At 72.4% G+C, this 57,671-nt stretch carries 45 protein-coding genes and 1 tRNA gene (2 of these 46 running past the window's edge); 18 read left to right on the forward strand and 28 right to left on the reverse strand.

Annotated elements, in window-relative coordinates; translation table 11 throughout:
• Window positions 1-589 carry the 5' end (the start) of an amidohydrolase family protein gene (locus ACWCWD_RS13500; RefSeq protein WP_450772638.1) on the reverse strand. It extends 761 nt beyond the left edge of the window, so only the first 589 of its 1,350 coding nucleotides appear in the window; its start codon is at window positions 587-589; its stop codon lies off the left edge, out of view.
• Between the two features lie 165 nt (window positions 590-754).
• On the opposite strand from ACWCWD_RS13500, the gene ACWCWD_RS13505 reads away from it, so the two are divergent.
• Together ACWCWD_RS13505 and ACWCWD_RS13510 are read left to right on the forward strand one after the other, a co-directional pair.
• Window positions 755-1,573, forward strand: a complete 819-nt coding sequence (locus ACWCWD_RS13505) for an IclR family transcriptional regulator (protein WP_450772640.1) — start codon at window positions 755-757, stop codon at window positions 1,571-1,573.
• A complete protein-coding gene (locus ACWCWD_RS13510) occupies window positions 1,570-2,499 on the forward strand; it encodes an NAD(P)-binding domain-containing protein (RefSeq protein ID WP_450772641.1) in 930 nt (309 codons plus the stop codon). The genes ACWCWD_RS13505 and ACWCWD_RS13510 overlap by 4 nt, the downstream gene beginning before the upstream one ends.
• 22 nt (window positions 2,500-2,521) lie before the next feature.
• Here ACWCWD_RS13510 and ACWCWD_RS13515 read toward each other — a convergent pair whose 3' ends face one another.
• The 4 genes from ACWCWD_RS13515 to ACWCWD_RS13530 form a co-directional block, all read right to left on the reverse strand.
• Complete coding sequence (locus tag ACWCWD_RS13515) at window positions 2,522-2,707, reverse strand: hypothetical protein (protein WP_450772643.1); 186 nt, start codon at window positions 2,705-2,707, stop codon at window positions 2,522-2,524.
• 101 nt (window positions 2,708-2,808) lie between these two features.
• Window positions 2,809-3,204, reverse strand: a complete 396-nt coding sequence (locus ACWCWD_RS13520) for a hypothetical protein (protein WP_450772645.1) — start codon at window positions 3,202-3,204, stop codon at window positions 2,809-2,811.
• Between the two features lie 81 nt (window positions 3,205-3,285).
• Window positions 3,286-3,900: a DedA family protein gene (locus tag ACWCWD_RS13525; protein ID WP_450772647.1), complete on the reverse strand. Its 615-nt coding sequence runs from the start codon at window positions 3,898-3,900 to the stop codon at window positions 3,286-3,288.
• 2 nt (window positions 3,901-3,902) lie between these two features.
• Window positions 3,903-4,679 (reverse strand): MBL fold metallo-hydrolase, encoded by a 777-nt coding sequence (locus tag ACWCWD_RS13530; RefSeq protein WP_450772649.1) that lies wholly within the window; start codon window positions 4,677-4,679, stop codon window positions 3,903-3,905.
• A 271-nt stretch (window positions 4,680-4,950) separates the two neighbouring features.
• On the opposite strand from ACWCWD_RS13530, the gene ACWCWD_RS13535 reads away from it, so the two are divergent.
• On the forward strand, window positions 4,951-7,209 hold the full coding sequence (locus tag ACWCWD_RS13535; protein ID WP_450772651.1) for a phage holin family protein: 2,259 nt from the start codon (window positions 4,951-4,953) through the stop codon (window positions 7,207-7,209).
• A gap of 50 nt (window positions 7,210-7,259) precedes the next feature.
• Here the strand turns inward: ACWCWD_RS13535 and ACWCWD_RS13540 are convergent, their stop codons facing one another.
• Complete coding sequence (locus tag ACWCWD_RS13540; RefSeq protein WP_450772653.1) at window positions 7,260-8,312, reverse strand: LacI family DNA-binding transcriptional regulator; 1,053 nt, start codon at window positions 8,310-8,312, stop codon at window positions 7,260-7,262.
• 122 nt (window positions 8,313-8,434) lie between these two features.
• Between ACWCWD_RS13540 and ligA the strand changes: the two genes are divergently transcribed.
• Window positions 8,435-10,570, forward strand: coding sequence for an NAD-dependent DNA ligase LigA (gene ligA / locus ACWCWD_RS13545; protein ID WP_450772654.1), 2,136 nt, complete (start codon window positions 8,435-8,437; stop codon window positions 10,568-10,570).
• Between the two features lie 213 nt (window positions 10,571-10,783).
• Here the strand turns inward: ligA and ACWCWD_RS13550 are convergent, their stop codons facing one another.
• The gene (locus ACWCWD_RS13550; RefSeq protein WP_450772656.1) at window positions 10,784-11,326 is read right to left on the reverse strand and encodes a GNAT family N-acetyltransferase; all 543 of its coding nucleotides are present in this window, start codon (window positions 11,324-11,326) and stop codon (window positions 10,784-10,786) included.
• 227 nt (window positions 11,327-11,553) lie between these two features.
• Between ACWCWD_RS13550 and ACWCWD_RS13555 the strand changes: the two genes are divergently transcribed.
• Window positions 11,554-11,859: a 4a-hydroxytetrahydrobiopterin dehydratase gene (locus ACWCWD_RS13555; RefSeq protein WP_450772657.1), complete on the forward strand. Its 306-nt coding sequence runs from the start codon at window positions 11,554-11,556 to the stop codon at window positions 11,857-11,859.
• 85 nt (window positions 11,860-11,944) lie between these two features.
• Here the strand turns inward: ACWCWD_RS13555 and ACWCWD_RS13560 are convergent, their stop codons facing one another.
• The 4 genes from ACWCWD_RS13560 to ACWCWD_RS13575 all read right to left on the reverse strand — a co-directional run bounded on the left by ACWCWD_RS13560 (window position 11,945) and on the right by ACWCWD_RS13575 (window position 16,608).
• Window positions 11,945-12,283: a hypothetical protein gene (locus tag ACWCWD_RS13560; protein WP_450772658.1), complete on the reverse strand. Its 339-nt coding sequence runs from the start codon at window positions 12,281-12,283 to the stop codon at window positions 11,945-11,947.
• A 308-nt stretch (window positions 12,284-12,591) separates the two neighbouring features.
• Window positions 12,592-13,419, reverse strand: a complete 828-nt coding sequence (locus ACWCWD_RS13565) for an aldo/keto reductase (protein ID WP_450772659.1) — start codon at window positions 13,417-13,419, stop codon at window positions 12,592-12,594.
• Between the two features lie 173 nt (window positions 13,420-13,592).
• Window positions 13,593-15,395: an AMP-dependent synthetase/ligase gene (locus tag ACWCWD_RS13570; RefSeq protein WP_450772661.1), complete on the reverse strand. Its 1,803-nt coding sequence runs from the start codon at window positions 15,393-15,395 to the stop codon at window positions 13,593-13,595.
• Window positions 15,396-15,717: 322 nt separating this feature from the next.
• Window positions 15,718-16,608, reverse strand: a complete 891-nt coding sequence (locus tag ACWCWD_RS13575; RefSeq protein WP_450772663.1) for a LysR substrate-binding domain-containing protein — start codon at window positions 16,606-16,608, stop codon at window positions 15,718-15,720.
• 119 nt (window positions 16,609-16,727) lie between these two features.
• On the opposite strand from ACWCWD_RS13575, the gene ACWCWD_RS13580 reads away from it, so the two are divergent.
• Window positions 16,728-17,762, forward strand: coding sequence for a bile acid:sodium symporter family protein (locus tag ACWCWD_RS13580; protein ID WP_450772664.1), 1,035 nt, complete (start codon window positions 16,728-16,730; stop codon window positions 17,760-17,762).
• A 114-nt stretch (window positions 17,763-17,876) separates the two neighbouring features.
• On the opposite strand, the gene fdhD is transcribed toward ACWCWD_RS13580, so the two are convergent.
• Window positions 17,877-18,725, reverse strand: a complete 849-nt coding sequence (gene fdhD / locus ACWCWD_RS13585; RefSeq protein WP_450772666.1) for a formate dehydrogenase accessory sulfurtransferase FdhD — start codon at window positions 18,723-18,725, stop codon at window positions 17,877-17,879.
• 478 nt (window positions 18,726-19,203) lie between these two features.
• On the opposite strand from fdhD, the gene ACWCWD_RS13590 reads away from it, so the two are divergent.
• Both ACWCWD_RS13590 and ACWCWD_RS13595 read left to right on the forward strand, forming a co-directional pair.
• On the forward strand, window positions 19,204-20,154 hold the full coding sequence (locus tag ACWCWD_RS13590; protein WP_450772668.1) for a beta-ketoacyl-ACP synthase III: 951 nt from the start codon (window positions 19,204-19,206) through the stop codon (window positions 20,152-20,154).
• A 78-nt stretch (window positions 20,155-20,232) separates the two neighbouring features.
• Window positions 20,233-20,910 carry a GntR family transcriptional regulator gene (locus tag ACWCWD_RS13595; protein WP_450772670.1) on the forward strand — a complete coding sequence of 226 codons (678 nt, stop codon included), beginning with the start codon at window positions 20,233-20,235 and terminating at the stop codon, window positions 20,908-20,910.
• Window positions 20,911-21,025: 115 nt separating this feature from the next.
• On the opposite strand, the gene ACWCWD_RS13600 is transcribed toward ACWCWD_RS13595, so the two are convergent.
• Entirely contained in the window at window positions 21,026-22,375 is a 1,350-nt protein-coding gene (locus ACWCWD_RS13600; protein WP_450772671.1) for a DUF2254 domain-containing protein, read from the reverse strand.
• A 199-nt stretch (window positions 22,376-22,574) separates the two neighbouring features.
• Here ACWCWD_RS13600 and ACWCWD_RS13605 point away from each other — a divergent pair.
• From ACWCWD_RS13605 to ACWCWD_RS13620, 4 genes are all read left to right on the forward strand, one after another.
• Window positions 22,575-22,662 (forward strand) — tRNA-Leu (locus ACWCWD_RS13605).
• A gap of 181 nt (window positions 22,663-22,843) precedes the next feature.
• Complete coding sequence (locus ACWCWD_RS13610; RefSeq protein WP_450772719.1) at window positions 22,844-23,215, forward strand: MerR family transcriptional regulator; 372 nt, start codon at window positions 22,844-22,846, stop codon at window positions 23,213-23,215.
• Between the two features lie 213 nt (window positions 23,216-23,428).
• Window positions 23,429-23,971 (forward strand): ArsR/SmtB family transcription factor, encoded by a 543-nt coding sequence (locus ACWCWD_RS13615; protein ID WP_450772673.1) that lies wholly within the window; start codon window positions 23,429-23,431, stop codon window positions 23,969-23,971.
• A 17-nt stretch (window positions 23,972-23,988) separates the two neighbouring features.
• On the forward strand, window positions 23,989-25,263 hold the full coding sequence (locus ACWCWD_RS13620; protein ID WP_450772721.1) for an MFS transporter: 1,275 nt from the start codon (window positions 23,989-23,991) through the stop codon (window positions 25,261-25,263).
• A gap of 70 nt (window positions 25,264-25,333) precedes the next feature.
• Here ACWCWD_RS13620 and ACWCWD_RS13625 read toward each other — a convergent pair whose 3' ends face one another.
• Entirely contained in the window at window positions 25,334-26,482 is a 1,149-nt protein-coding gene (locus ACWCWD_RS13625; RefSeq protein ID WP_450772675.1) for an ATP-grasp domain-containing protein, read from the reverse strand.
• A 357-nt stretch (window positions 26,483-26,839) separates the two neighbouring features.
• Window positions 26,840-27,490 (reverse strand): YceI family protein, encoded by a 651-nt coding sequence (locus tag ACWCWD_RS13630; protein WP_450772676.1) that lies wholly within the window; start codon window positions 27,488-27,490, stop codon window positions 26,840-26,842.
• Window positions 27,491-27,806: 316 nt separating this feature from the next.
• Here ACWCWD_RS13630 and ACWCWD_RS13635 point away from each other — a divergent pair, with 316 nt between their 5' ends.
• Window positions 27,807-29,852: a hypothetical protein gene (locus tag ACWCWD_RS13635; RefSeq protein ID WP_450772678.1), complete on the forward strand. Its 2,046-nt coding sequence runs from the start codon at window positions 27,807-27,809 to the stop codon at window positions 29,850-29,852.
• A gap of 92 nt (window positions 29,853-29,944) precedes the next feature.
• Here the strand turns inward: ACWCWD_RS13635 and ACWCWD_RS13640 are convergent, their stop codons facing one another.
• Window positions 29,945-30,874, reverse strand: coding sequence for a hypothetical protein (locus tag ACWCWD_RS13640; RefSeq protein ID WP_450772679.1), 930 nt, complete (start codon window positions 30,872-30,874; stop codon window positions 29,945-29,947).
• A 500-nt stretch (window positions 30,875-31,374) separates the two neighbouring features.
• On the opposite strand from ACWCWD_RS13640, the gene ACWCWD_RS13645 reads away from it, so the two are divergent.
• Window positions 31,375-32,385: a LacI family DNA-binding transcriptional regulator gene (locus ACWCWD_RS13645; protein ID WP_450772681.1), complete on the forward strand. Its 1,011-nt coding sequence runs from the start codon at window positions 31,375-31,377 to the stop codon at window positions 32,383-32,385.
• Window positions 32,386-32,474: 89 nt separating this feature from the next.
• Here the strand turns inward: ACWCWD_RS13645 and ACWCWD_RS13650 are convergent, their stop codons facing one another.
• The 6 genes from ACWCWD_RS13650 to ACWCWD_RS13675 form a co-directional block, all read right to left on the reverse strand.
• The gene (locus tag ACWCWD_RS13650; RefSeq protein WP_450772682.1) at window positions 32,475-34,772 is read right to left on the reverse strand and encodes a glycosyl hydrolase family 95 catalytic domain-containing protein; all 2,298 of its coding nucleotides are present in this window, start codon (window positions 34,770-34,772) and stop codon (window positions 32,475-32,477) included.
• A complete protein-coding gene (locus ACWCWD_RS13655; protein ID WP_450772684.1) occupies window positions 34,769-36,748 on the reverse strand; it encodes a beta-galactosidase in 1,980 nt (659 codons plus the stop codon). Before ACWCWD_RS13655 ends, ACWCWD_RS13650 begins: the two co-directional genes overlap by 4 nt.
• Before the next feature lie 14 nt (window positions 36,749-36,762).
• Window positions 36,763-39,072, reverse strand: a complete 2,310-nt coding sequence (locus ACWCWD_RS13660) for a 1,4-beta-glucanase (protein ID WP_450772686.1) — start codon at window positions 39,070-39,072, stop codon at window positions 36,763-36,765.
• 112 nt (window positions 39,073-39,184) lie between these two features.
• Window positions 39,185-40,165 (reverse strand): carbohydrate ABC transporter permease, encoded by a 981-nt coding sequence (locus ACWCWD_RS13665; protein ID WP_327179089.1) that lies wholly within the window; start codon window positions 40,163-40,165, stop codon window positions 39,185-39,187.
• Window positions 40,162-41,346, reverse strand: coding sequence for an ABC transporter permease (locus tag ACWCWD_RS13670; protein WP_450772688.1), 1,185 nt, complete (start codon window positions 41,344-41,346; stop codon window positions 40,162-40,164). The genes ACWCWD_RS13665 and ACWCWD_RS13670 overlap by 4 nt, the downstream gene beginning before the upstream one ends.
• A gap of 104 nt (window positions 41,347-41,450) precedes the next feature.
• Complete coding sequence (locus tag ACWCWD_RS13675; RefSeq protein ID WP_450772689.1) at window positions 41,451-43,160, reverse strand: extracellular solute-binding protein; 1,710 nt, start codon at window positions 43,158-43,160, stop codon at window positions 41,451-41,453.
• A 507-nt stretch (window positions 43,161-43,667) separates the two neighbouring features.
• Between ACWCWD_RS13675 and ACWCWD_RS13680 the strand changes: the two genes are divergently transcribed.
• From ACWCWD_RS13680 to ACWCWD_RS13690, 3 genes are all read left to right on the forward strand, one after another.
• Entirely contained in the window at window positions 43,668-46,610 is a 2,943-nt protein-coding gene (locus tag ACWCWD_RS13680) for a glycoside hydrolase family 3 C-terminal domain-containing protein (protein WP_450772691.1), read from the forward strand.
• A 64-nt stretch (window positions 46,611-46,674) separates the two neighbouring features.
• Window positions 46,675-48,963, forward strand: coding sequence for an alpha-xylosidase (gene yicI / locus ACWCWD_RS13685; protein ID WP_450772692.1), 2,289 nt, complete (start codon window positions 46,675-46,677; stop codon window positions 48,961-48,963).
• Window positions 48,964-49,179: 216 nt separating this feature from the next.
• On the forward strand, window positions 49,180-49,686 hold the full coding sequence (locus tag ACWCWD_RS13690) for a GNAT family N-acetyltransferase (RefSeq protein WP_450772694.1): 507 nt from the start codon (window positions 49,180-49,182) through the stop codon (window positions 49,684-49,686).
• Between the two features lie 24 nt (window positions 49,687-49,710).
• On the opposite strand, the gene ACWCWD_RS13695 is transcribed toward ACWCWD_RS13690, so the two are convergent.
• From ACWCWD_RS13695 to xylB, 5 genes are all read right to left on the reverse strand, one after another.
• Complete coding sequence (locus ACWCWD_RS13695) at window positions 49,711-50,097, reverse strand: hypothetical protein (protein ID WP_450772696.1); 387 nt, start codon at window positions 50,095-50,097, stop codon at window positions 49,711-49,713.
• A gap of 118 nt (window positions 50,098-50,215) precedes the next feature.
• Window positions 50,216-51,796 carry an aspartate:alanine exchanger family transporter gene (locus tag ACWCWD_RS13700; RefSeq protein WP_450772697.1) on the reverse strand — a complete coding sequence of 527 codons (1,581 nt, stop codon included), beginning with the start codon at window positions 51,794-51,796 and terminating at the stop codon, window positions 50,216-50,218.
• Between the two features lie 174 nt (window positions 51,797-51,970).
• Window positions 51,971-52,864, reverse strand: a complete 894-nt coding sequence (locus ACWCWD_RS13705; protein WP_450772699.1) for a hypothetical protein — start codon at window positions 52,862-52,864, stop codon at window positions 51,971-51,973.
• Window positions 52,864-54,135 (reverse strand): VWA domain-containing protein, encoded by a 1,272-nt coding sequence (locus tag ACWCWD_RS13710; RefSeq protein ID WP_450772701.1) that lies wholly within the window; start codon window positions 54,133-54,135, stop codon window positions 52,864-52,866. Before ACWCWD_RS13710 ends, ACWCWD_RS13705 begins: the two co-directional genes overlap by 1 nt.
• A 100-nt stretch (window positions 54,136-54,235) precedes the next feature.
• Window positions 54,236-55,726, reverse strand: coding sequence for a xylulokinase (gene xylB / locus ACWCWD_RS13715; protein ID WP_450772703.1), 1,491 nt, complete (start codon window positions 55,724-55,726; stop codon window positions 54,236-54,238).
• Window positions 55,727-55,927: 201 nt separating this feature from the next.
• Between xylB and xylA the strand changes: the two genes are divergently transcribed.
• On the forward strand, window positions 55,928-57,097 hold the full coding sequence (gene xylA / locus ACWCWD_RS13720) for a xylose isomerase (protein WP_386892526.1): 1,170 nt from the start codon (window positions 55,928-55,930) through the stop codon (window positions 57,095-57,097).
• Window positions 57,098-57,272: 175 nt separating this feature from the next.
• On the opposite strand, the gene ACWCWD_RS13725 is transcribed toward xylA, so the two are convergent.
• A protein-coding gene (locus ACWCWD_RS13725) for an ROK family protein (RefSeq protein ID WP_450772723.1) crosses the window boundary here: on the reverse strand, window positions 57,273-57,671 show its 3' portion. Its footprint extends 846 nt past the window's final position; only the last 399 of its 1,245 coding nucleotides appear in the window; its start codon lies beyond the right edge, outside the window; its stop codon occupies window positions 57,273-57,275.

The following is a 57,671-nucleotide window of genomic DNA, read 5'->3' on the forward strand; positions in this document are numbered from 1 at the left end:
AGATCTTGACGGCGGTGGCGTACGTGCCGGCGGCCCGCGCGACCGCCAGCGGCAGGTCGGTCTCCTCGGTGATCGCCTGCATCCACGGCACCCGACCGGGCACCGCGCCCTGCGAGACCTGCCAGGTGCGCGGGTCGTCGAAGAACCCGGGCCCGGCGGTGAGCGCCGCGTAGTGGATGTCGGGGCCGGGGATCTCGCCGACCAGCGTGGCGCGCGCCAGGTCGGCGACGTGCCGCAGATCGTCGGCCATGTCGCGGATCGCGGTCACGCCGCCGTAGACCTGGCGGCGCAACGCGGCCTCGGCGACGGGGCGGTTGGGCGGAGTGGCGATGTGCTGGTGCGAGTCGATCAGCCCCGGCACGACGAACGCGCCCTGCAGATCGACGACTTCGGCCTCAGCGAGCAGGGCGACGGAGATCTCGCCGTCCGGTGCGACCGTCCTGATGCGCTCACCGTCCACCACGACCGACGTGGCGGGCCGTGCGGCACCGCCCGTGCCGTCGATCAGCGTGGCTCCCCGGTACAGCACCACGGTTCCCTTCGCCGGAGCGGCGAAGGGGGCGGGAGCGCCGACATCCTCGTGAGCCATCGGGTCACACCTCTCCGTCATCGCCGCATCCGCGGCCTGGTGAATTACAGCTGTTGTCATGCTGGTTCCGTCTGTGGAAACGTACGCTACCGTCCTTACTCCGGTGATCGGCAAGGTTCTGCCGTGAACCCCGGATCCCACCATCAGCTGAGGAGAGGGGGGAGGATGCCCAAGTCCTCCAATTCGGCCGTCGACAAGGCGCTCGACCTCGTGGAAGCCGTCTCGCGCTCCGATCGTCCGCTCCGGCTGAGCGAGATCGCCGACGAGGCCGGGCTGCACCGGCCGACCGCCTACCGGATCCTCGTCGACCTGGTCCGCCGCGGCTGGGTGCTGCGCTCCGGGGACCACTACCTGCCGGGCGCCGCCGCGCTGCGGTTCTCGCGCACCGCCGTCGCCAACTCCCTGGTGGCGCTCGCCCGCCCGGTGCTGGAAGCGCTCGCCGCCCGCACCGGCATGATGGTCAACCTCCAGGTGCTGGAGCACGACCGCTCGCGGGTACTCGACGCGGTCCGGCCCGCGCGTCTGGAGATGATCAGCCTGCTCACCGACCGGACGCTGCCCGTGCACCGGTTCGCCGGACCACTGGCCCTGGTCGCCGCACTGCCGCCGGGAGCACGCGCCCCCTACCTGGTGCCCGCCTCGGAAGCCGGACACCCGATGCAGGGCCCCGAGGGACTGCTCAGCGACCTGGCCAGGGCGGAGCGCACCGGTTTCGCGGTGGAGCGCGGCCGCAACGAGGCCCTGGTCGCCTCCGTCGGCCGTGCGGTCCTCGCGGGCCCGGGCCGGCCGCTCTGCGCGCTCACCGTGGTCGGACCCGACGCGGAGTTCGACGAGCCGTCACTGAACATGCTGCGCACGGCCCTGCTGGACGCCACCGCCTCCCTCGCGGAGATCCTGGGCGTGGACGCGGTGGTGGCGGCAGAGGCGGAGGCAGAGGCGGCGGTGCGGTCCGGAGAGAACGAACGAACGCGGGAGAGCGGATGAACAACGACGTGCTGATGCTGGATGCGGCGCGGACCCGTGCCGCGCTCGACCCCGACCGATTGGTGGAGGCCCTCGCGGTCGCTCTCGTCGCGGTGGCGGACGGGACGGTCTCAGCGCCCCCGCGCATCGCCGCCGAAGCACCGGCGGGGCTCCTCGGCGTGATGCCCGCGTATGTCCCCGGCCTCGGCCTCGCCGCCAAACTCGTCTCCGTCTTCGCCGACCCCGCCAGGCCCGGACGCAGCTCCCACCGGGGCGTGGTCGCCCTCTTCGACGAGACGGACGGCAGGCCCTTGGCGGTGATGGACGCCGAGACCGTCACCGCCGTCCGTACCGCTGCCACCGCGACCATTGCGCTGCGCGCGCTCGCCGGCCCGGACCTGAACCGGATCGCCGTGCTGGGTACCGGCGTTCAGGCCACCGCCCAGCTCGACCTGCTGGCCCGGCAGGACCCGGACACGCCCGTCGTGGTCGGCGGCCGGGACCCGGAACGCGCCCGGGCCCTCGCCGCCCGGCACCCGCGCGCCACGGCCGACACCGTCGAGGGCGCCGTACGCGGCTCCGGCGCGGTGCTCTGCTGCACCGGTGCGCGCGAACCGGTGCTCCGGCGCTCCTGGCTGGCCGAAGGGGCCCACGTCGGCTCCGTCGGCGGTTCCCACGGGCCGGAGCTGGACGCCCAGACCGTGGAGGAGGGCTCGCTCTTCGTCGAGTGGGCCGGAGCAGCCACCGCCCCGCTGCCCGCCGGTGCCCACGAACTCCAGGGCCTGCCGCCCGGCCGGGCCACCCTCCTCGGCGAGGTCCTCTCCGGCAGCCACCCGGGCCGCCGCACCGCCGCCGAACTGACGGTCTTCAAGTCCACCGGGCACGCGGCCCTGGACGTCGCCGCGGCGGCCGTCGCGTACGCCGCCGACCGTCTGACCCAGGTCTGACCGGTCGGGGTGCGAGCCCGGCTCAACCGATGGTCGAGTGGAAGAAGAGCGTGCCCGACCCGAACGCGCAACCGCCGGTCAGTACTGCCATGGAGGGCTCCATGCCACCGAGCGCTCCCAGGACTGCGGCCCCGACACCGATCAGTACTCCGAGCGTCAGGACGAGCGCGGTGCGCTGTGGCAGCAGAGGGCCTGGGGCGTGGTTCACGAATTTCTCCCGTGTTCGCGGCTACGGACCCTAAGCCGAGCCATCATGAGAGCATACTGCATTAGATGAGCACTGAAGAGGAAATGTGAATGTGATGTCGGTCACCTCAGGGACTGGAGGAGTGCCCCGCTCTCGCTCACGATCCAGAAGCTCCATCCGTTGCGGTTGGGCTTCACCTTCGGGTTAAGTGCTTGAAGGACGGCGGTAGCCGCACCGCTGGGGGTCCGATAAGTGCCCGCGCCGGGCCCGTGAGGGATCTCCAGGGAGCTGCCGGCCGTGTCGTAGAGGCCATCCACGCGGACGCCTTCGTAGATGGCGTGCACGGCGATGTGCTGGTCGGTTCTCCCGGCGGAGTTCGTGCTCAGTGGCGCGTCGGGTGACTGGAAGTGCTGGAGGAGGCGGCGTACCACCTCCTCTTGCGTGACATTCCACGCGCGGGCCAAGAGGGTCAGCTGGGAGTAGGTCTGCGGGTCTACCGAAAGAGGCTGATTGGGCATTGCTCGACTGTATCAGCCGGGAGAGTATGTGAGAATAGTTGAGTCCAAGTGAGCGTGATTCTCTGTGTCGACTTCAGCGCCTCAGTGCCCGAACCGCGCCCGCAGCCCGCGCCACCCGGCCGGCACCCCGCTGATCAGCAGCGTCAGACCCACGGCGGCCACCACGCCCTGCCAGGGCTCCGGGAAGAGCGAACCGCCCAGGATGCCGATCAGCTGGTACGTGGCCGCCCAGGCGAGACAGGCCGGAACGTCACCCCGGGCGAACCGGTGCAACGGCATCTCGCCCAGCAGGCATGCCAGCATCACCGGTATCCGGCCCGCCGGTATCAGCCGCGACAGCACCAGCACCATCACCCCGTGCTCGTCCAGCTTCCGCTGCGCCTGCGCCAGCCGTTCCGGGGCTGCCCGGTCGGTGATGAACTTCAGCCACTTCGAGCCGCTCCTGGAGTGGACGCCGCGCTTGCCCAGCCAGTACAGGCAGATGTCACCGAGGAACGCCGCCGTGGCCGCGGTGAGGAAGACGAACAGCAGGGAGAACGGCGAGTTCTGGTGGAACGCCACCACACCCGCCGAACTCACCAGCGCCCCCGTCGGCACCACCGGCACCAGGGAGCCCAGCGCCACCAGCGTGAAGAGCGTCGGATACCCGACGGCCTGCTGGGTCCCCTCGGTCGGCAGCTGCGCCAGTTGGTCCATGATCACCGGTGGACCTCCGGCAGGACCCGCTCGCCGTGCGCCGGCAGATGGACCGCCACCTCGGGCACCAGCAGCGCCGCCTGCCGTACGAATTCGGCGCCGGGTGAGTGGAACTCGTGCGGGCGGACCCCGTCCATGCCGACCGGCCAGAACGTGCCCCAGTGCACCGGCACCGCCGAGCGGGGAGCGAGCCGCGCCAGGGCCTCGGCCGCCCGGGCCGCGTTCAGATGGCCGGGACCCAGATTCGGTCCCCAGCCGCCCACCGGCAGCAGTGCCACGTCGACCGGACCCACTTCCTTCGCCATCTCCTCGAACAGGCCGGTGTCCCCGGCGAAGTACGTACGTGCCTCGCCCTCCACCACGTAACCGAGCGCCGCGACCCGCTGCGGGCCGACCGGGAGGCGGCGGCCGTCGTGCTCGGCGGGCACCGCGCGCACGGTCACCCCGCCGATCCGAACCGTGTCGCCGGGCGCCACCTCGGTGATCCGCAGGTCGCGCATCCGCCGCACCACCCGCAGACCGGGCACCGCGCGGACCGTGCCGCCCGGCACGATCAGCCGGGTACCGGGGGCGACCCGGGCCAGCGACGGCAGGTGCAGGTGGTCGGAGTGGAGGTGGGAGACGAGGACCACGTCGGCCAGCGCCGCCGACGGCGGCGGGACCGCTCCGCCCCGGCGGCGCAGATGTGCGAACCGGCGGACGAAGAGCGGGTCGGTCAGCACCCGCACCCCGGAGTCCTCGATCGTGCAGGTGGCATGACCCCACCAGGTGACCTCCACCGGCGTCCCGCCTCCTCTTGTCCGTTCTCCCCGGTCCGCTTCGCTCCGCCGCACCGCAGCTCTTCCGCGTGCGGGAGCCCGTACGAGCCTATGCCTCCCGCATCGAGCGCCGACCCGGGGTCTGCCCCCTCGCGCGGGGCGTACACCTGTGCCCGGGGACCGGACCACCGACGACGGGGAATGGCTGTGCGAAGCTGGTGGGCGGGCCCCGGAGGTGTCCCGGGGCACGCCTTGGACCGACCGGCCCGGACGCAGGGAAGGCGGAGCGGGCGTGGGAGCCGGGCGATGGCGCAGGGCGGGAAGTGCCCTGCTGCGGGTGACGGCGGTGTGGGCGGTGTCCGCCCTGACGATGCTCGCCCTCGCGGGCGTCCTCCCCGATTTCCAGCTCCAGTCCGACAACGGCGACACCATCACCAAGACCGCGTTCACCGCCGCCTGGGGAGCGGGCGCCTTCGGACTGCTCTCCGCCCTCGTCTGGCCCCTCGTGGTCCGGGCGCTGCTGGTGGTCCCCGCGTTCGTCCTCGGCGCGCTCGTGTTCTTCCTCAACGGCTCCCTGCTGCTCCTGGCCCTCCGGCTGATCCCGGACGGACGCGGCACGGCGAACCCGGAGACCGCCGTGGTCGTCGCGGCGGTGATGTCCGCGGTCGCCTCGGCGGCCTCCACCGCACTCGCCGTCAGGGACGACGACGCCTACCGGCGGCGGCTCTCCCGCCTCGCCGACCGGCGGCGCAAGCGCCTCCCCGGCGACGCCGGGGACGGCCGCGGCGGACCGCCCGGCACCGTCTTCATCCAGCTCGACGGGGTCGGCCACGACGTCCTGACGAGGGCCGCCGCCGGGGGACTGATGCCCACGGTGGCCGGCTGGCTCGCCGACCCCGGCGGACACCGGATCACCCCCTGGCGCACCGACTGGTCCAGCCAGACCGGCGCCAGCCAGCTCGCCCTGCTGCACGGCACCAACCACGACGTGCCCGCCTTCCGGTGGTACGAGAAGGAGACCGGCACCGTGATGGTCTCCAGCCGCCCCGCCAGCGCCCTCGAACTCCAGCGCCGGGCCCTCGCGCGCACCCACGACGGCGGCCTGCTATCCTTCGACGGCGCCAGCCGGGGCAACCTCTTCAGCGGGGGAGCCGACCAGCTCGCCCTCGTCCTGTCGATGGCCGGGCGGCGCGGCAAGGGCCGCAGGTCGCGCGCCGGCTACTTCGCCTACTTCTCCGACCCGGCCAACGCCGTCCGTACCGCCCTCTCCTTCGTCGCCGAGGTCGGCCGGGAGATCGGCCAGTCCACCCGGTCGAGGCTGCGCAAGGAGACCCCGCGCATCAAGCGCGGCGGCCTCTACCCCTTCATACGGGCCTTCGCGACCGTCCTCGAACGCGACGTCGTGGTCGCCGCCGTCATCGGCGACATGTTCGCCGGACGGACCGCCGTCTACGCGGACCTCGTCGCCTACGACGAGGTGGCCCACCACTCGGGGCCGTACAGCCGCGACGCCGACAAGGTCCTCGCCCGGCTCGACCGCTCCCTCGCCCTCATCACCAAGATCACCGAGCACACCCCGCGCGCGTACCGGATCGTGCTCCTCTCCGACCACGGCCAGAGCCTCGGAGAGACCTTCGCCGGACGGTACGGGCTGACGCTGAAGGACCTCGTACGGGCGGGCTGCGGCCTCCCCGTGCCCCGGCGCGCGCAGCGCACCCTCAGCGCCTCCGAGGCCCGCGACGCGGTGCGCATCGCACTCCACCGGCCGGTGCAGGAGACGGAGGCGGAGCCCGCCTCCACCGCGTCCGACCCGGTCGTCCTGGCCTCCGGCAACCTCGGCCTGATCTCCTTCCCCGGCATCGACGGCCGCGCCTCCCGCGAGGAGATCGACCGACGCCACCCGGCCCTGCTCGGCACCCTGGCGAACCACCCGGGGATCGGCTTCCTGCTGGTCCGCAGCGAGCGGCACGGCTCGGTCGTCCTCGGAGCCGGCGGGGCCGAAGTGCCGGTGGCCGAACTGCGCGACGACGAGGGCCCCCTCACCGGCTTCGGCCCCGGCGCGGCGGACGCGATACGCCGCACCGACACCTTCCCGCACGTCGCCGACGTCATGGTGAACTCGATGTACGACCCCGCGACGGACCGGGTGCACGCCTTCGAGGAACAGATCGGCTCGCACGGCGGACTCGGCGGCCCGCAGTCACGGCCGTTCCTGCTGTGGCCCCGCGGGATGACCGACCCGCTCGACGTACTCGCCGCCGAAGCGACGGCGTCCGGTACGGCGGGGGCGGGCACGGCGGCGTCCGGTACGGCCGGGCCGGGCGCCCCGGTCACGGTGCCGCACATCGGCCCGGTCGGCGCCGAGGCCGTCCACCGGGTACTCAGGCGCTGGCTGCGGGAGCCCTCCGGACCCCAGGTGCCGCTGCGCCACGAGGGCGTCGCGGGCCTCCCGTACGCCGACCGGCCGCTGCCGGGCGCGCGGGGCGAGGCGGCCGTGGACACCACGCTGCCGGACCCCGGCGCAGGTACGGTCCACGAGCCGCGCGGCTGACGGCGACACGTACCGCACGGCTGCCGGGCCCGTGCGGCCCGGCACAGCGCTCAGGCCGACTCCCGGCCCACCAGCACCGGCGGGAACACGACGGACGGCGCGGGCGCCTCGGAGGTACGTATCTGCCGCAGCAGCAGCCGGGCCATCTCGGCCGCCATCTCCTCCACCGGCTGGCGCACCGTCGTCAGCGGCGGATCGCAGGCCAGCGCCGCGCTGCTGTCGTCGAACCCCACCACCGCCACGTCGGACGGCACGTCGAGCCCCGCCCGCAGCAGGACCGGCAGGGCGCCCAGCGCCATCAGGTCCGACGCGACGAACACCCCGTCCAGATCGGGACGGTCACCCAGCAGCCGCTTCATCGCCGACGCCCCGCCCGCGTGCGTGAAATCGCCCTCGGCACTCGGTACGTCCGTGATCCCGTGTGCCGCCAGGGCATCCAGGAACCCGCTCAGCCGGGCCCGGCCCGCGGGCCGGTCCTGCGGACCCGCCACCGTCACCAGCCGCCGACGCCCCAGCGCCACCAGATGGTCCGCCGCGAGCCCCGCCCCGGCGTGCTGATCGGCCTCCACGTGCGTGAGCGGCGTGGGCTGCGCCGGCGCGCTCGCCAGCACGGCGGGCAACCGCGTTTCGTGCAGCAGCCCGGGCAACGGGTCGTCGGCGTGCGAGGAGATCAACACCACCCCGTCGACATGTCCTTGCCGCAGGTACGACAGCAACTGCCCCCGGGATACCGCGTCGTCCGCCAGCATCAGCACCATCTGGATGCCCGCCGGACGCAACACGTCCAGCAGACCGGTGACGACCCGCCCGAAGTGCGGGTCGGAGAACATCCGCCCGACGAACGGCTCGGCCACCGTGCGGCGTTCGCGCTCGGAGACCACCAGCGCGATCGAGTCGGTGCGCCGGGTCACCAGCGAACGCGCCGCGCGGTTCGGTACGTACCCCGTGGCGACGACCGCCTCCTCGACGACCTGGCGCAGCACCGGATCGACCGTGGTCGCGCCGTTGATCACCCGGGAGACGGTGGCCCGGGAGACACCGGCCACCGCGGCAACGTCCTCCAGGGTCGCGGGACGCAGGGGAGGTGACACATCGGCAGTCATGCAGCATTTATACCGGGACCGGTGGGGGCCCGGCCCGTGCCCCGGCAGCCGGAGGTGATCTTCGGGGTGGAGGGACCGGCCGGCACCTCCCGCAGGGGCCGTTGTCAGTGGTGGGCGGCAGGATGGTGGCCATGACGAACTCAGCCGTCGCGCTCGCCGACGCCACCGCCTACGCCGCCGCCGTCGAGGAGGCCACCCGCGCCGCCGCCGCGTACTACGCGACGGGGGACAGCGCGCTCGACGACGACGCGTACGACCGCCTGGCGCGCGCGATCGCCGCGTACGAGGCGGCGCACCCCGAGGACGTGCTGGCCGCATCGCCCACCGGCAAGGTCGCGGGCGGCGCGGCGGTCGGGGACGTCCCGCACACGGCTCCGATGCTCTCGCTGGACAACGTCTTCTCCGGCGAGCAGTTCGCGACCTGGACCGTCTCCCTGGAGCGCCGCATAGGCAGACCCGTCGAGGCGTGGAGCGTCGAGCCCAAGCTCGACGGCCTCGCCGTCGCCGCCCGTTACCGCGCGGGCCGGCTGGAGCAGCTCGTCACCCGCGGCGACGGCACCGCCGGCGAGGACGTCTCGCACGCCATCGGGACCGTCCTCGGACTCCCCGAGGAGCTCGCGGCGCCGGTCACCATCGAGCTGCGCGGCGAAATACTCATGACCACCGAGCAGTTCGAGCAGGCCAACACGGTCCGCACCGCCCACGGCGCGTCTCCCTTCGTCAACCCGCGCAATGGCGCCGCGGGCACCCTGCGCGCCAAGGACCGGCCCTACCGCGTCGAGATGACCTTCTTCGCGTACGGGGCGCTCCCGCTCCCGGACTCCGGCGAGCTCGCCGGGCGACTGGCCGAACTGCCGCACAGCGAAGTCCTCGGGTACGTCTCCGGCCTCGGCGTGCACACGGCGGCGGACACCCCGGTCGCCCCGCGCACCCTCGGGACGGTGGAGGACGTACTCGCCCGTGTCGAGGAGATCGGCGCGCTCCGGGCCTCGCTGGCCTTCGGCATCGACGGCATCGTCATCAAGGCGGACCACGCCGCCGACCAGCGCGCCGCGGGCAACGGCACGCGCGCGCCGCGCTGGGCCATCGCGTACAAACTCCCCGCCGTGGAGAAGGTCACCCGGCTGCTCTCCGTCGAGTGGAACGTCGGGCGTACGGGCATCATCGCCCCGCGCGCCGTGCTGGAACCCGTGGAGATCGACGGCTCCACGGTCGGCTTCGCCACCCTGCACAACCCCGCCGACATCACCCGCCGCGACCTGCGCCTCGGCGACATGGTGATGGTCCACAAGGCGGGCGACATCATCCCCCGCGTGGAAGCCCCCGCCGTCCACCTCCGGACGGGGGAGGAGAGGCCGATCGAGTTCCCGGAGGTCTGCCCGCAGTGCGGCTCCGCGATCGACACGAGCGAGCAGCGCTGGCGGTGCGTCCGGGGCCGCGACTGCCGCCTGGTCGCCTCCCTCTCGTACGCCGCCGGACGGGACCAGCTCGACATCGAGGGGCTGGGCGCCACCCGGGTCGTCCAGCTCGTCGAAGCGGGGCTCGTCCAGGACCTCGCCGACCTCTTCACCCTGGAACGCGAGCAGTTGCTCGCCCTGGAGCGCATGGGCGAGACCTCCACGGACAACCTCCTCGCGGCCATCGACACCGCGCGCTCCCGCCCGCTCTCCCGGGTCTTCTGCGCCCTCGGCATACGCGGCACCGGCCGCTCCATGTCCCGCCGCATCGCCCGGTACTTCGCCTCGATGGACAGGATCACCGCCGCCGACGCCGAGACGCTCCAGCGGGTGGACGGCATCGGCACGGAGAAGGCGTCGGCCGTCGTCGCCGAACTGGTGGAACTGGCCCCGCTGATCGAGAAGCTGGTGAAGGCGGGCGTCAACATGACGGAGCCGGGCGCCACTCCGCCGCCGGAGCCGGGCGCGGAGGAATCGGCCGCCGCCACCGCCACCGACGGGGAGGTCAGCCCGGACGGCGACGGCGTGTCGCAACTGCCCCTGGCCGGGATGACCGTCGTGGTCACCGGGGCGATGACCGGAGTGCTGGAGAAGCTCTCCCGCAACCAGATGAACGAACTCGTCGAGCGGGCGGGCGGGAAGTCCTCGTCCAGCGTCTCCGGGCGCACCAGCCTGCTCGTCGCCGGGGAGAAGGCGGGCTCGAAGCGGACCAAGGCGGAAGGCCTCGGCGTACGGATCGCCACGCCGGAGGAGTTCGCCGTACTCGTCGCCACACACCTGGAGGCGGAGGGGGCGGCGTAGAAGGAGATGGCTTGAGCCAGAGGCGCGCCGGTCCGCGCGCGTGGCGGGGGGGTGCTGTGTGGGATGTGGCGCGTGGGGTGGATGGGGTGCTGTGTGGGGTGTGGGTGTCGCGCGTGGGGTGGCGGGTGCTCTGTGGGTGTCGCGCGTGCGGGGGAGGGGCGCTCTGTGGGGCGTGTGCCGCGAGTGCGGTGGACGGCTTCCTGGTGCGCGGTCCTACCTCCCCGTGTCGCTCCACCGGACCTCGCCGTCCAGCACGGTGTCGGTCGCCCGCAGCCCGAGCGCCCGCGCGATGCCCGTCGACGCGGTGTGCCCGGGGCGGATGTACGCGGCCAGCCCGTCCACTCCCCGTGCCCGCAGCCAGGACGCCATGGCGAGCGCTCCCTCGCGTCCGTAGCCCGCACCCTGGTGGTCGACACCGACCACCCACGCGAGCGACGCCTCCACGGCCTCCCCGTTGGGCGGCCTGCGGTACGACGTGGCCTGGACCGTGCCGATCAGTACCCCGTCCGACGTTCTGCGCAGCATCCAGTTCAGCCACCCCTGCGTGCCGTCCGGCGACCGGCCCGCCGACTGGCGGACGTACCGGGCTTCGAGCTGCGCGAGGGTGCTGGGTGACCCGCCGGTCCAGGTGTGGAGCCGGACGTCGTCGAAGAGGGAGACCGCCTCACGCGCGTGTTCCACGGTGAGTGGTTCCAGGGTGAGGCGTGGTGTCGTCAGGGGAACCGCGGTGAGCAGGTGGGGCGGGTGCGTGGGCATCGGCGCACCCTAGCCCGGATCCGCCCCACGGCCCAGCGCGTAGCCGCGCAGGGCCGTGCGGCGGGGGCCGTGTCGGGCCGTGTCCCCGGAGGCCGTCCGGCGGATCATGACCGAGTCGGCGGAGGCCCGGCACGGCGCCCGCCGTCCCGGACCGCCGTCCGGCTGTCCCGAACCGCTGCCCCGGGCTGCCGCACCGGCGGCCCGTACCGCCCGAGAAGGAGCCACGCATGCCCGCCGAACCGCTGACACCCACCGAGATCGAGGCAGGCCTGGGTGAACTGCCCGGATGGAAGCACGAAGGGGGCCGGCTGACGCGTGGTTACCGGCTTCCGTCGCACTTCGCCGCCGCCGCGTTCACCGTGCACGTCGCCCGGATCCAGGACGAACTGAACCATCACTCGGACCTGACGCTCGGCTACAACACCGTCTCCCTCGCCGTGCACACCCATGACGCGGGCGGCGCGGTCACCGCGAAGGACCTCGCCCTGGCCGCCCGGGTGACGGCCGCCGCGACCGCCCACGAGGCCGAGTAGAGGGCTGTCCCGCACCTCCTGCGGGAGGTGCGGGACAGCCTTCAGGGGCGTTCGGGACGAAGGAACACGTCCCGCGGGCGGGCGGCTACAAGCCTGCCTGCCGCCGCAGCAGCCTCCCCGGGAACTGTCCGGTGCAGAACTTGCGCCGCAGGCGCGGGATGACCAACGTGTTGGTGACGGCCGCGGCCGTCACCGCGGCGAAGTAGACGGCGCCTTCGACGAAGTTGCTTCCGCCGGTGTAACCCACCGCGTCCATGGTGGAGCCGGCCACCACGGCGAAGAAGATGCCCATCGGCACGACGAAGGGCAGCGTGGCGACAAAGGTCACCACGTACAGGGCGGGCACGGAGAAGTGGGTGGCGAGGTTGGCCACGGCCAGGAGTTCGACGGCGGCCAGATACAGCCACCTGGGTGCGAGAGACATTGCTCATCCAAGAGGTGGGGCCCGGAGCGGGCACGCTGCGCCAGGTGATGTCCGGTGGATCGGGGCGGTGTTGCCGCCGATGAAGGCACGGTACCTGCTCGGAGACTCTGCCGGATCAGATCGCGTGGATGGGTGGCCGGTTCGTTCCTGAGAGTCCGGCCGAGCTGGAGTGCACTCACGCCAAGGGGTCGAGGCGGAGGTCCGGCCGGTCCGCAGTCGGCCCGGACACGCCGACGGCGTCCCACCGCCGCAGCGGTGGGACGCCGTCGAGCCGGACGCGCGCGTCGGGAGCCGCGCGTCCGGAGAGGTCAGTTGAACTCGGCCGGGTTCGGGCCGAGGCGCTTGCCCTCGTCGAGTGCGGCGAAGGCGGCCAGGTCGTCCGCGTCCAGCTCGAAGTCGAACACGTCGATGTTCTCGGCGATCCGCGACGGCGTCACGGACTTCGGGATGACGACGTTGCCGAGCTGGAGGTGCCAGCGCAGCACCACCTGGGCCGGCGTGCGGCCGTGCTTCTGGGCGACCGCGACGACCGTCGGAACCTCCAGGAGGCCCCGGCCGGAGCCGAGCGGGGACCATGCCTCGGTGGCGATGCCGTGCTTGGCGTGGACGGCACGGGACTCGGCCTGCTGGAGCTGCGGGTGCAGCTCGATCTGGTTGATCACCGGGACCACCGAGGTCTCGCCGATCAGCCGCTCCAGGTGCTCCGGCAGGAAGTTCGAGACGCCGATCGCCTTCGCGCGGCCGTCGGCGTAGATCTTCTCGAAGGCGCGGTACGTGTCGACGTACCGGTCATTCTCGGGCGTCGGCCAGTGGATCAGGTACAGGTCGACGTAGTCCAGGCCCAGCTTGTCCAGCGAGGTGTCGAAGGCCGCCAGCGTGGCGTCGTAGCCCTGGTCGGAGTTCCACAGCTTCGTGGTGACGAAGAGTTCGTCGCGGGCGACACCGGATGCGGCGATGGCCTTGCCCGTGCCCGACTCGTTTCCGTAGATCGCAGCGGTGTCGATGCTGCGGTATCCGGCTTCGATCGCGGTCGTGACCGCCTGCTCCGCCTCGTCGTCCGGCACCTGCCAGACACCGAAACCGAGCTGCGGCATGTCGACGCCGTTGTTGAGGCTGAGGGAGGGGACCTTGCTCACGAGCGGTCGATCCTTACGTCGGTGGTCATTACTCCCGAAGATAACGATCGGCGCGACTGATCCATTCCCGGATCGAGCTTTGTGTCCCCGCACGTGGCGTTGCGGGGCGCGGCACGCCAGGGCAGGGCAGAGCGGGACAGAGCATGACAGGGCAGGGCGCGACGAGCACGCGCTCAGCCGTAGAGGGCGTCCACCTCGATCGAGTACGCCGTCTCGATCGCCCTCCGCCTCAGCTTCAGCGACGGCGTCAGCAGGCCGCGCTCCTCGCTGAACCGGTGGGCCAGGATGCGGAACGTACGGATCGACTCCGCCTGCGAGACCGCGGTGTTGGCGGCCACCACCGCGCGGCGTACCTCCATCTCCAGGTCCGGGTCCCGGACGAGCTCGGCCGGCGGTAGCGGGGCCCGGCCCTGCATCGCGAGCCAGTGGTCCACGGCCTCCTGGTCCAGCGTCACCAGCGCCGCGATGTACGGGCGGTCGTTGCCGACCACGATGCACTGGGCGACGAGCGGGTGCGCCCGCACCCGTTCCTCCAGTCCGGCGGGGGAGACGCTCTTGCCGCCCGACGTCACGAGGATCTCCTTCTTCCTCCCGGTGATCGTCAGATAACCGTCTTCGTCCAGCGCCCCGAGGTCGCCCGTGGCGAGCCAGCCGTCGTGGACCACCGCCGCCGTCGCCTCGGGATTGCCCAGGTACCCCGCGAAAACCTGGCCTCCGTGCACCCAGACCTCGCCGTCCTCGGCGATGTGCACGGTGGTGCCGGGGATGGGCTGGCCCACGGTTCCGTACCTGACCCGGCCGGGCGGGTTGCCCGTCGCGGCGGCGGTGGTCTCGGTGAGCCCGTAGCCCTCGTAGATCTCGATGCCCGCGCCCGCGAAGAACAGTCCCAGCCGGCGTTCCATGCCGGAGCCGCCGGACATCGCGTGCCGTATCCGGCCGCCCATCGCGTCGCGGAACTTCTTGTACACGACCTTGTCGAAGAACTGGTGCTGCATCCGGAGGCCCGCCGACGGGCCGGGGCCGGTGCCGAAGGTCCGCTGCTCCATCGCCTCCGCGTACCGGACGGAGACCTCCACGGCCTTGTCGAACGGGCCGACCCGCCCCTCCGCCTCGGCCCTGCGGCGGGCGCCGTGGAAGAGCTTCTCGAATATGTAGGGGACGGCCAGGACGAACGTCGGCCGGAACGACTCCAGATCCGGCATCAGCGCGTGGGCGGAGAGTTCCGGCTGGTGGGCCAGGGTCACGCGGTTGCGCAGGGAGGCGACCTCGACCATGCGGCCGAAGACGTGCGCGAGCGGCAGGAAGAGCAGGGTGGACGGTTCGTCGCCCGGTCTGGAGCGGAAGACCGGCTCCCACCGCTGGGCCATGGTGTCGGCCTCGAACATCAGGTTGGCGTGGGTGATCAGGCAGCCCTTCGGGCGGCCGGTCGTCCCCGAGGTGTACACGACGGTGGCCACCGAGTCGGGTGTCACCGCACGCCGGTGGCGGTGCACCACCTCGTCGTCGATCCGGGTGCCCGCCTCCATCAGCTCGGCGACCGCGTCTCCGTCGAGCTGCCACAGCCGCTTCAGCCGGGGCAGGCGGTCGATCACCGAACCCACCGTCATGGCGTGGTCCTCGTGCTCGACCATGATCGCGGAGACCTCGGAGTCGTGCAGCATCCACAGGACCTGCTCGGCCGAGGACGTGGGATAGACCGGCACGGACTGGGCGCCCAGGGTCCACAGGGCGAAGTCGAAGAGGGTCCACTCGTACCGCGTACGGGACATGAGGGCGACCCGGTCGCCGAACCGGATGCCGTGTGCCACGAGCCCCCGCGCGAGCGCCAGCACCTCGTCGCGGAAGGCTTCGGCGGTGACATCCTGCCACTGCCCGTCCGCGTCCTTCCGGCCGAACGACACCCGTTGCGGATCATCGTGCGCCTGTTCGAAGACGGTATCGGCGAGGCCCCCGACCGGACGTCGTGCGGCTGCCATGGGTGGGACGGTGAACTCGCGCAATGACCTGCTCCTTACGGCGCTCCGCACAGCGCCGCGACGCTACCCCAACCCGGGGGCCCTTGGGAGGGGAAAGGGCCCGCCCGCACGGACCCCGAGCGCCCGGCATACGTCGAAATCCGGCCAGATGGGCAAGGCTCGGGCGGACTTCTGACCCTGGAGTAAGCACGCGCCGCCCTTTCTGCACAGAATCTGTACAGGTGGGAGCCCCGCGCATGTGCCGTGGAGGCCGCCGCGCGTGCACCGGTGAAGGGTGCCCCGCATCCCCCGCATCCCCGCCGTCGCGAGGCGGTTCCGTGCCTCAGACCGGTGCGTCGCCCGGACCGCCGAACCCCCGGTGCAGCCGGTCCCCGCCGGCCAGGATCGCGGCGGCCAGGGCGTCCGCCGCCTCCGGCGAGCCGCCCCGGCGGTGGCCGTGCAGCAGGACGAAGTCGACGTCGCCGAGGTCCGGCAGCCCGGCCCTCACCGGCACCTCCACCAGTCCCGGCGGGATCAGACCCCGGGTGTGCGCCATCACGCCCAGCCCGGCGCGGGCCGCCGCGATCAGTCCGCTGAGGCTGGAGCTCGTGCACGCCAGCCGCCAGGACCTGCCGTGCCGCTCCAGCACTTCCAGCGCGCGCGCCCGGGTGATGCCGGGCGGCGGGAACACGATCAGCGGCAACGGCCGCTCCGGGTCGATCCGCAGCTGCGGCGCCCCGATCCAGGTCAGTGCGTCCCGTCCGACGAGCTCTCCATGGGTGTCGCCGGTCCGCCGCTTCGCCAGCACCAGGTCCAGCCGGCCGGCCGCGAGCGACTGGTGGAGCGAGCCGGACAGCTCCACGGTCAGCTCCAGGTCGACCTCCGGGTGCTCCTTGCGGAAGCCCTCCAGGATCTCCGGCAGCTGGGTCAGTACGAAGTCCTCCGAGGCACCGAAGCGCAGCCGGCCGCGCAGCCGGGTCCCGGCGAAGAACGCGGAGGCGCGTTCGTGCGCCCGCAGGATCGTGCCGGCGAACCCGAGCATCGCCTCGCCGTCCTCCGTGAGATCCACCCGGTGGGTGTCCCGGGTGAACAGCTGCCGGCCGGTGGCCTCCTCCAGCCGCCGCACGTGCTGGCTCACCGTGGACTGCCGGACGCCGAGCCGCCGGGCGGCCTGGGTGAAGCTCAGGGTCTGGGCGACCGCCAGGAAGGTACGGAGCTGTGCGGGGTCGTACATGGAGGCAGGCTATCGCGATCCGTGATGACAGTGAGTTCGGTATGCGGGTTTCCCGATGGGGGCGGCCAGGAGCAGAATGGCGACTGTATACATTCGACCGTGAGACGAACGTGGAGCACATGAGCCCCCGCACCCTGAGGCTGCCGTCCTGGCTGCCCGTCGACCCGTACATCCTGGCGCTCATCGGGACAGTCGTGGTCGCCGCGCTGCTCCCCGCGTCGGGCACCGCCGCCGACGTGGCGGGCGACACCTCCACCGCCGCGGTCGCGTTCCTCTTCTTCCTCTACGGCTCCCGGCTCTCCACGGCCGAGGCGATGGACGGCCTCCGCCACTGGCGGCTCCACCTGACCGTGCTCTGCTCCACCTTCGTGGTCTTCCCGCTGCTGGGGCTGGCGAGCAAGGGCCTCGTTCCCTTCGTCCTGAGCCCGCAGCTCCAGTCCGGGTTCCTCTTCCTCTGCCTGGTGCCGTCCACGATCCAGTCGTCGATCGCCTTCACCTCGATCGCGCGCGGGAACGTCCCCGCGGCGATCTGCGCGGGCTCCTTCTCCAGCATCGCGGGGATCGTGATCACCCCGTTGCTCGCCGCCCTGCTGCTCGGCGGCTCCGCCGGAGGCTTCTCCGCCGACTCGCTGGTGAAGATCGTCCTGCAGCTGTTCGTCCCCTTCGTCGTGGGACAGCTGCTGCGCCGCTGGACCAGTGGCTTCCTCGGCCGCCACAAGAAGATCCTGGGCTACGTCGACCGCGGCTCGATCCTGCTCGTCGTCTACACCGCCTTCAGCGAGGGCATGGTCGCCGGCATCTGGCACCAGGTGACCCCGCTGCGGCTCGTCGCGCTGCTGGCCGCCGAGGCGGTCCTGCTGGCCGTCATGCTGGCGGTCACCTGGTACGGAGCCAAGCGGCTCGGCTTCGACCGCGCCGACCGGATCGCCATCCAGTTCGCCGGATCGAAGAAGAGCCTGGCGTCCGGGCTGCCGATGGCCAGCGTCCTGTTCGGCGCGCACGCGAGCCTCGCCGTCCTGCCGCTGATGCTCTTCCACCAGATGCAGCTGATGGTCTGCGCGGTCATCGCCAAGCGCCGCTCCCGCGACCCCGAGGAGCCCGTACAGCCGGTCGCCGGTGTCGCCGCCCCGAGCGAGGCGGCCACCGCGAGCTGACGGGCGGGCGTGACGGGCGGGAGTGACGGGCGGGGCCTCGGAGAACCGGGGCCCCGCCCGCCGTTTCCGGGTGCACGTACGCGGTGCCGATCCCGGCCCGTACAGCGGGCGGCGTCAGCCTCCGGCGACCGGGGCCTCCAGCGCGATCCGGTGCTCGCCCGCGTACACGTTCATCGACGGCCCCCGCAGGAAACCGACCAGGGTCAGCCCGCTCTCCGCCGCCAGGTCGACGGCGAGCGACGACGGCGCCGACACCGCCGCCAGGACCGGAATCCCGGCCATCACCGCCTTCTGCGCGAGCTCGAACGAGGCCCGGCCCGACACCAGCAGCACCGACCGCGACAACGGCAGCCGGTCGTCCGTCAGCGCCCGCCCGACCAGCTTGTCGACCGCGTTGTGACGGCCGACGTCCTCCCGGATGTCCAGCAGCTCGCCCTCCTCGGAGAAGAGCGCGGCGGCGTGCAGCCCGCCGGTCCGGTCGAAGACCCGCTGCGCCGCGCGGAGCCGGTCCGGCAGGGCCGAGAGCAGCTCCGGGGTGACCCGTACCGGGGGCTCGTCGGCGACCGGATGCCGGGTCGTGGTCCGTACCGCGTCGAGACTGGCCTTGCCGCAGAGGCCGCACGAGGACGTCGTGTACACATTGCGTTCGAGGGTGATGTCCGGGACCACTACGCCCGGCGTCAGCTGCACGTCCACCACGTTGTACGTGTTGACGCCGTCCGCCGTCGCACCGGCGCAGTAGACGATCGACCGGACCTCGGACCCGGCGCCGATGACCCCCTCGCTGACCAGGAACCCCGCCGCCAGCGCGAAATCGTCGCCCGGGGTGCGCATCGTGATGGCGAGCGGCTTGCCGTTGAGACGGATCTCCAGCGGCTCCTCGGCGACGAGCGTGTCGGCACGGCTCGACACCGCCCCGTCCCGGATGCGGAGAGTGCGTCGTCGCTCGGTGACCCGTCCCATGGCTCAGACCCGATTCCTGTACGTGGGGAGGCCTCGGCGGCCCTTGCGCGGCGGAGGCAGCCGCCCTCCCGGCCGTCGCGCGGCCGCGGTCACCTTCACCATCTCATGGTCCGCTACACGTGCCGCGGGCCGCAGGGTCCCCCGCCCCCGCACACTCAGGTCCCGTTCTCCGTACCGCGCACGGCCCGACGCGGACGGGTAGCCCTGCCGTCCCGCACGGCAAGGAACCTGACGGCCCGGCAGTACGGGGAACGGCCCGGCGGTACGGGGAGCGGCGGGCCGGGCGGGGATCGGCAGGGGCAGGACGGGGAGCGGCCCGGCAGTACGGGGAGCGGTCCGGCACCGCCCGTCCGGAGCAGGTCTGTCGCCAAGGCTCCAACCCGCGGTCCGTATTCCTGTCGGATCACGTGCCCCCGTACCGGGCGGTAGCGACCAAGACTGGATGGTTCCTGCCATACGTAGCGAGGGGAACCCGTACATGACCGGCTCACGTGTCGTGGCGCTCGGCCACTACCAGCCCGCGAAGGTGCTGACCAACGACGACCTTGCCGCCATGGTCGACACCAGCGACGAGTGGATCACCAGCCGCGTCGGCATCCGGACCCGTCATGTGGGAGGTCCGGACGAGCCGGTGGACGAACTGGCCGCGCACGCCGCCGCCAAGGCGCTCGCGACGGCCGGACTCCAGGCCTCCGACATCGACCTCGTCCTCGTCGCGACCTCCACCGCCATCGACCGCTCGCCCAGCATGTCGGCGCGGGTCGCCGCCCGGCTGGGCATGGGCTCCCCTGCGGTGATGGACATCAACGTGGTCTGCTCGGGCTTCACCCACGCACTCGCCACGGCCGACCACGCGATCCGCGCCGGAGCGGCCACCCGCGCGCTGGTCATCGGCGCCGACAAGATGGGCGACATCGCCGACTGGACCGACCGCAGTACCTGCGTCCTGGTCGGCGACGGAGCGGGCGCCGCCGTGGTCGTGGCGGACCCGGGGGAGAGCGGAGCGCCGGGCATCGGCCCCGTGCTGTGGGGCTCGGTCCCCGAGATGGGCAACGCCGTACGCATCGAGGGGACGCCGCCCCGCTTCGCCCAGGAGGGCCAGTCCGTCTACCGCTGGGCCACCACGCAACTGCCGCCGATCGCGCGCCGGGTGTGCGAGAAGGCGGGGATCGTCCCCGAGGACCTGGCGGCCGTCGTACTCCACCAGGCCAACCTCAGGATCATCGAACCGGTGGCCCGCAAGATCGGCGCCGTCAACGCGGTCATCGCCCGGGACGTGGTGGACTCCGGCAACACCTCCGCGGCGTCCATCCCCATGGCCCTGTCCAAGCTGGTGGAACGGGGGGAGATCGAGAGCGGCGCGCCCGTCCTGCTCTTCGGCTTCGGCGGCAACCTCTCCTACGCCGGCCAGGTCATCCTCTGTCCGTGAGACAGATCTGTTCCTGCGGATCTTGATCGGTAGACTGTAGACGATAAGCAATTACTCGCCGCCCGGAGGGGGAGCGCGATGTTGTTCGACGGACTGCCGCAGGGGGCTGTGCCCAAGCTGGAACGACCTGGCCCGCTGCGTGAACGCGTGTACGACGCGCTGCTCGAACTCATCACCATCCGCGCTCTCCAGCCCGGTCAGCATCTGGTGGAGAGCGAGCTGGCCGGCCAACTCGGCGTGTCCCGGCAGCCGGTACGCGAGGCGCTCCAGAGGCTCAACACCGAGGGCTGGGTCGATCTGCGCCCCGCGCAGGGCGCGTTCGTGCACGAGCCGACCGAGGAGGAGGCCGACCAGCTGCTCTCGGTCCGCACCCTCCTGGAGGCCGAGGCCGGCCGGCTGGCCGCCGCCCACGCGGACGCCGACGGCGTCGCGGCGCTGGAGGCGCTCTGCGACCGGGGCGAGGCGGCGGTCGCCGAGGACGACGTGGACCTCGCGGTCGCGCTGAACGCCGAATTCCACGACAAGGTCATGGAGTTGGCCGGGAACGTCGTGCTCTCCGCGCTCGCCGCCCAGGTCGGTCGCCGGGTCCGCTGGTACTACACCCCGGTGGCCCGCCGACGGGGGAAGCAGTCCTGGATCGAGCACCGTGAGCTGATCGCCGCCATCGCCACCCGCGACGAGCGGCGCGCCACGGAAGCCATGAGGGCGCACACCGAGCACACCCGCCGGACGTACCACCAGCGCGAAAAGGGCTGACCCCGGCTTTTGCGGTCCCGCGGTCCCCGGCCCCTGGCACGGCCGGGTGGCCGGGGCGGTCCGGCACGGGTGGCCGGGTGGCCGGGGCGGCTCGGGCGCGTGGCGGTCGGCCCCGTCAGCCGATGCCCTTCCGGTCCGGGACCAGCGCGAACGTCCGTTCGGCGTGCTCCGGCGAGGTCCGCTCCACTGCCAGGACCAGGAGCGCGCGGTGCCTGAGCAGTGGCGCCGCGCGCCCCTCGGGCACGAACAGCAGCAGGTCGTCCAGGCCGGCCAGCAGCCGCCTGACGACCTGCGGTCCCCCCGCCTCTGGCACACACCGCCTGACCTCCTCGAACGCCAGATCCACCAGGTCGGTCCAGTCCGGCGTCTCCACCACGAGCCGCACCTCGCCCCGGTGGTCGCGGTGGCGCACCGTACCGAGCGGCCGGTCCGCGTACGCCGCCAGGAGCTGCACCGTCCGGTCCAGGCACTGCACCGCGGTGGTCGGGTCGTTCACGGCGGCGGACAGGGCGTGCAGCGCGATGTCCGTGAGCTGCCGCAGCCCGAACGACGGATCGCGCCGCAGCGTGCGCTCGACACCCACCGACACGGCGTCGCCCGGGACGGAGCCGGTACCGGCTCCGGGTCCCGTGTCCTCGTTGCCGTGCACCGCGAGCAGCGGCATTCCCGGCACAAGGAAGTCCCCCATGCGGGGGAGCAGCCGCAGCACCGCCCCGCGCCGCCGCGCCACCCGTACGAGCAGCGCCACGTCCACGTCCCGCAGTACCCCTGCCCGACCCCCGTACGCCACCCTGCCGGTCTCCGGCGGCAGCGGCGGCGGACCGGGAGATCCGACGGCCCCCTCGCGGTTCTCCTCCCTCGGCTGGTGCGCCAGCGCCCGCAGCGAGTCGCGGGCGATCCGGTCGACGACCGGGCCGACCTGGAGCAGCCGCAGGGTCGACGACACATAGGTGATGAAGAGCAGCAGGCTCAGGGCGACCATCGCCAGGGTCAGCAGACTCTGCAGCACCGGCACCGAGGTCAGCCGCGGGATCTCGGTCTCGCTCTCGTACGAGGTCAGGACCAGCAGCGAGAACACGAAGGTCGCCAGGAACACCGTCAGAGTGAGCTTGGTGATCCGGCTCCTTACGAAGATCCGGACGATGCGCGGCGTCAGCTGCCCGCTCGCCATCTGCACGGCCACCAGCGAGATGCTGAAGACGACACCGATGAAGGTCATCATCGCCGCGCTGACGGTGGTGACGACCGTACGCGCGTCGTTGGCGAAGGAGGCGAGATCGCCCAGCTCCCGGTACGCCTTGTCGACCCGCAGGTGCGCGACGATCGCCGAATCCAGCGAGGAGACCCCCCACCAGAGGAGGAAGGCGCCCAGGAGCCCCGCGGCCGGAGCGAACCAGAAGGTGTCCCGGAGGTGCTCGCGCAGGTCCGAGAGGGCGAAAGGGCGCAGGTGGTACCGGACGTTCATGACCGCGAAGGTAGCCCGCGCGACGGTGGGTGCGGGTCCGGTGACACACCGTGAAGAATCGTGCCCGGCGACCCCGGAATCGGTCCCCGCGGCGCCCCGCACCGCACTGACCACGGGAAACATGGTGATCGGAGCCCCAAACCCCTGGTATTGTTTTCTTTGTCGCCGCGGGAAACACACCGCGAACGACAGACACCTTGTCCGGGTGGCGGAATGGCAGACGCGCTAGCTTGAGGTGCTAGTGCCCTTTATCGGGCGTGGGGGTTCAAGTCCCCCCTCGGACACCAGCAGAAAGACCCCAGTGAACCTGGGGTCTTTCGCGTTTTCGGGGAATGGGCGCTAGGGCTCGACGGCCTCCGTACTGACCGCGGTTGCTTGACCGAGGAGACGGCTGCCGGGCGCGGCCGGATCGCGCCGCTGGCCGCCGACATCACCGCCGAGGGCGGGCCCGGCCGGATCGTCCGGGCCGTGATCAAGGCCCACGGCCGGCTGGACGTACTGGTCGACAACGGCGCGCTGCGGCACTACGAGCAGGCGGGACTGATCTTCTCCGGGCGGGCCCACAACGGCTACCGCGTCTTCGGCGAACGGGCCGTGGTGAGGGTCCGCAACATCCGCCATCTGCTGGCCGCCGGGCTCACCCTGGACGACGTGCGCGTGTTCCTGCCGTGTCTGGACGGTGATGTGGCCGCCGCACCGCCCTCGGAAATGGGTCTGTGTGTCGCGCTGGAGCGGCTGGCCGTCCTCGACGCACGGATTGCCGGCCAGACCGAGGCGCGCGACCGGCTGGAAGCCGCACTCCGGGAGCGGGCCGGTGATCGGGCCCGCCCCGTGGTCTGACTCCGGTCGACCCGCGCCCACTTCCGAGGGTGAAGGGCCGGTGGAACAGGGCGAGGCGGTCCCGGGCGCGCAGGACCCGCGCCTGGCTGCCGGGCGTATCCGGTCGTGAGCGGGCGGGGGTTTCGGCGAAGTCCCATGCGCCGGAAGGGGGTTCAGGAAGTCCGTACGCCATACCCCTTGCTCAATGGTCAAGAATCGTTGACCATTGCTCGCATGCCAACCGATGAGCCTCCAGGGGCGTTTCACGTCACGACGGACGAGCAGTTGCGCGCCGTCTCCAATCTCACGCGCCACCGGATCATGGCCGCCCTCCGCTTCGAGCCCGCGACGATCACGCAGATCGCCGAGCGGGTGGGTCTCGCGAAGGGGAGTTCCAGCTACCACGTAAGGCTGCTGGAGCGGGCCGGCCTGGTGAAGGTGGTACGGACACGGAAGGTCCGGGGGGTCACCGAGCGGTACTACGCCATGGCCGCTCGGGAGATCGTGCTGCCGGACCCGGGTCAGGGAGAACCGGACGCGCTGATGCGCCACGCGGTGGCGGACCTGGAGGCGTCGCCGGTGGGCGGTGAGCGGCACATCGGGATGGCCCATCTGCGGCTCACCGGCGAGCAGTTCACGGAGCTGGGGGCGCGGTTGCAGGCGCTGGCGGAGGAGTACCGGGAGCTGTCCGATCCGTCGCTGCCCGACGCGTCGTTCGTCTTCGCGCTGTTCCACCCGGCGCCGCGCGAGCAGGCGGCCGAGGGGAGCGACAAGTGAGCGTGGAAAAAGGCAAGTTGCCGAACGGGTTCGGTCGGCTGTGGACCGCGCAGACGGTGTCCTCGCTCGGTGACGGGGTGTCGCACGCCGCGCTGCCGCTGATCGCGTTGACGTTGACGCGGGACCCGATGGCGCTCGCCGTCGTCACGGCCGCCGGGACGCTGCCGTGGCTGCTCTTCGGGGTGCTCGGCGGTGCGCTGGTGGACCGCTGGGACCGCCGCCGCACGATGTGGGTCACCGACGCGGCACGCGCGGCGTTACTCGCGATACCGGCGGTGGCGGCCGCGCTCGACGTGCTGAGCATTCCGCTGCTCGCGTCCGTCGCCTTCCTGCTCGGGCTCGGCGGACTCTTCTTCGACACGGCTGCCACGGCCTATCTGCCGGATCTGCTCGGCCGCGACCCCGCACACCTGGAACGCGCCAACTCCCGCCTGCGCGGCGCCCAGACGGCCATGTCCGGCTTCGCGGGGCCGCCCGCCGGGAGTGCGCTGCTCGCACTGGGACGGGCGGTACCGCTGCTCGCCGACGCGATGTCGTTCCTGCTCTCCGCCCTGCTGGTCCGTACGCTGCCCGCCACGCCCCCGCCCGTGCCGGAGGTCCGCGAGTCGCTGCTCCGGCAGGCGCGGGCCGGGGCCTCGTACGTCTTCCACGACCGGTTGCTGCTCGGGCTCGCGCTCCGCCCTGCGGTCGGGAACGTCGCCTTCATCGCCGTGGAGACCGTCCTCGCCCTGTTCGCCCACGAGCGCCTCGGCATCGACACCTACGGCTTCGGGCTGCTCCTCACGGCGGAGGCAACCGGTGGTCTGCTCGGCGCGGGCATCGCCTCCTGGCTCGGCCGACGTCTCGGCACCGGCACCGCGCTGACCTGCACGGCCGCCGTCGAAGGGCTTGCCGTCCTGGGCCTGGCCGCTGCCCCGAACCCGTACGCGGCCGGCCTGGCGCTCGCCGTCTGCGGGGCCGGTATGGGCGCCACGATGGTGCTCGCGCCCTCCCTGCGGCAGGCGATCGTCCCGCCCCACCTCATGGGCCGGGTCGCCTCCACCTCCCGCATGCTGGCCATGTGCGCCGCCCCCGTCGGGGCTTTCGCCGGCGGCTGGCTGGCCACCGCCTACGACATCCGCACCCCGCTCTACTCCGCCGCAGGCCTGCTCCTGGCGATGACGGCCGTCACGGCGACCATGACCAGCAACCGCCGGGTCGAAGCGGCGCTGCGTGCCGCCGTCCCGGCCGGCGGAACGGATCACCCGGCATCCGGGGACCATGTCCTGGAGCGCGCGCCTGACGTGGCGTGACGCGCTCGCGGCAGGCGCCACGAGGCGCGGCGGTCCATCTCCGGGCTCGTGCTGCCCCGGGCCCTCCTCGTCAGGGCAGCTCCGCCGCCTGCGGTGTGCTTCCCACCGGGAGAACGGACGCCATGCCGAGCCCGGCCTCCGCGGCCAGGGGCGTGAGCGCAGGTGGCGGCGGCGACTGGGTCCGCTGCTGCGGGAGTACCGGGCGCAGGGTGCGGGGGCCGGGGACCACCGCGTAGTCGGAGCCGAGGAAGTCCGGGGTCAGCTCGCCGGGGTCGTCGCCGAGGGCGAGGCGCACGGCTGCCCACGGCACGTTGAGTCCGCACTGGGAGAGCTGGTGCAGGCCACCGGCGGGGCGGGTGTTGACATCCATCAGCACGGGCTCGCCCGCGTGCATGCGGAACTGGATGTTCGTCAGCCAGTGCAGACCGAAGGACCGGGCGATCAGACGGGCCGGCTCGATCCACGCGGGGTCGAGCGTGAAGCCGCGCCGTCGGCCGTTCTTCGTACGGCCCACCGCCAGGCGGACCTCTCCGTCAGGGCCGGTGAGGCAGTCGACGGAGACCTCCGGCTCGTCCAGGCGCGGCATGACGAGCCAGTCGACGGACCGCTCGGTGCGCCGCAGCGCCCGGGTCACCAGCTCCAACGGCACGTAGGGGCTGGGGAATCCGGTCAGGTGCAGCATGGAGAACGGCGCCCGGGTGATGATCCGGAACCCGACGCCCCCTTCGCCGCCGGTCGGCTTGAAGCACGCCTTGCCGCCGTCCGCCTCGATGGCGTCCACCGCCGCGAGGAGTTGCGCCTCGTCACGCACCCGCCACCACGGCGGCACCGGGGCGCCGACCCGCCGCACGGTCTCGTACGCCAGCGCCTTGTTCGCGAAGAGGCCGATCGCCTCGGCGGGCGGCGCGAGCAGCGTCGTCCCGAGGGCCGCGAAGTCCTCGCGGTGCGCGGCCAGAGCCGCCTGGTGGAGGACGGGGACGAACACGTCGATGCCCCGCCGCGCGCACTGGTCCAGCGCGTACTCGACGTACGCGGCGGGCGACAGGTTCTCCGGCTCCGGCGCCGAGGTGTCGGCCGCCGCGAGCACCGGGGAGTCCGGGTCGGCGTGCGTGGCGTGGATGTCGACGGGACGGCCCTGCGGATTGCGCCGCAACTGATCGATGAAGAACACGTTCTCCGCGTACGTGCGGTTGAGCCAGACGCGTACGGGAGAGACCATGCAGGCCGCCTTCGGGGTCGCGGACACGGCGGGGCAGGGCCGTACCCGGTCGGTGGGAGAGGGAGGACACGGACCACCTGCGGCAGGAGGAACCGCAGGTGGGAGTGTTGGGGTGATCCTAGGGCGCGGGACGGCCCGCTTTGCTACGTGCGTGTTACGGATTCCGGGGCCGGTGTTCCAGGTCCCGGATCGTGGATTCCGTGTCCGTCGGCGCGCCGTCCGGCGCCCTCTCTCACCGATCGGCCGCGAATCGCCGGTCGGCCGCGAATCGCGGGTCGCGGGTCGGCCGCGAACTGTCGACCGGCCGCCACCCGGTCGATCCGTCGCGGCCTCGTCGTTCCGCCGCGACGGAACTCCTCACTCCTCGATCGGCTTCCGGATCGCCGCGATGTCGAACTGGAGGCGGAGCCTTTCGCTGACCATGGCACCGCCTTCGGCGAGGCGGGCGTTGTAGGTGAGACCCCAGTCGGAGCGGTTGATGGTGGTGGTGCCGTCGAAACCGACGCGTTCGTAGCCGAACGGGTCGGTGACGTGGCCGATGTACGTGAGCTCCAGGTCGACCGGGTTGGTGGTGCCCCTGATGGTGAGGTCGCCGGTCATGCGGTAGACGTCCTGCGCCTGGAGGGTCACGGCGGTGCTGGTGAAGACCATCCGGGGGTGCGTCCTGGCGTCGAGGAACTCCCGTCCGACGAGGTGGTCGTCGCGCTGCTCGACCCCGGTGTCGACGCTGGCGGTGGCGATGGAGATCTCGGCCCGGGAGCGGGCGGGATTGCTGCCGTCGAAGTAGAGGAGGCTCTCGTACTCGGCGAACGAACCCCGCACCGTCGTCACCATGGCGTGCCGCACGGAGAACCCGATCCTGCTGTGTGCCGGATCGATCATCCATTCCCCGGTGAGCCCCTTCAGCGCCGGATGGGGGAGCACGGCGGCGGCGGAAGGTGCGACCGTGGTGCCCGCGCCCGTATCCGCTGTGCGACGGGGCGTTGAGCTGCGGCTGAAGATGTTCATGAAGTATGTAGTTACTTCGAGAAAACGATCAACGTAAGAGAACGTCGAGGAATCCAAACATTTGCGAACGAACTTTCACAGGGATGAAGCCCTTGTGGACACAGTGCGTAGCGGCTCGCCGGACCGCGCTCCGGGGCGGCTCCTCTGCGGAGAGTGACTGACGGCCTCTCGGTGCCGCACGTGTTCCACGGTTCATTTGCCATTCCTTCACATCGCCTGACAAGATCCCGTCCTTCGGCGTGCAGAATGCCGTCGCTGAGCCGGGGGGACCAGCCACGTGGGGATACACACCAGCCTTCGACGTGCCGTGATGGCCATGTTCACGTTGCTCGTCGCCGCCGTCGCGCTCGGGGTGGGGGCGTCACCCGCCGCCGCTCACCGGGACGGCTGCCACCGATGGCACTCCTGCCCCTCCGACACCGGCTCGTACGTCTGCGGTGACCTCGGGTACTTCTCCGAATGCGGGTACAGCTCCCTGCCGGGCTCCGGAACCGGAGCGGGCAGCGGAAACGACTCCGGCGCAGGTGCGGGGGCCGACCCCGGCGCGGACACCGAGGTGGTCGCGGACGACGAGGCGCCCGAACAGCCCACCACACGCGGCGCGGACGCGGGCGCCGGTGGGCGCGTCGGCGTCGTGGTGACGGCCGAGAAGGGGTCCCGGATCGAGGTGCGGGACGAGGCGGACTCGGTCGTCGCCCGCGCCACCGCCACCGGGGCCGAGCAGAAGATCGCCTTCGACGCCAAGGACGGCGATCACGCCTACACCGTCGTGGCCGTCGACTCCGCGGGCAACACCAGTGACGCGAGCGACGAGTTCACCGTGACGGTCGACGGCACCGCCCCCGAGGCCGGCACACCCGCCCTGGGGGCGACGGACCCGGAGACGGGAGCGGCCGAGGTCTCCCTCGACGCCGAGGCGGGCACTTCGTACGAGGTGACGGTCGAAGGCCGCAAGGAAGCGCTGAGCGGTACGGTCGGCGCCGCCGGAACGGTCACCGGATCGTTCCGCCTGCCCGACGGCTCGTACCGGCTCGTCGCCGTCGTGCGGGACGAGGCCGGCAACCGTACCCGTACGGTCGCGACCGTACGCGTCGCCCTGAAGGCGCTCCGGCCCCGGGTGCGGGTGGGGGCCCCGGAGGGAGGCCGCACCCGGGTCGACGTCGTCGGGCCGCCCGGATCGGCGGGGACCGTGACCACGGGGGACGGGACGGAGGCCGTCCGGCTGGACGGCGACGGACACGGCAGCGTGTCCCTTCCGCTGGAGGACGGGGCGTACCGGGCCACGGTGACGCTGACCGACCCGTTCGGGCGCGAAGGGACCACGCGCTCGGCGGAGTTCGTCGTCGATACGGCCGCCCCGGCGCTGCGCCTCGGCTACGACGAGGAGCGGGCGCGCCACGGCGACGTGGTGCTGACGGTGACCGGCGAACGAGGCGCCACACTGCGGCTCGACGGCGCGGACCGGAGGCGTTCCGTGGTCCTGGACCGCGCGCACCAGGTGCTGACCTGGCACGCCGAACCCGGCGGCCACCGGCTGGTGGCCCGGCTGACCGACGCGCACGGCAACACCACCGAGCGGGAGCTCGTCGTGCGGGTCTCGGACGACATGACCGGTACCGAGATCCGGAACGTCCTGCTCGGCATCGCCGCGATCCTGGTCGTGACGGCGGCCGTTGGCGTACTGCTGTGGCGGCGGCGCAGGGCGATCATCGTGTGGCGGGCCCGACGGCGCGAGGCCGCGCGGATCGCGGCGAAGGAGCGGGCGGCGCTGGCCCTGGTCGCCCGGCAGGAAGCCGACGAGCGCCGGCGCGAGGACGAGCGCCGCCGCGCCCGGGAGGCGCACGGACGTCAACTGGCCGTCTGGCTGAGCACCCGCGAACGGCTCGCGGCGGAACACGACTTCGTGCGCGGACTGCACGGCACGGAGTACAGCGCGGCGGACTTCCGGTGGGCGGCGCGCAAGTCCGGTGAACGCGTGCTGTTCGTCGCGCCCGCGTCCCTCGTGGAGGTGCGCACCCGACAGGGCGCGAGCCATCTGGAGACCACCTGGGCAGGGGAGTTGGCCGTCACCGACCGACGCGTCCTGTTCAGCGGTCCGGGTGGCCGGCGGGAGTGGGCGTACGGAAAGTGGCTCAGCCACGAGCACGACGAGAGCGCCGGACTGACCCTGATCTCCGTGAGCAACCGGCAGAAGTCCTCCGGGGTTTCGTACGTCCACGGCGAGGCCTTCCGTGTGCGGAAGGCGATCGACCTCGCGGTGGGACGGGCCCTGGGCCGTGGCGACGAGGTGATCGACCGGGCCCGGGCGGCGCTGGAGGCCCACGAGCGGAACAAGCCGGAGATGCCCGCTCAGGCGCGGTGAACGGGCGGGCCGGGTGCTGGTGGGCGGGCGGGCCGGGGGCCTGGGTTCGAGGCGTCACGCCCGGGCCGCTCGGGGGCGCGGGCGGGACGCCGTCACCGGGTCGCCCGGCCGTCGGCCTCTCCGGGGCGGGGGAGCCGCCAGCCGTACGGGTAGAAGTCCATCTCCCACGAGGTGTACGAGGCCAGTGCGGCGGCGTTCTCGGGCGTGCGCAAGAGGCAGCGGTTGATGAGCAGTTGACGCCGTTCGGACGGGGTCAGCAGCGCCTCGGAGGGGTCGAGGTTCTCCGGGGCGTCGATGTCCTGGCGGCCGTCCGCGTTGACGCGTCTGCCCGTCGACGTCCGGTGGTCCAGGCGGAACCCGGTGCGCCACTGCGAGTTGCCGCCCCAGCCCTGTGACAGGTCGACCGTGGGCCGGTGGCGGCGCAGAAAGGTCCAGTAGAGCGGGGAACGGTCGGCCACGCCGCGCTCCGCGTGCCGCGCTCCTGCCCGGACGCGTACGCCCGCACGGCTGAACAGCAGCGGCCCCAGCCACAGCCCCGGCCAGACCGTCCCGGTCACCCGGACGGGCTCCTCCGGGTCCTCGGCCTGCTCGACCTCCACGATCTCGTGCAGGAAGGGGTCGAAGGGGCCCGTCTCCTGGAACGGCACCAGCCCCAGACCGGTGAAGAGTTGGAGGTACTGCGCCGGGCCGAGCGCCGACTGCTGGTCGAGCGTGCGCATCCGACGGGCCCGGGGGGTCTCGTCCCCCGCGTCCGGGGGCGGCTGATGGGGCAGGAGCAGCAGGTCGCTGACCCGGCTGAGGGCGTACAGCTCCCAGCCCAACTCCATGCGGAGGTCGCCTGGTTGGCTGGAGTACTCCTGGGAGAGCGACTCCGCGGCCCTGGCCAGCCAGGCCCGGTGGCCGACGGCGGTGGCGCGTGCGAGCCACGGCGCGACCACGGCCCCGAAGGCGTCGGGGCCGTGGTGGTCCCGCAGCGCCTCGTAGAGCTCCCTGGCGTCGGCCGGCGGCAGTCCCTCATCCATCCGCGCAGCGTAGGGGTGCCGCAGAGGTGGCATCGAGCGGTTTTCCGAAGGCGAGAGGAATCGGTGCTCCAGCGGCGGCAACCTTTTGCTTCCGTGCGGCGACTACGAGTCCGAACCCCCCTGTCTCCCACGGGGGCCGAGGAACGGAAAGCCCATGGCACCGTACGGACGCAGGTCACCGGATCAGCGGGCGGTGGTGGCCGGGGCCGGAGCGGTGCCGGCCCCGATTCGAGGGTTTTCCCGGCCGTCCGGAGCCGTGGGGCTCCCCAGGCCGTCCGGGGCGGGGCTTCCCGCTCCCTGACTTCTCAGGGCAGTGTCGAAGCGCTTCGACACCTCTCTGGACAGTTCACAGGAGTCCGTCTAGCCTGGTTTGAATCTTCGCATGTCAGAGGGGGATTGAGGAGGGAAGTCGCTCATTTCGAAGCGCTTCACCAACCGCTCCGTCCTCACTGTTGTTCTGTCGCACCCCACTTGTCACTGTCACCCGTAAGGGAGAGCGCATGGTCACCCTGGCCGAGGTCGCCCAGCACGCCGGAGTCTCCGCGAGCACGGTGAGCTACGTCCTCAGTGGGAAGCGGTCCATCTCCGCTCCCACCCGGGAGCGCGTGGAGCTGAGCATCCAGCAACTCGGCTACCACCCCAACGCCGGGGCCCGCGCGCTCGCCAGCAGCCGCTCCAACATCATCGCCCTGATGGTCCCGCTGCGTACGGACATGTACGTGCCGGTGATGATGGAGATCGCCATCGCGGTCGCCACGACCGCCCGCACGCACGGCTACGACGTGCTGCTCCTCACCGGCGAGGAGGGCCCGGCGGCGGTCCGGCGGATCGCCGGGAGTTCGCTCGCCGACGCGCTGATCCTCATGGACGTGGAACTGCACGACGAGCGTCTCCCCGTGCTCCGGGACACCGAACGGGCCGCCGTGCTCATCGGGTTGCCCGCCGACGTGGCCGGACTGACCTGTGTGGACCTCGACTTCGAGGCGACCGGGGCACTGTGCCTGGAGCACCTCGCCGGACTCGGACACCGCGAGGTCGCGGTGATCGGTGAGGCGCCCGCCGTCTATGAACGGCACACCGGCTTCGCCGAACGCACCATCGACGGCATCCGGACCAAGGCGCGGGAGACCGGAGTGACCGTGCTGCACCGGCCCTGCGAGGGTGGTTACGCGGCGATGGCGCAGACCCTCTCCCGGATCTTCGACGAACGGCCGGGTACCACCGGGTTCATCGTCCAGAACGAGTCCGCCGTGGAGCCGCTGCTCAACCTCCTCCAGCAGCAGGGCCGTGCCGTGCCCGAGGACGTCTCGGTCGTCGCGATCTGCCCCGAACAGGTGGCGGCGCAGGCTTCCGTGCGGCTCACCTCCGTCGCCATCCCCGCCCAGGAGATGGGGCGCCGGGCGGTCGAGCTGGTGGTGGCCAAACTCACCGGCTGCGGCAAGGACGAAGTCGAACTGATCGCACCGGAGTTGACGATACGGGCGAGCACCGGCCCGGCGCCCGCGGCCTGAGCCGCGCCCGGGGGCCCTCCGGCTCCGGGCCGGTCGCGCGCACGCCGCGACCGGCCGGGAGCTCACCGACAGGCGGACCCCCGGGCCGGTCACCCGCCCGTCGCCTCCCGGCGCGGCACCGTCAGGGCCAGGTCGGCCCCCGCGGTGAGCGTGATCCAGGACGCCGCGCCCGGCTCCGCCGCACCCGCCGGGGCGCCCGGTGGCGGCCCCGTACGCAGCTCCACGCGGGCGTCGCGGGCAGGCCGGAGTACCGCGGTGACCTCCTCGGGGGCCCAGTCGAGGTCGAGCGTCGCGCCGAACCTCGTACGGACGCCCCGGAGCGAGCCCCTGGGGTACGCGGCCGGAAGCGCGGGCAGCAGGACCAGGCGGTCCGGTGCCGACTGGACGAGCATCTCCAGCACCACGGCCGGCAGCGCGTGGGCGGCATCCGCGTTGAACACGTCGCGGTCCGGGTAGTGCGCGCTCATCAGTGAGTCGTGGAAGAAGTCCCCGGCCAGCACCGACGCCAGCGCCGAGGACACCCGCGAACCGTCCCGCAGCCGCGCCGCGACCAGCGCGTGGTGCAGATGGCCGTGGGCCGAGTCGTTCTCCGAACCCCGCAGCTCCAGCGCACGGTGAGCGGCGCGGGCCAGTTCCGGGGTGTCGTACGGGTTGATCTCGTCGAGCGGCCAGACCGGGTAGAGGTGGCTGAGGTGGCGGTGGTCGTACGTCTCGCGCAGCCCGGGCCACGCCCACTCGGCGAGCGCACCGTCCTCGTTGACCAGGTACTGCGGGAGCCGGCCGGCCAGGGTCCGCCAGCGGTCCGCGTCCGGATGGGCGGGGACGAGCTCCGCCGCGGTCGTCAGGGCGTGACGGGCCGCCGCGATGTCCATCGTCGCGTTGACGGTGCCCCAGCTCGCGTTCGCCGGGCGGTTCTCCGGCGAGTACGAGGGGACGATCGCCACGCTCCCGTCGGGGGCCCGGCGGGTCAGGAAGTCCGTGTAGAAATCGGCCACTTCGACACAGGAGGAGACCAGCGCCTCCGGGGTCTCCCCGGTGGTCGCCGCGCGTTCGAGCAAGGGGTGCAGCAGCCAGTCGGCGCCGGCCGTCCACAGGTGCAGCGGATACTCCCGCTGGAAGTGGCGGGTGTGGCCGGACTCGCCGTCCGAATGGGAGGGTGCCACGATGCCCCGGGTGCCGAACAGGGCGCGGGCGTTGTCCCGCCAGTGCTCCGACTGGCCCGCGATCAGACGGGCGTGGGCGTCGAGCACCTCGGGCAGGTCCGCAGCGGCGGCCGAGGCCAGCTGGAGGTTGAGGTTGGCATTGGTGGTGAACGCACCCGACCAGGCGGTGTTCCAGTCTCCCGTCCACAGTCCGGTCAGCCGGGGCGGCAACAGCCCCGAAGCGGAGAGCAGATGGTAGCGGCCCGCCGCGAAGAGCCGCTCCAGCAGGGCGGGGCTGTCCGGGTGGCGCAGCAGCTCGCTGCCGGGGAGGTCCGGCCGGGCCGGGTCCTCGTCGTGCAGGGAGAGTGCGCATCGGCCGAACGCGGGTCTGTGAAGCGGCACATGACGTTGCATCAGCACCGAGTAGTCGGCGTCCGGCAGGGCCGCCCACTCGGCTTCGAGGTCGGGGTCGCCGGGGCGCCGGCGTACCCGGGTGAGCAGCAGCAGGCTCCGGGCGTCCGTGACGCGGACGCCGTCGCCGTCCACCGAGACCGTGCCGCCCTCCGTGCGCAGCGTGGCCACCCCGACGCAGGACTGTTCGCTGTCCGGGTACCGCAGCCGCAGCGCGAGGCGGGCGCCGTGCGGTGTCAGTACGGTGGAGCGGCCGATCGCGAGGGCCACGGGAGCGCCGGGCAGGGCCGGGTCGAGCGTGACCACGGTGTCCGGCGCCGGTCCGGTGATGTGCTGCACGGTCACGTCGTCGGCCCGCGACACGAACACCTGGCTGCGCCAGGGGCCCGAGGAGGCGGTGGCCTCGCCCGTGGCGAAGTCCAGCTCGCGGCGGTAGGGCGATGCGTCGGGTCCGGCCTCGGATGTGGCCGAAGTGCCGGACTCGAAAGCGCTGGTGGCCCCCTCGGCGCCACCCTCCGTCCCGCTCCGCCGTACTCGGGTCTGGAACGCCGGGTGGAACGGCTGGACCCACACCAGCGGCCGGCCCGCACCGAAGCGCTCGGCCGCCTCACTGTCCCCGGCGAGCAACGCGTCCTGGAGCGGGCTGAGTTCGTCGGCGAGCTCCGGCGGGCGGAGGTGCTCGCTGCCGTTGGGCCGGACGAGGGTGTGGTGGTTGACGATCACCCGGTCGTCGACCGGGTCGCCGTACACCATCGCCCCGTGGTGCCCGTTCCCGCAGAGGAAGGCATCCTCCCAGCGCGCCGCGGGCCTGGGCTCCCAGGTGCCCCGGCTCATGCCGCGCCGACCGGCTTCAGGGCCGCCACGCCGTAACGCCCCAGCTCCACCGCCCCGTCCGCCTTCGCGCCGGTGAGCGCGTCGACGTAGGCGCCCGGCAGGGGCACGGTCACCGTGCCCTGCCCGTGGTGGAGCAGGAAGAGCAGCTCGCCCCGGCGTACCGCCTCCACACCCTCGGGCAGTCCGGCCACCACGGGGCGGACGCCCGCCTCGCCGGCCACCCGGCCGAGGAGTTCGCGCAGGGCGCCGGGCTCCGGCAGCGTCGAGACGTACCAGGCACCGCCCTTGCGGAGCACGGCGGGCAGCCCGTCCAGTTCGCCGCCCCGGTAGGCGGCGACGGTCTCGCCGGTGCCGTCCGCCTCCAGCTCCTCCGACCACAGCAGGCCCTGGAAACCGTCGCAGGCCACGCTTGCGTCCGGCTCGACGGGCCACCACTCGTGGAGCGTCCGGATCGAGAAGAGCTCGCGCAGCCGCGCGTCCATGCCGCCCGGCCGGATGCGGTCGTCCACGTCGGCGACTCCGGTGAAGAACCCGCTCACCAGGGTGCCGCCGCCCGTCACGTACGCGACCAGATTGTCGACGGCCGCGTCGGTCAGGAGGTAGAGCTGCGGCACCACGACCATCCGGTAGCCGCTCAAGTCCGCCTCGGGGCGGGCGAAATCGGTCGCCGTGCCGTTCTCCCAGAGCGCCCGGTGCCAGGCCCGTACGATCTCCGGGTAGTCCAGGTGCGAGGAGGGGCGGCCCTCCTGCGCACTGCCCCACCAGGCGTCCCAGTCGTGCAGCACCGCCACTTCGGCCGGGGCGTGGGCGCCGCTCACCTCCGGTGCGAGGGTGGCGAGTTCGGCGCCGATGCGGGTGATCTCCCGGAAGGCGCGGCCCTCGGGGCCGGCGTGCGACACCATCCCGGAGTGGAACTTCTCCGAGCCCTGCCGGGACTGGCGCCACTGGAAGTAGCAGACGGCGTCCGCGCCCCGCGCCACCGACTGGAGGGACCAGAGCCGGTTGAGCCCCCGCGGCTTCGGGTGGTTCACCGGGCGCCAGTTGACCGCGCTCGCGGCCTGCTCCATCAGCATCCACGGCCCCCGGGCCTGCGAGCGCGTCATGTCGGCGAGCATCGCGTTGTACTGCCCCGCGCCCGGGTCCGCCGGGTCCGGGTAGACGTCCACCGAGACGACGTCCTCTTGCCCGGCCCACGCCCACGCGTCCTGACCCGACCAGAGCGGCATGAAGTTGGACGTCACCGGAAGGGCGGGGGAGTGGCGGCGCACGATGTCGCGCTCGGCGGAGTAGCACTCCAGCAGGGCGTCGGAAGTGAACCGCTTGAAGTCGAGCACCTGCGTGGGGTTGCGCATGTACTGGGCCTTGCGGGGCGGCAGGATCTCCGCCCAGGTGTCGTACCGCTGGCTCCAGAAAGCCGTCCCCCAGGCCTCGTTGACCGCTTCGAGCGTGCCGTACCGGCCGGCGAGCCAGCGGCGGAAGTGCGCCGCCGTCTCGTCGCACCAGCAGTGCGTGCAGTACTCGTTGTTGATGTGCCACATGGTCAGCGCCGGATGGCCGGCGTACCGGGCCGCCAGGTCCTCGGTGAGGGCTGCGGCGTACCGGCGGTACACCGGTGAACTCGCGCAGAAATGCTGGCGCGAGCCGTACCAGACGACCGAACCGTCCTCCGCGCGCGGCAGCGTCTCCGGGTGCAGCGCACCCATCCACGGCGGCGGGGAGGACGTCGGGGTGGCGAGGACCACCCCGATGCCGTTCTCCTCGATGAGTCCCATCAGCCGGTCGAGCCAGCCGAACTCCCGTGCTCCGGGCCGAGGTTCGATCTTCGCCCAGGAGAAGACGCCCAGCGTCACCGAGTTGACCCCGGCCTCCTTCATCAGGGCCACGTCCTCGGCCCACACCTCCTCGGGCCACTGCTCGGGGTTGTAGTCGCCGCCGAAGAGAAGGCGGCCACGGGTGGCGTCACGCAGGGACGGCATGGTGTTCTCGATCCTCATTCCGGGTCGGCGTACTGGATGCCCCGGCCGTTGGTGCCCAGATACACCCGGCCGTGGACACGGGGGTCGCCGGAGATCACCTCACCGGTCCACCCCCACTGGTGCTGGTCGTCGTTGATGCGAATCCAGGTGACGCCCGCGTCGTCGGAGCGCAGCACCGCCACCCCGTCGTGGGTCGCGGACACCCGTCCCGTCTGGAACACCGCCGGATACCCCGGGTGTGCGGGCCGGCCCTTCACGGAAGGGGCCGCCTTGCCGAAGCCCAGCGCGTGCGACTCCTGGACCCCGGCCACGGCCGCGAACGTCCGGCCCCCGTCCGTCGAGCGGCGCAGCCCGCCGGTCTTCGCCGACAGCCAGAGGTCGCCCACCCTCCCCGGCGCCGCCGCCAGCTTGAACTGCGCGTCCCCGGACGGCAGTCCGGTGGTGCCGACCGTGAAGGACGCGCCCGCGTCCGTGGAGAGGTGGACGGTGCCGGTGTCCGTGTCGTACGCGTAGAAGCGGGCGGAATCCACCGGGTCGGCGACGGGTGTCGCGCCCTTCGGGAACGACGTCACCTCGCTCCAGCTCGCACCACCGTCCACGGACCGGTGCGCCGGGTACTTCGTGCCGTCCCAGTGGATGAACGTCCAGAGCAGCGTCGTCCCGTCCGCGCTCACCGCGATCGGTCCCGGCGCGGACGCCGCGATCTCCGGCTGCGCCGCGAACGGCTGCCAACTGGCGCCCCCGTCATGGGAGTACGCGCCTGCGGCGGACGACCCCGAGGGCCAGCCGGTCCGTACGACGTACGAGGGGACGCGCGCCGCGAGGGCGAGGCCGGTCGCGGTGCCGAACACCGGGTCCGACGCCATCCCGCGTGACGGGGAGGAGGTGAGCGACTCGTGGTACATCACCCCGATGTCTCCGAGCCCGCTGAGGAGTTGAGCACCCCGGGCGTTCGGCGGCGCGACCAGGTGGCGTACCGACGACTCCTCCAGGCCCCGGATCTCGGGCGCCCAGTGCACCAGGTCCCGGGTGCCGAAGACCGTGGCGCCGGTTCCGTACACGATGTGGCGCGAGTCGAAGGGGTCGACCGCGACGGCCTGGATCCACCAGCCGAACTTCGCCTCCCCGCCCCAGCGCAGGTACGGCGTCTCCGAGACGTCCAGCACCGCCGCGTCCTTGAGGGAGGTCCAGGTCCGGCCCTGGTCGGTGGAGCGGAAGAGCGTGTCGACCGGTCCCCAGCGGTTGTTGGTGGAGACGACGACCGTCCCGGGGCGCCGGGCGTCCACGGCGATCCCGCCGTAGCCGAACGCGTCCGCGCCGCCCGGCACCACGGGCGTCACGTCCGACCAGGCGCCGGTCACCGTGTCGAGGCGGTGCACCGCGCCGTCGCTCTGGTTGTTGGGACCCGGACCATTCGCCCAGCTCACGTACAGGGCGCGGGAGGCGGCGTCGTACGCGGCGCGGACCGGCACCCGGGTCGCCCCGTCGGCCACCGGCGCGCCGGGCACCGGCTCCCACCCGCCGGACGCGGTCGAGCGGTACAGGGAGGTGGTGCCGTCGCCCCAGCCCGCGTACACCGTCCGCCCCGCCGCCACCAGCAGGGTGACCCCCTGGCCGGAGGCGGACGGGACGGCGGGGAAGGAGGAATCCGGCGCCCAGGTGGCGCCCCGGTCGGTGGAGCGCAGCAGCCCGTCGTGGCGGGTGCCGAGCCAGAGGGTCCCGCTGTCGCGCGGGTCGACCAGCAGGCGTTCGCCGGTGCCCCGGCCGTCCTCGTTGGCGCCGAGCCGCACCGCCAGGTCCGTACGGGTCCAGGTCGCGCCCCGGTCCTCGGAGCGCAGCACCGCCCCCGGACCCGCCCAGGACTGGGCGTACGTACCGAGCGCGAGGTACACCCGGTCCGGGTGGGCGGGGTCCACGGCGATCGCCTCGACGCCGAGCAGGTTCCAGTCGTCCCAGCCGGTGAAGTCGGTGAGGGCCGTCCAGCGGGCCTTCGCGGCGTCCCACCGGTAGGCGCCGCCGATGTCCGTCCGGGCGTACGCCAGGCCGCGCACCGACGGGTGGAACATCAGCCCGGTGACGAACCCGGTGCCGCCGATGGCGGCGGTGCGCCAGCGGTACGCCTCGGTCCTCGGCCGGCCGGAGGGCCGTTCCGCCGCCGAGGCCGTACCGGCGGCGGGCAGCACGCAGGCGGCCGCGGCGACGGCGGCCGCCCCGGCCAGCACCGAGCGGCGGCCGGGCGGCGACGTCTCGGTGCCGGGCCCGGGCGCCGGCGCCGGTGCGGATGCGGGGGCGGTGGGACCGGGATCGGGACGGAACGCGGGCATGGCGGAGTCCTTCCGGGGCGGGTGGAAAGGGGGAGCGGGGGAGAGGACGTTGCGTGCCGCGCGCGGGAGGTCCCGGCGCGCGGCACGTACGGCAGCGGAGAACGCGGTGGGCTCAGCCCTTCACGGCCCCGGTGAGCATCCCCTTCTGGAAGTGCTTCTGGACGAACGGCGACAGCACCGCCACCGGGATCAGCGCGAGGACCATGACGGCCATCTGCACCGCGAGGCTGTTGATCTGCCCGCTGCTCACCGCCGCCCCCATCGCGCCCGGCGGTACCTGGTGCTGGAGCACCAGCTGACGGAGAATCATTTGGAGCGGGTACTTGTCGCTGTCCTGGATGTAGAGCATGGCGTTGAACCACTGGCTCCAGTAACCCACCGCGTAGAACAGCGAGATGACGGCGACCACGGCGCGGGAGAGCGGCATGACGATCTGGAGCAGGATGCGCCACTCGCCGGCGCCGTCGATCCTTGCCGCGTCGATGAGTTCGGGCGCGGTGTCCATGAAGAAGCCGCGCAGCACCAGGATGTTGAAGACGGAGATCGCGCTCGGCAGGATCATCGACCAGTAGCTGTCGCTCAGCCCGATCCCGGTCACCAGCAGATACGTGGGGATGAGCCCGGCACCGAAGAACATCGTCGCCATGAGCGTCATCAGCAGCGGCCGGTGGGCGATCGAGTCGCGCCGGCTGAGGCCGTAGGCGCAGAGGATCGAGATCACCATGCTGAACACCGTGCCGACGACGGTCAGTCCGATGCTGACCATCGCGGCCCGGGTGACCGCGCCGCCGCTCAGCAGCTCCTTGTACGCGACGAAGGTGACGCTCTTCGGCCAGACGACCAGCCCGCCCGCGTCGTTGATCGCCTTGGTGTCGGAGAGGCTGGTGACGACCACCACCCAGATGGGGATGAGGATGACGGCGCAGATCGCGACGAGACCGAAGCCCTTGAAGGCGAGTCCGGCCTTCGTGGGCTCGTCCTCCCAGGCGGGGCGCTGCTCGGTGCCGAGGAGGCGCTGCAGCGGGGTGCGGGCCGGGGTGGTGTCCACGGGCCACCCGCCCGGGGTCTTTTCGAGGTCCAGGAGAGTCGTCATTTCTTGGAGTACACCCCCTGCTCGCCCAGCATGTGGGCGACCTTGTTCGCGCCCAGCACCATGGCGACGCTGAACAGTCCCTTGAAGATCCCGGCCGCGGCGGCGTAGCCGAAGTCGCCGGTCTTGATACCCGTCCACCAGATGTAGGTGTCGAGGATCTCGGAGGCGCCGGCGCCCACCTGGTCGCGCTGGAGCAGGATCTGCTCGAAGTCCAGGTTGAGCGCGCTGCCGACCCGCAGCACCAGCAGCAGCGCGATCACCGGGCGCAGCGCGGGCAGCGTGACGTGCCACATGCGGCGCCAGCGCCCCGCGCCGTCCACCGCGGCGGCCTCGTACAGGTCGGTGTTGACGGCGGCGAGCGCGGCGAGGAAGACGATGACGCCCCAGCCCGCGTCCTTCCAGACGGCCTGCGCGGTCACCAGGAACTTGAAGAACCCGGGGTTGGTCATGAGGTCGAAGCCCTCGTGCCCGTGTTCGCGCAGCCACTGCGCGACCAGACCGGCGCCGCCGAACATCTGCTGGAAGACCGTGACGACGAGGACCCAGGAGAAGAAGTGCGGCAGGTAGACAATCGCCTGCACCCACGCCTTGACCCGCGCACTCATCAGACTGTTCAGGAGCAGCGCGATGGCGATCGGGATCGGGAAGAAGAGGATCAGCTGCGTCAGGAAGATGACCAGCGTGTTGATCAGGACTTCCCAGAAGCGGTAGTCGTCGAAGATCCGGGTGAAGTTGTCGAAGCCGACGAAGGGGCTGCCGGTGATGCCCAGGTCGTAGACGTCGTAGTTCTGGAACGCGACGATGTTCCCGAGCAGCGGTATGTAGTTGAAGATCAGCAGCAGCACGATGGCGGGGAGCGTCATCAGGACCAGCGTGCGGTCCCGCCGCAGCCGGTGCCGCCAGGTGATGCCCCCGGACGGCAGCCCGGAGGCCGGACTTCCGCCGCCCTTCGCCGCCCTGCCGGACCGGCCGCTTCCCTTGGCCGCCTTGCCGGACCGGCCGCCGCGCGCGCGGGGAACCGCGCTCCCGCCGGTGGCGCGCGGCCTGTCCGCACCGTCCTTGACTCCGCCGTCCTGCGTTCCGCCGTCCCGCGCGGCGTGCCGGCCGTCCTCGCCGGCCGGGACGTCGGTCCCGTCCGCCGCGCGGCCCGTGCCGGCCGCCGCCGTGGCCCGTGGCTTCACCGTGAGCTCCCCATGTCGTGCTGCTCCGCCCCGGCCGCCGGGCGTCACTGCGCCCGGCGGCCACTTTCCGTGTGTGCGTGGGTCCTGCGGTCTGCCGCGTACGGTCAGTTGCCGGAGCCGTTCTTGTCGAGGATGTCCTGGTACCAGGAGCGGAGCTCGTCCCCGCCGCTCTTCTTCCAGGTCGACACCGCCGACTCCAGGTCGCTGACCTTCTTGCGGCCGCGCCGGATGTCCTTCTGCAGGTCGTCGAAGGGCGTGTACAGGGAGGCGTACCGCTGGGGCTCGACGATCTGCATGCCGAAGAAGAGCGGCTTCTTGATGTTCGGCGCCTGCCGGGCCATCCACCCCGCGTAGTCCTGCACCAGCTTCGGCTCGTCGGGGAAGGCGATGGTGTGCGGCGGGGACGCGAGGAAGAGGAAGGTGGAGGGCTGGGCCTCCTGGATGCCCTGGTCGGTGAAGGTCGGCACGCCGCCCTTCACCTCGTAGTGGGTGCCCTGGACGCCGTAGTTGGTGAGCATGAACTCCTCGGTGCCGTACGGGGCGGCGGCGAAGTCCGCGATGGCGAGCATCTCCTCGATCTTCGCCTTGGGGAGCTTCTTGCTGAGGAAGGTGAAGATCCCGGCCGGGTCGTCCTGCCAGAGGACCGGCTTGCCGCCGTCGGCCGAGAAGAAGTCGAGCGCCTGCATGTCGAACTTCGGGTTGGCGGCCTTCTGTTCGGTGACCATGCCCTTCCAGCCGCCGGTCCCGTCGTTGTACATGACGATGTGGCCGCTGGTGAAGCGGATCTTGGAGTCCGCGTCCTTGTTGGCCTCGGCGTCCGGGTGGACGTAGCCGAGGTCGTGGAGCTTGCGGGCGAAGGCCAGGGCCTCGCGGTACTCCTTCGTCTCCAGCTTGTGGACGAGCTTGCCGTCCTGGAGCTGCCAGTAGTGCGGGGCGTCCGGCAGCACGCCGTAGATCTTCTGGATGCAGGTCCACAGGTCGTCGAAGGCCCAGACCTTGCTCTTCGGCGCGGTGTACTCCTTGCCGAAGGCGAGCAGGTCGTCGGCGCTGGCCGGGACCGCACCGGAGCCGACGATGTCCTTGCGGTAGAAGATCGCGTTGCCGATGACCGGCGAGGGCATGGGCAGGCCGCGCAGCTTGCCGCCGAAGACCGAGTACTGCCAGGCCCCGGTGGGGATGTTGGCGAGGTTCGGGTACTTCTTCACCGCGTCGCCGGCCAGGTACGGGCTGAGGTCGGCGAACTTCGCGGTGATGGCGTTGCGGATCTGGCCCTGCATGTTCCAGCCGGGGATGGTCATCACGTCCGGGATGTCGTCACCTGCGAGCACGGCGCCGATCTTGTCCTGGTACGTGTTGCCGTCCTGCGGATCGAAGTTGAGCGTCGCGCCGACCGCCTTGTTCACCGCCGTGTAGTACGGGTTGTTCTTCTTCGGGACGGTGCCCCACAGCGGGGTCATCACCCGGAAGGAAGAGCCCTTGCCGGGAACGGACTTGACCGACTTCGCCAGCGGGTCGGGCAGCTTGGTGAACCCGGGGCTCGACCCGTTGACGCTGGCCACGTCGGGCTGCACCAGGTCGGAGGGGACGTAACTCGGCACGACCTTGCTGAGCGCCTTGCCGGTCGTCGTGCCCTCCCGGGTCCCCGAGTCGGATCCGGAGCCGCCGCACGCGGCCAGCAGCGGTACGCCGCCCGCCACGGCCACCGCTGCGAAGGCGCTCGAAGCGAGGAAGCTCCGGCGGTTCGGCGTGATGGCGGCGAGGCCGGTCGCGTTGTTCTCGGACCGGTTCGTGGCGGGGGAGGAATTCGGCGTCATTGCGTCAACCCTTCATGGCGCACCAGGACGACACCCGGCGGGCGACCGCCGTTCGGCTCCTGAGTCTGAGGTGGGCGTAACTGGACGGAACCGCTCGGATCGAGCGGCACACGACCGGGCGGTGACGGCTTGAAGCCACCGCCGGCGGTGAGACCGGGAACGGACCGCGGGGGACCAGGCCACCCTCGGCACTGTCCGGAGACACCGGCTGAGCACCCTCGAAGTGCTGTCGAAGCGCTTCGATGTTGCAGCGAGGTTAAGTGAAGGGGACCGGTCGCACAAGGGTTCGTCCACACATTCCTCGGAGCTGTTTCCGTAACGTTTCCCGCGTTCCTGTGCGGCTCCCGTGAGCCGGGCAGGCCGAGTCAACCCCCGTGCACTCTTGACACTTTGCCGGTCGGCCATCGAGCATCGAAGCGCTTCGAAAGATCACTCGCTGATGTTCCGAAGGACCGTGGCGGCCCATGGCTCCGCCAGACCTCCCACCTTTCCAAGGGGACCCCGCACGTGACGGACCTTCCGCTTCCCTTCCGCGACCCGCAGTTGCCCTTCGAGGCGCGCGTCGACGACCTGCTCCAGCGGCTCACGACCGACGAACGGATCGCGATGCTGCACCAGTTCGCGCCGCCCGTGGAGCGGCTGGGACTGGCCGCCTTCCGTACCGGCCAGGAGGCGCTGCACGGTGTGGCCTGGATGGGCGGGGCGACCGTGTTCCCCCAGGCCGTCGGCCTCGGCGCCACCTGGAACGACGACCTGGTGCGCCGCGTCGGCGAGGCCGTGGGCGACGAGGTGCGGGCCAAGCGCCGGAGCGACGACCGGGTCGGCCTCAACGTCTGGGCCCCGACAGTGAATCTCCTGCGCCACCCGCTGTGGGGACGCGGCGAGGAAGGCTACTCGGAGGACCCCGCGCTCACCTCGGCCATCGCCGTCGCGTACACCCGCGGCCTGCGCGGCGAGCACCCCCGCTACTGGCGCACCGCGCCAATCCTCAAGCACTGGCTCGCCCACAACAACGAGACCGACCGCGACACCGCCTCCTCCTCCGTGCGCCCGCGCGTCCTGCACGAGTACGACCTGCGCGCCTTCCGCGACGCGGTCCGCGCCGGAGCGGTCGCCGGGGTCATGCCGGCCTACAACCTCGTCAACGGCCGCCCCAACCACGTCTCCCCGCTGCTCGAACGGGAGTTGCGGCAGTGGACCGACCAGCCGCTCGTCGTCTGCTCCGACGCCGGAGCACCCTCCAACCTGGTCGACTCCGAGCACTACTACGACACCCACGAGGAGGCCACCGCCGCCTCCCTCAGGGCGGGCGTCGACAGCTTCACCGATCACGGCACGGACTCCTCCGTGATGACCGGCCGCATCCGCGACGCGCTCGCCAAGGGCCTGCTCGACCCCGAGGACATCGACCGCGCGGTGCGCAGGCTGCTCCATCTGCGCTTCGCGCTGGGCGAGTTCGACCCGGAGCTCGACCCCTACGCGGACACCGACGCCTTCGACACCCCCGCCCACCGCGAACTCGCCCTGGAAACCGCCGAACAGGCCGCGGTCCTGCTGAAGAACGACGGTCTGCTGCCGCTCACGCCGCGCGCGGGGCGGAAGATCGCGGTCGTCGGCCTGCTCGCCGACGCCTGCAAGCTCGACTGGTACAGCGGCACCCTGCTGCACCGCTCCACCCCGCTCGACGGGCTGCGCGCCCGCTACGGCGCGGACGACGTGCTGTACGCCGAAGGTGTCGACCGGGCCCTGCTGACCTGTGAGGCCGGTCAGATCCTCGTCCCCGCGGCCCAGTCGGAGACCGGCGGGGCGCGCGGCGAGGAGGGCGCGCTCGACCCGGCGCTCCTCACCGGCCGCACCGACCTCCCGCCGCTCGTCGCCGCCCCGGAGGGCACCGCCCTCGCCGTGGTCGACTGGGGCGACGGCGTCCTCACCTTCCGCACCGATGAGGGGCGCTACCTCTCCGTCGCCGAGGACGGCTTCGTCCGCGCCTCCGCGGAGGAGCCGGGCGGCTGGATCGTCCAGGAGACGTTCCGCCTGGAAGCGGTCGGGGGACACGACGGAGGACACCGCCTTCTGCACATCGGTACGGGTGGGTACGTGTCTGTCGCCGCCGACGGCGCAAAGGTTGCCGAGGGCGGCGAAAAGATTTCGGCCGACCGCGCGACCGTCTTCGGCGTCGAGATCGTCGAGCGCGGCGCGGACGAGGTCGCCCGGATCGCGGCCGAGGCCGACACCGTCGTCGTCGTCGCGGGCAACGACCCGCACATCAACGGCCGCGAGACCGAGGACCGCACCACCCTCGCCCTCCCCGCCCAGCAGGAGAAGCTCTGGCGCGCCGCGCACGCGGCCAACCCGCGCACCGTGCTCGTCCTCACCTCGGCCTACCCGTACGCCGTACCGGAGGCCGACGCCACCCTCCCCGCCCTGCTGTGGACCGCGCACGGCGGCCAGGCCGCGGGCACCGCGCTCGCCCGGGTCCTCGCCGGGGACGTCTCCCCGGCCGGACGCCTCCCGCAGACCTGGTACGCCTCGGACGACGACCTGCCCGGCCTCTTCGACTACGACGTCATCGGCTCCCGCCAGACGTACCTCTACTTCGACGGCACCCCCCTCTACCCGTTCGGCCACGGGCTCTCCTACGCCTCCTTCGCGTACGAGGGCCTCACCGTCGCCCGCGAGGACGGCCTGCTCCGGGTCGGTCTGACCGTCACCCACACCGGGGCGGCCTCTTCCGACGCGACCCCCTCGGACGCGGCCTCTTCCGACGCGACCGCCTCCGGGGCGACCGCCTTCGACGAGGTCGCCCAGCTCTACGTACGCCGCACCGCACCGGACGCCGCCCGCCTGCCGCTGCGCAAGCTGGTCGGCCACCGCAGGCTCCGCCTCACCCCCGGTGGCTCGGAGCGCCTCGAATTCCTGGTTCCGGTGGCCGAGTTGGGCCACTGGGACGTGGCGCACGGCCGCTGGACCGTGGAGCCGGGTTCCTACGAGGTGCTGGCCGGGGCGTCCAGCGCGGACATCCGGCTCGCCGCCGCCGTGGAGGTCGACGGAGAGCCCTCCGGGCCCCGCCCCGTCCTCGCCGCCGGGATCGAGGCCGCCGACTACGACGAGCAGCACTCCACCGAGATCGTGGACCGTGCGAAGACGGACGGCGACGCGGTCACCACCACCGGCGCCGGCACGGAGAGCGGCCGGCTGGTCTTCGAGGCATGCGACTTCGGACCGGGAGTGCGCGGCGTCACCGTGCACGCGGCCGGTGCGGGCACGGTCGAGATCGAGACGGACACCGCCGCCGCGGCCGTCGAGGTCCCCGCCACCGACGGCCCGTACGACTACCGGTCCGTGACCGCCGCGTTCGGGGCGGACGGGGTGGCGGACCTCCGGGTCACCCTGCGCGGCGCCCTGCGCCTCGCCCGCCTCACCTTCGTCCCCTCGGGAGCGTCCGAGTGACCCGGCACCGCACCGCAGCAGCTGCCCCGCCTCCGCTCACCACCGCCCCCGGCAAGGAGTCCTCATGAAATTCACCGACGGATTCTGGCTCATGCGGGAGGGAGTCAGCGCCTCCTACGCCACCGAGATCCGCGATCTGCGGGTGGACGCCGACCGGATCACCGCCCACGCCGCGGTCAAGCACGTCACCGGGCGCGGCGACACCCTCAACACCCCGCTGATCACGGTCGAATGCTTCACGCCCGCCGAGGGGATCATCGGCGTCCGCGCCACCCACCACGCCGGGAAGGTCAACCACGGCCCGGACTTCGAGCTGACGGCGGATGCCGAGCCGCACGCCTCGGTGCGTACCACGCGGGAGGGATCGGTCGCCGAACTCACCAGCGGGCCACTGACCTTGAGGGTGGACAAGGACGGGCCCTGGGGTCTCGCCTTCCTCGACGCCGACGGTCGCCGCCTCACCGGAGCCGACCGCAAGGGCACCGCCTTCGCCACCACCCCCGACGGCGCCCACCACATGGTCGCCCAACTCGCCCTGGCGGTGGGGGAGAACGTCTACGGCCTGGGTGAGCGGTTCACGCCCTTCGTGAAGAACGGCCAAGTCGTCGACGTCTGGCAGGCGGACGGCGGCACCAGCAGTGAACAGGCGTACAAGAACATCCCGTTCTACCTCTCCTCGCGCGGCTACGGCGTCTTCGTCAACCACCCCGGCAAGGTGGGCTTCGAGATCGGCTCCGAGTCCGTGGGCCAGGTGCAGTTCAGCGTCGAGGACCAGACGCTGGAGTACTACGTCGTCGCCGGCCCCACGCCCAAGGACGTCCTCGCCCGCTACACCGCCCTCACCGGCCGCCCCGCGCTCCCCCCGGCCTGGTCCTTCGGGCTGTGGCTCACCACCTCCTTCTGCACCTCCTACGACGAGGAGACGGTGACCTCCTTCGTGGAGGGCATGGCCGAACGCGACATCCCGCTCTCCGTCTTCCACTTCGACTGCTTCTGGATGCGCGAGTACCAGTGGTCGGACTTCCTCTGGGACCCCGACGTCTTCCCCGACCCGGAGGGGATGCTCGCCCGCCTCAAGGAGCGCGGGCTGCGCATCAGCATGTGGATCAACCCCTACATCGCCCAGAAATCGGCTCTGTTCGCCGAAGGCGCCGAGAAGGGCTACCTCGTCCGCCGGCCCAACGGTGACGTCTGGCAGTGGGACCTCTGGCAACCGGGCATGGCCCTGGTCGACTTCACCAACCCCGCCGCGACCGCCTGGTTCCAGGGCAAGCTGAAGGTCCTCCTCGACCAGGGAGTCGACTGCTTCAAGACGGACTTCGGCGAGCGCATCCCCACCGACGTCGTCTGGCACGACGGCTCCGACCCCCAGCGGATGCACAACTACTACGCGCAGATCTACAACCGCGCGGTCTTCGAACTCCTTGAGAAGGAACGCGGAAGCGGCGAGGCGGTGCTCTTCGCCCGTTCGGCGACCGCCGGCGGCCAGCAGTTCCCCGTCCACTGGGGCGGCGACTGCTTCGCCTCCTTCAACGCGATGGCCGAATCCCTGCGCGGCGGGCTGTCGTTGAGCCTCTCCGGGTTCGGTTTCTGGAGCCACGACATCGGCGGCTTCGAAGGCACCCCCGACCCGGCCGTCTTCAAGCGCTGGCTCGCCTTCGGCCTCCTCTCCTCCCACAGCCGCCTCCACGGCAACGTCTCCTACCGCGTGCCGTGGGAGTTCGGCGAGGAAGCGGTCGACGTGACACGGCGGTTCACCCTCCTCAAGCACCGCCTGATGCCGTACCTCTACGGCGCCGCCACCGAGGCCCACCGCACCGGCGTCCCGGTGATGCGCCCGATGCTGCTGGAGTTCCCGGACGACCCGGCGACCCGCACCCTGGACCGGCAGTACATGCTCGGCCCGGACATCCTCGTCGCCCCGGTCTTCACCGAGGAGGGCGAGGTGGAGTACTACGTCCCCGAGGGCACCTGGACCCACCTGCTCACCGGCGAGACCGTCACCGGTCCGGTCTGGCGCCAGGAGACCCACGGCTTCGACAGCCTCCCGCTGTACGTACGGCCCGGCGCGGTGCTCCCCTGGGGCAGCGACGACCAGCGCCCGGACGGAGACTGGCTCGCCGACCTCACCCTGCGGGTCTACGGCCCCGCCCCGGACTCCGGGACGACCACGACCGGGGTCACCGTTCCCGGCCTGACCGGCGAACCCGCCGCCGCCTTCCACGTCACCCGCGACGCGGACGGCGTACGGGCCACGGCGGAGGGCAGCGGCCGGCCCTTCCGCGTCGTGGTCGAGACGACGGGCGCGACGGCGGAGGGAACGGGCACGGTGGAGGTGCCGCACGCCGGCTGACGTGGACGTGGCGGCCGGTCGTGCCGGTGGACGGCCCACCGCTCCCCGGCACGACCGACGGCCGGGACCGGGCACGACCGTCCGCCGGGACCGGGCACGACCGACGGCCGGGACCGGGCACGACCGTCCGCCGGGACCGGGTACCACAGCACCCGGTCCCGGACTCCGTCCCCCTCGGGTCCGGGGGCGTCCGGAGGGGCTGGCTAACATGCCCGCATGCCGTCCCCGACCCTCTCCCTCTCACCGCTCCGCTTCTCCCCCCAGGAGATCGCCGAGCTGGTCGACCTCTACACCAGCAACCCGGAGTACTGCCGCGCCGCCGGGGAGTACGACCCCGATGACGTCCGGGCCGACCGGGTCGAAGCCGATCTGCGGGAGGAATCCGCCACCGAGGGCGGCGAGGTGCTGCTCGCCCGCGACGAGCGGGGACGGCTCGTCGGGCTGCTCTGCCTCCTCGGCCGCCACCCGAAGGACGGCCTGCCCTGGATCGGGCTGCTGATGGTGCACGGCGACTTCCGCCGCAAGGGCATCGGCCGGTCGCTCGCCGCCCTGGTCGAGGAGCGGTTCACCGGCGAGGGCCGGAGCGGCATCCGCCTCGCGGTCCTGGAGAACAACCCCGACGCCCTGACCTTCTGGAGCGCGCTGGGCTGGCAGGAGATCGACCGCCGTACCGACCGCGAACACGGCCGGCCCTGCTACGTCATGCACAAGCAACTGGGCTGAGCCCACGGACGGCCTCCGGGCCGGTCAGACGTGGGGGACGACCACGACCTGGACGTCGTCCTCGTAGACGACCCGGCCCGGATCGGCCGACTCCACCCGCACACAGGGGACCCCGTGGGCGGCCAGCAGGTCGAGGTAGCCGTCCACCCGCTCGACGAGATGGACCGCGGAAGCCTTGAACCACGCCACCGCGCCGGGGTTCACCGCGGAGTCGTAGACCTCCGGATCGGCGTCCGACGGGTTCGGGTAGTGGCCGTCGTACCAGTCGTTCGCCGCCCGCCAGTAACGGAACTGCTCCTCGTTGAGCCGCCCCTCCCGGGCGAGCCCGTTGGCAAGGCCGAACACGCCCGGGTACTGGCCCCGGTGGTTGCGGACCGGGCCCTGGAACCTGATGTAACCGGTGTCGCCCATGCCGTACGTCTCCTGACTCCCGAGGCCGCCCCGGGGGCCCGGGACGGGACGCGCGGGGCCACCCTACGGCGGCGGGCGCGGGCGCCGAAGCCGGAGCCGGACGGCTCGGGCCCCCGGGTCACAGCCCCACGAGCAGCTGGACGCAGACGATCTTCACCAGGATGCTCAGCGCGAACAGCGTCGAATAGCCGCTGTTGACCCGGCTGTCGCTCACCCGGCTGTTGGTGTACGCGAGGATCGCCGGGTTGCCCACGTACCCCGAGAGCAGGCCCATGGTCCGCTCCCGGCTCTGGCCGAGCGCCTTCGCGACCAGGACCATCAGCGCGTAGCTGACGACCGCGCCGACGACCAGGACGGCCAGCAGCTTCAGGCCGAACATCGAGAAGGCGTTCTCCCGGAACGAGTAGCCGGAGCTGAGGCCGACGATGGCGAGGAAGAGCAGCAGGCCGATCTGGCGCAGGGTGAGGTTGGCCCGGGTCGGCAGCGTCCAGACCAGAGGGCCGGTGCGCCGCAGCCAGCCGAGGACCATGCCCATCACCAGCGGGCCCGCGCCGGTGCCGAGGGCCAGGGTGGTGTCGCCGAGCGTCAGGGACGGGATGCCGATGAGGAAGCCGAGCGCGAGGCCGAGGCCGAGGCTCACCGCGCTGACCTCGCTGACCTTCGCCTCCGTGTCGCCGAGGAAACGGGTGACGTCGACGGAGCGCTCGCGCGGCATGACCACGCGGAGCCGGTCGTCCAGCTGGAGGACGAGACCGTCGTGGGCGAGCATGTCGAAGTCGCCGCGCCGCACCCGGCTGACGGCCGCCCCGTAGGTGTCGGCCAGCCGGAGTTCGGCGACGGTGTGGCCGGCCAGGTCCGGGTTGGTGAGCAGGACGCGGCGGTAGTCGACGGTGGACCGGTCGTCGAGCAGGTGGGCGGCGGCGAGTTCGCCGAGGCGGGCGGTGGCCGCCACCACGTCCTCCTCGCCGCCCACCACCTCGACCAGGTCCCCCGGGTGCAGCCGGTCCAGCCGGAGGGCGACCCGGGGCGCGGCGCCCACCGCCCGGTACTCGCTGGCCAGGACGCGGTGCTCGGCGACGCCCGGTACGTCCGCCCAGGCGATCTCGCGGGTGACGTGCACCGTCCGGGTGACGAGGGTGGCGGGCAGCCCGGAACCGGGGTCGCGGCGGGCGGTCCACCGGCGGCGGGCGGCGATGGCGGCGATGAACAGGATGGTGATCACCACGGCGAACGGATACCCGATCGCGTACCCGACGGCGGGCTGCGCCGGGTCCTCGGACGCGGCCTGGGCCGCGGCGAGGCCCGGGGTGGTGGTCCCGATGCCCGCGAACCCGCCGGCGAGGAACGGGCCGCTGATGCCCAGGGCGCCGTGGCCGAGCGCGCCCACCACGACCGCGGTGACCACGAGCGCCACGACCGCCCCGGCCATCACCGCCAGCTGGCCCCGGAGTTCACGGAAGAACGCGGGGCCCGACTCCAGCCCGACCGTGTAGACGTACAGGGCCAGTCCCAGGGCGGACACCCCGGCGGGCAGGGCGTCGGCGATGTCCTTGTCCAGGGCGCCCACCAGGAGGCCGATGAAGAGCACGCCCGCCGCGCCGAGCCGGACCGGGCCGAAGCGCACCATGCCGAGCAGGGCGCCGACCGTGATCACCGAGAACACGGTCACCCAGGGGTTGTCCGCGAAGAACTGCCACACGCGCGCCACCTCCTGCCTTCCGACCAGCGTGGGGGCCTTTCGGCCCAGCCCTGTCGGGGGCAGCTTCCGGCAGGCCCGTACGCCCCGCCACTCGGCGCCGCGCGGTCCGGACACGACCGCGCCGCCGCCCCGGAGCGGGACGGCGGCGCGGCACGCAAGGGGCGCAAGGCCCCGTCAGACGCCCGGCGGTACGTGCGACGGGCGGCCCCGGCCGCGCGTCACGGAGTAGCCGAAGACGCCCGCCAGGGCGGCGAGCACCGCTCCGCCCGCGCTCCACAGCCAGCGCTGCGTCCACCAGCCGGAGGACCAGCCGTCCTCCGGCTCGCTGCCGGCCACCACGACCGGCTCGTCCGTCGCGCCGTCCGTGGGCGCGGCGGACGCGGTGGATCCGGCGGCGGCACGCACGGCGGAGGAGCCGGGCACCAGCGGCTCGGAGAGGGTGCCGTCCACGTCGTGCGCGCTGCCCGCGTCGATCGAGGTGGCCTCCACCCGGGCCCCGATGGGCTGGCCGAGGTCGGTGTCGGGCAGGTCCAGCACGGTCAGCCGTACGTAGTAGCTGCCCGGCAGCGGATCGTTGGCCCACGGCTCGGACCAGGCGCGCACCGGGCGCAGCACGCAGTCGAGCTCGACCGTCGCCGCGTCGGCCGCCGCCGTGCGGGTCTGGTGGCCGTACATGCACGCCTGACGGCGGCGCAGGCCGTCGTAGACGTCGATCTGCCAGGTGGACGCCCCGTGCCGGAGCGACGCCTCGGGGAGCGTCACGGTGGCCCGTACGGTCGGGCGCTGCCCGGCGTCGGCCGGGAAGACCCAGTAGAGGTAGTCACCGGTGGAGGCCTGCGCGGTGCCCGCCTGGTCCTGCTGGAGGGCGGTCGCGGTACGGAAGGTGGTGCCGGCCTCGGTGGGTCCGGCGTCCGAGCCGTCCTCGCCGGGGCTCGCGGAGGCGGACGGGTCGTCGGCCAGGGCCGGTCCTGCCGAGGAGAACAGGGCGAGGCCGGCGACCAGGGCGCCCGCGCTCGCGCGCAGCACCCGGTGGGTGCGTGCGGTCCGGGTACGGGGGGTCGTACGCATCAGTTGGTCCTCCATACGGCGACGCGCCAGCGCGAGATCCAGCCGAACAGCAGACCCGCCAGCAGACCGGCGAGCAGCATCAGGCCGAGGAACCACCAGCCGCGGCCGAGGCCGAAGGCCGCGGTGTCCGCCGCGTCGTCGGGGGAGTCCACCACGTCGATGGTGAGCTCGACCGGCATGCCGGGGCCGGTCTTCACCGAGGTGGGGGAGGAGAAGGAGTCGCCGACCTGGAGGCAGACGGCCTCGGGGGTCTCGGCGTCCGCGTCGTCGTCCGCCTCGGCCCTGGGGTAGCGCAGGCCGGTGGAGATGGCGTCGGTGCGGCCGGTGCCCGATTCGGAGCCCCGGACGATCTCCCGCCCGTGCGTGGTGACCGCGCGCATCAGGATGCCGTAGTCGTTGTTGACGGCCCGGTCGGCCGACACGGTGACGGAGGCCCGCAGCTCCTGGCCGGGCAGGACGTTCACCCGGTACCAGCGGTGCTCACCGAGCTTCGCGCGGTCCGTGTACAGCCCGGGGGCCAGCTCGGGGGCCTTGGCACAGCTCGCCGCGCCCTCGGTCGCCACCGGGGTGACGACGGGTTCGGCGGCCCGGTCCACCAGCTGGGTGACCCGGTGGGACAGGTCCTCCTTGTGCTGGACGGCCGTGTACGTGCCACCGGTGGCCTCGGCGATGCAGGTCAGCTGCTGCCGGATCTTGGCGTTGGGCACCAGGCCCAGGGTGTCGATCACGAGGTGCACCCCGCGGGCGGCGATGTCGCGCGCCACCTCGCACGGGTCGAGCGGGCCGCAGGTGTCCTCGCCGTCGGTGATCAGGACGATCCGCCGGGTGGACTCACCCCCGTCCAGGTCGTCCGCCGCGCCCAGCAGCGCCGGGCCGATCGGGGTCCAGCCGGTGGGCGCGAGGGTCGCGACCGCCGTCTTGGCGTCCGTACGGTCCAACGGGCCGACCGGGTACAGCTGCTTGGTGTCCTTGCAGCCGACCTGCCGGTCGTCGCCCGGGTAGTTCGCGCCGAGGGTGCGTATGCCGAGCTGGACCTCCTCGGGTACGGCGTCCAGCACGTCGTTGAACGCCTGCTTGGCCGCGCTCATGCGCGACTCGCCGTCGATGTCACGGGTGCGCATGGACCCGCTGACGTCGAGGACCAGTTCGACCTTGGGCGAGGAGGCGGTGGGGGGTTCGTCGGCGGCGGCCGGCACGGCGGTGCCGATTCCGGCGGCCAGGGTGGCGAGGAACAGGCCCACCCCGGTCGTCAGCCGTTTGGTTGTGATCATCGCCGGATCCTATTGAACATCGGTTCGCATCCCCAAACCCGCTGCGCGGAAGCGGGTTCGGGGATGCCCGAGGTGATCCGGCGGTGCTCCCGGGGTGTCGTCAGCCGCCGAGAAGGGGCTGCGCGGACCGGTCGAGCACCGATCCGATCCGCTCCCAGGCCGCCGTGTCCCGCTCGACCGCGTCGAGTTGACGGTCCGTCCCCGCCGTGCCGTTGCCGTTCCACTCCGTCGCCAGGGCGACCGGGTCGCCACCGCCGGCCGCGGAGGCCGCGAGGGCGGCGGCGCCGAGCGCGACCAACTCGCCGTTGGCGGGCAGCACCAGGGGCCGGCCGGAGAGCCGGCGCACGGTCTCGATCCAGGTGGTGCCCTGCGCGCCGCCGCCGATCAGGCGCAGCGGGCGGGCGGCGACCTCCGGGTCCGCCGGGTCGAGCCCGCAGGCGCGGAGCAGTTCGTCCATGGCGTGCAGCACGGTGAACGCCGCGCCTTCGTAGGCGGCGCCCAGGAGCTGCTGCGGGGTGGTGTCGTGCCGCAGCCCGGTGAGGAGCCCGGAGGCGTGCGGCAGATCGGGGGTGCGCTCGCCGTCCAGGTACGGAAGGAGCACGGCCTCGCCGCCGGGTGACGCGTCGTCACGGTGCAGCCCGAGCAGCGCGGCCACCTTGTCCACGGCGAGGGTGCAGTTCAGCGTGCAGGCGAGCGGGAGGTACGTACCGTCCGCCGCGGCGAAACCGGCGAGCGCCGGGGAGGCGGGCCGGGTGCGCGAGGCCGCGAAGACGGTGCCGGAGGTGCCGAGGCTGAGCACGGGGTGGTCGAGGAGCCCGGCCGCGCCGAGGCCGAGACCGACGGCGGCGCTCATGTTGTCGCCGGTACCGGCCGCGACAGCGATGCCGGCGGGCAGTCCGAGCGCCTCGGCCGCCCGGGCGGTCAGCGACCCGGCGCGGGCGCCGCCGGTCGGGGCGACCTCGGGCAGCAGCGCGGGGTCCAGGCCGATCAGGGCGAGCAGCTCGGGGTCGTACGCGCCGGTGGCGGTGGAGTACCAGCAGGTGCCGGAGGCGTCGCCGGGGTCGGTCACCGCGACGCCGGTGAGGCGCTCGGTGAGGAAGTCGTGCGGGAGGCGCACGCCCGCGGCGGCGTCCGCGCTCGCCGGGTCGTTCTCGCGCAGCCACTGCCACTTGGCGGCGGTCATCGAGGCGACCGGCACCGATCCGGTACGGGCCGTCCAGGCTTCCGGGCCGCCGAGCGCGGCGGTGAGGGCTGCGGCCTGCGGGGCGGAGCGGGTGTCGTTCCAGAGCAGGGCGGGACGCAGCGGCCGGCCGCCGCGGTCCAGCACCACGAGGCCGTGCTGCTGTCCGGCGACCGCGATGCCCGTGACGGCCGAGGCGGGGACCCCGGACTCCTTCATTCCGGCGGCCACCGCCTCGCGCAGCGCCTCCCACCAGATCTCCGGGTCGGTCTCGCGGGCGCCGCCCTCGCCCAGGACGGTGTGCGGGGCGCGGCCCACGGCGAGGAGCTCGCCGGTGACGGCATCGGTGACAGCTGCTTTGGTGGACTGGGTGGAACTGTCCACACCGATGACGACCGTGCGCGGCGGCATGGCTACCTCTTCTCGTGCTGCGGGATTTGCTCGTGCGACAAACAAATTACGTGATCGGAGGGGGTGCGAACAGAGGAGTGAAGACTTTTTGGCTCCCAAGGGTTTCGCTTCGGGCCCTCTCGGTGTCATATTAGTAATGGCACTGAACAAATTGGTCGGTCGGCAGAGCAGCCGTCCGGGCCCGTCGATCAAGAGGCAGACATGTCGGACCGCTTCACTCCCACTTCCGCTGACAAGTTCACCTTCGGTCTCTGGACCGTGGGCTGGCGGGGCAACGACCCCTTCGGTGAGCCGACCCGCCCGGCCCTGGACCCGGTCGAGTCCGTCGAGCGGCTCGCGGAGCTCGGCGCGCACGGCGTGACCTTCCACGACGACGACCTGATCCCCTTCGGCTCCTCCGACAGCGAGCGCGCCGCGGTGATCGGCCGGTTCAAGGACGCCCTGGAGCGCACCGGCCTCAAGGTCCCGATGGCCACCACCAACCTGTTCACGCACCCCGTGTTCAAGGACGGCGGCTTCACCTCCAACGACCGCGACGTCCGCCGCTACGCGCTGCGCAAGGTCATCCGCAACATCGACCTCGCCGCCGAGCTCGGCGCCGAGACCTACGTCGCCTGGGGCGGCCGCGAGGGCGCCGAGTCCGGCGGTGCCAAGGACGTCCGCGACGCCCTCGACCGCATGAAGGAGGCCTTCGACCTCCTCGGTGAGTACGTCACCGACAAGGGCTACGACATCCGCTTCGCGATCGAGCCGAAGCCCAACGAGCCCCGCGGCGACATCCTCCTGCCCACCGTCGGCCACGCCCTCGCCTTCATCGAGCGCCTGGAGCGCCCCGAGCTCTACGGCGTGAACCCCGAGGTCGGCCACGAGCAGATGGCCGGGCTCAACTTCCCGCACGGCATCGCCCAGGCCCTGTGGGCCGGCAAGCTCTACCACATCGACCTCAACGGTCAGTCCGGCATCAAGTACGACCAGGACTTCCGCTTCGGCGCCGGCGACCTGCGCCAGGCCTTCTGGCTCGTCGACCTCCTGGAGAACTCCGACTACACCGGCCCGCGCCACTTCGACTTCAAGCCGGTGCGCACCGACGGCATCGACGGTGTCTGGGAGTCCGCGAAGAACTGCATGCGCAACTACCTGATCCTCAAGGAGCGCGCGGCCGCCTTCCGCAACGACCCGGCCGTCCAGGAGGCGCTCGTCGCTTCCCGCCTGAACGAGCTGGCGCAGCCCACCGCCGCCGACGGCCTCAAGGGCCTCCTCGCCGACACCTCCGCCTATGAGGAGTTCGACGTCGACGCCGCCGCCGAGCGCTCCATGGCCTTCGAGGCCCTCGACCAGCTCGCCCTGGACCACCTCCTCGGCGTCCGCTGAACCGACCCGTCACGCGCTCCGCGTCCCGCTCTCCGTCGGGCGGCCCGCGCCACGTGATGCGTCAACCGGCAGGGGCCGGGCCGTCCACCAGGACGGCCCGGCCCCTGCCGTTCGTGCGCGGGGTCCCCGCCCCGGAGCGGCTCCCCCGGCGCGGGGACCCCGCCCCGGGGGAGTCTCAGGGCTCCCGGGAGGCGTACGCCACCGGGTCGGCCAGCACGTCCTGCATCACCAGGGCCGCCGCGCCCCGGGCCGCGTCCCCGGCCACCGAGGACGCCCGGAGCCTGCCGCTGCCCGGCGACCAGAGACCGGAGACCACCCGGCCGGTCAGCTCCTCGTCGGCGGGCCCGCCCAGCCACGGCATCAGGCCCCGGTAGATCCCGCCGAGCACCACCGCGTCCGGGTCGATCAGGTTCACCGCGCCCGACAGGACGCGCCCCAGCATCCGGCCCGCCTCGCCGACCGCCGCCTCGGCGCGCGCGTCACCGGCGCGCACCCGGCGCTCCAGCTCGATCACCGCCGCACCGCCCCCGGCCCCCTCTATGCCCGCAGCCCGCAGCAGCGCCGCCTGCCCGGC

It is taken from the genome of Streptomyces sp. NPDC001493, from assembly GCF_053597235.1.

Coding starts and splice junctions, on each gene's coding strand:
- ACWCWD_RS13505 (WP_450772640.1), top strand. CDS start 755: ATGCCCAAGTCCTCCAATTCGGCCGTCGACAAGGCGCTCGACCTCGTG.
- ACWCWD_RS13510 (WP_450772641.1), top strand. CDS start 1,570: ATGAACAACGACGTGCTGATGCTGGATGCGGCGCGGACCCGTGCCGCG.
- ACWCWD_RS13520 (WP_450772645.1), bottom strand. CDS start 3,204: ATGCCCAATCAGCCTCTTTCGGTAGACCCGCAGACCTACTCCCAGCTG.
- ACWCWD_RS13525 (WP_450772647.1), bottom strand. CDS start 3,900: ATGGACCAACTGGCGCAGCTGCCGACCGAGGGGACCCAGCAGGCCGTC.
- ACWCWD_RS13540 (WP_450772653.1), bottom strand. CDS start 8,312: ATGACTGCCGATGTGTCACCTCCCCTGCGTCCCGCGACCCTGGAGGAC.
- ligA (WP_450772654.1), top strand. CDS start 8,435: ATGGTGGCCATGACGAACTCAGCCGTCGCGCTCGCCGACGCCACCGCC.
- ACWCWD_RS13550 (WP_450772656.1), bottom strand. CDS start 11,326: ATGCCCACGCACCCGCCCCACCTGCTCACCGCGGTTCCCCTGACGACA.
- ACWCWD_RS13555 (WP_450772657.1), top strand. CDS start 11,554: ATGCCCGCCGAACCGCTGACACCCACCGAGATCGAGGCAGGCCTGGGT.
- ACWCWD_RS13560 (WP_450772658.1), bottom strand. CDS start 12,283: ATGTCTCTCGCACCCAGGTGGCTGTATCTGGCCGCCGTCGAACTCCTG.
- ACWCWD_RS13570 (WP_450772661.1), bottom strand. CDS start 15,395: ATGGCAGCCGCACGACGTCCGGTCGGGGGCCTCGCCGATACCGTCTTC.
- ACWCWD_RS13575 (WP_450772663.1), bottom strand. CDS start 16,608: ATGTACGACCCCGCACAGCTCCGTACCTTCCTGGCGGTCGCCCAGACC.
- ACWCWD_RS13580 (WP_450772664.1), top strand. CDS start 16,728: ATGAGCCCCCGCACCCTGAGGCTGCCGTCCTGGCTGCCCGTCGACCCG.
- fdhD (WP_450772666.1), bottom strand. CDS start 18,725: ATGGGACGGGTCACCGAGCGACGACGCACTCTCCGCATCCGGGACGGG.
- ACWCWD_RS13590 (WP_450772668.1), top strand. CDS start 19,204: ATGACCGGCTCACGTGTCGTGGCGCTCGGCCACTACCAGCCCGCGAAG.
- ACWCWD_RS13595 (WP_450772670.1), top strand. CDS start 20,233: ATGTTGTTCGACGGACTGCCGCAGGGGGCTGTGCCCAAGCTGGAACGA.
- ACWCWD_RS13600 (WP_450772671.1), bottom strand. CDS start 22,375: ATGAACGTCCGGTACCACCTGCGCCCTTTCGCCCTCTCGGACCTGCGC.
- ACWCWD_RS13615 (WP_450772673.1), top strand. CDS start 23,429: ATGCCAACCGATGAGCCTCCAGGGGCGTTTCACGTCACGACGGACGAG.
- ACWCWD_RS13625 (WP_450772675.1), bottom strand. CDS start 26,482: ATGGTCTCTCCCGTACGCGTCTGGCTCAACCGCACGTACGCGGAGAAC.
- ACWCWD_RS13630 (WP_450772676.1), bottom strand. CDS start 27,490: ATGAACATCTTCAGCCGCAGCTCAACGCCCCGTCGCACAGCGGATACG.
- ACWCWD_RS13635 (WP_450772678.1), top strand. CDS start 27,807: ATGTTCACGTTGCTCGTCGCCGCCGTCGCGCTCGGGGTGGGGGCGTCA.
- ACWCWD_RS13640 (WP_450772679.1), bottom strand. CDS start 30,874: ATGGATGAGGGACTGCCGCCGGCCGACGCCAGGGAGCTCTACGAGGCG.
- ACWCWD_RS13645 (WP_450772681.1), top strand. CDS start 31,375: ATGGTCACCCTGGCCGAGGTCGCCCAGCACGCCGGAGTCTCCGCGAGC.
- ACWCWD_RS13650 (WP_450772682.1), bottom strand. CDS start 34,772: ATGAGCCGGGGCACCTGGGAGCCCAGGCCCGCGGCGCGCTGGGAGGAT.
- ACWCWD_RS13655 (WP_450772684.1), bottom strand. CDS start 36,748: ATGCCGTCCCTGCGTGACGCCACCCGTGGCCGCCTTCTCTTCGGCGGC.
- ACWCWD_RS13660 (WP_450772686.1), bottom strand. CDS start 39,072: ATGCCCGCGTTCCGTCCCGATCCCGGTCCCACCGCCCCCGCATCCGCA.
- ACWCWD_RS13665 (WP_327179089.1), bottom strand. CDS start 40,165: ATGACGACTCTCCTGGACCTCGAAAAGACCCCGGGCGGGTGGCCCGTG.
- ACWCWD_RS13675 (WP_450772689.1), bottom strand. CDS start 43,160: ATGACGCCGAATTCCTCCCCCGCCACGAACCGGTCCGAGAACAACGCG.
- yicI (WP_450772692.1), top strand. CDS start 46,675: ATGAAATTCACCGACGGATTCTGGCTCATGCGGGAGGGAGTCAGCGCC.
- ACWCWD_RS13690 (WP_450772694.1), top strand. CDS start 49,180: ATGCCGTCCCCGACCCTCTCCCTCTCACCGCTCCGCTTCTCCCCCCAG.
- ACWCWD_RS13695 (WP_450772696.1), bottom strand. CDS start 50,097: ATGGGCGACACCGGTTACATCAGGTTCCAGGGCCCGGTCCGCAACCAC.
- ACWCWD_RS13705 (WP_450772699.1), bottom strand. CDS start 52,864: ATGCGTACGACCCCCCGTACCCGGACCGCACGCACCCACCGGGTGCTG.
- ACWCWD_RS13710 (WP_450772701.1), bottom strand. CDS start 54,135: ATGATCACAACCAAACGGCTGACGACCGGGGTGGGCCTGTTCCTCGCC.
- xylB (WP_450772703.1), bottom strand. CDS start 55,726: ATGCCGCCGCGCACGGTCGTCATCGGTGTGGACAGTTCCACCCAGTCC.
- xylA (WP_386892526.1), top strand. CDS start 55,928: ATGTCGGACCGCTTCACTCCCACTTCCGCTGACAAGTTCACCTTCGGT.